This window comes from Baekduia sp. (assembly GCF_035996765.1).
Taxonomy (GTDB): Bacteria; Actinomycetota; Thermoleophilia; order Solirubrobacterales; family Solirubrobacteraceae; genus Baekduia.
The window spans coordinates 1-57,671 of record NZ_DASYJG010000061.1; the positions used below are offsets into that span (position 1 = coordinate 1).

A 57,671-nucleotide genomic window follows, 5' to 3' on the forward strand; every position below is an offset into this window, starting at 1 on the left:
AGCTGGAGCGCCTGCGCGAGGAAGCCGCCCGCGCGGCCGGCGAGCGCGACGAGGCCGCCACACGCGTCGACGAGCTCACCGGGCAGCTCTCCTCGGTCCACGACCACAGCGCCGCGCTCGACGGCGAGCTGGCGGCCGCCCGTGACCGCGCGGCCGAAGCTGAGCGGCGGCTCGCCGAGGCGACCGCGCGGCATGAGGATCTCGCCCACGAGCTGTCCTCCGCCCAGGAGCGGGCCGGCCTGCTCTCTGGTGAGTTGGACGCCGCACGCTCCGGCGACGCCGACCTTCAGCGCCAGGTGGCCGAGCTGGGCGGACGCTGCGAGGCGCTGCAGAACGAGCTGGCCGCCGCGGGCGCGCGGCGCGATCAGCTCGACGCCGAGCTGGCGGGGCTGCGTGACGGCCGAGGCGGCGTCGAGGCCCAGCTGGCCGACGTTGCTGCCCGACGCGACGAGCTGGAGGCCGAGCTTGAGGCGGTCCGCAGCGGTCGCAAGGAGCTGAAGGCGCGCGCCAAGGAGGCCGAGGCCGAGGTGCAGCGGCTGCGCGCCGAGCTGGATGGCGCGACCGCCGGCGCGCCGAGCGCCGCCGACGTGGAGGCGCTGGCCGAGGCGGTCGCCGCCAAGGACGGCTTCGCCGCCGAGCTGGCCGCGCTGCACGGCGAGCACGACGGCCTCAAGCGCCTGCTCGACGAGACGATCGCCTCCCGCGAGGAGCTCGTCGCCGAGCAGGCCGCGCTGCGCGAGCGCCACGACGTCGCCGCGCGCGAGCTCGAGCAGGAGCGCGAGCGCGCCGAGTGGCTCGGCGGCGAGCTGGCTGCGGCGCAAGAGGCGGTCCGCACCGCCTCTGACGCGACCGCCGCCGCCGACGCGCGCCGCGAAGATCTCGAGCGCGCACTGCACGCCGCGCACGAGCGCACCGAAACGCTGCTGGCCGAGTTGGAGACCGCCCGCGCCGCGGTCGGCGATGGCGAGCGCCTCGCTCATGCGCTGGAGGCCGAGCGCGAGAAGTCCGCCGCCGCCGAGGCCGCCGTGGCCGACGCGCGCGAGCGCGCCGAGTCGCTCGCTCGCGAGCTGACCGCCGCCCAAGAGTCGCTGGCCGCCGCCGACGCGCGCCTGGCCGCCGAGCACGAGCGCGTCGCCGCGCTGGCCGAGGAGGCCGACCGCCGCGTCGCCGCCGAGCGCGAGCGGGCGGCCACCCTGGAAGAGGAGGCGCTGCAGAGCGCCGCCGGTGGCGAGGCCGCTGCGTCAGAGCTCGCGCGTGAGCGGGAAGCGCGGCGGACCGCGGAGCTGGAGCGCGATCGCACCCGTGACGCACACGCTCGCACGCGCGAGGCGCTCGATCACCACCGCACGGTCGCCGAAGAGGCGCAGTCCCGCCTTGCCGAGCTCGAGGGTGTGCGAGCCGAGGCCGATGCGCGGCTCGCCGCCGCCGAGGTGGCGCGCGAGGAGCTGTTGGCGCGTGCGCAGGCGGCCGAGGCCGATCGGGGCGACGCCGGAGAGGTGCTGCGTGCCGCCGAGGCCGCGCGCGATGAGGCGCTGGCGCACGCCGAGCGGTTGCGCACCGAGGTCGATGCGGCGGCGCACGCGTTGGCGGTTGCCGAGAGCGCACGGGATGAGGCGGTCGCGCGCCAAGCGGGCGCCGAGCAGACGCGCACGCAGGCGATCGAGGCGCTGCGCGCTGCTGAGGTCGAGCGCGATGCCGCGGTTGCGGCGGCTGCTGTCGAAGCCGATCAGGAGACGGTCGCGCGGTTGGCTGCGGTGGAAGGCGAGCGCGACACGCTGCGCGCGCACGTCGCAGAGCTGGAGGCGCAGGTCGCCCGAGCCGTCGAGCTGGAAACTCAGGCCGGCGACGCCGAGGCGCTGGCCGCCGCGACGGTCGCGCTGGCCGAGCTGCAGGCCGAGCGCGATGCGTTGGGCGAGCGGCTCGCGGCGACCGAGGCCGCGCGGGCCGAGCTGGTCGACCGCGTGCACGCCGCCGAGACGCTGTCCGCCGAGTCGCAGGCCGCGGCGGCCGAGGCAGCCGCGCGCGCCCAGGACGCCGCCAACGCGCTCGGCAGCTCCGACGCGCAGGTCGCTCATGCGCTCGGGCAGGCCCAGGCGGCCGAAGCCGCACGCGTGCAGGCCGTCGCCGATCTGGGCGCCGCGCAGGCGGTCGCCGCCCAGGCCGACCTCGCGATCACGGCCGCGTTCGAGGCCCGCGACGCCGCCGTGGCCCGGGCTGTCGAGGCCGAGCGGGAGCGCGACGCCGCCCTGGATCGCGCCGCCCGCGCGGAGGCCGCCCGCGATCAGGCGCTGGCCGAACTGGACGCCGCGCGCGCCGAGCGGGACTCCGCGCTGGCTACCGCCGTCGCCGAAGCGACCTCCGAGCAGGCCGAGGCGCTCGCCGCCGACGCCCAGCGCCAGGCCGAGACCCTCGCGGCCGACGCCCACCGCCGCGCGGAGGTCGCCGAGCTGCGCGCCGACGACGCCGAGCGCCGCCTGGGAGACGCAGAGAGCGCCCGCGACGATGCCCGCCACGCGCTGGCCCGCGCCGAGGAGCACGTCGGCGACGAGGTCGCGACGCTGCGCGCCGACCTCGACCTGGCGCTCGGCGCCCGCGACGAGCTGCAGGCCCTGCTCGATCAGGAGCGCGAATCGCGCGAGCTCGCTGAGCGCCGGCTCGCCGACGTCGGACCCGCGCAGGTTGTCGCACAAGTCCCTGCGGTGATGACCTCGCCCTACAGCAACGGCCGCCCGTCGCTGCCGCCGCTGGAGGTCGCCGCCGCCCAAGCCAAGGCCTTTGCCTACTCCGCGCCCACCGAGCCCGAGGGTCCGCCGCCCGGCTTCACCCCGGATGCGTTGGAGGACTTCGATCGCGCGCTGGCCAAGTCCTCCAGCCCCCGCGCGGCAGGCCGTGCCGCGCTGCAAGCGCTGGCGACCGCGACCGGCTGGAAGGGCGGTGCACTCTGGCAGCCCCGCGACGAGGGCGACTTCGGCTGCGCCGAGACCTGGAGCGCCTACATGTCGGGCCTCGAGGCCTGGGAGACCATGGCCTGGCGCGCCCATCTCGAAGACGGCCTCGTCCCCGCCGCCGCCGGCTCCGGCGAAGCCCACTGGGCTGACACCGACGACATGCTCGCCTGCCCCCGCTCCCGCTCAGCCGCCTGGGCCGAGCTCGGCACGCTCGCCACCGTCCCGGTCGTCCACCCCGACGGCCGCGTGCTTGCGGTGCTGGAACTGGTCCGCGAGACCCACGACGCCGCAGACCCCGAGCTCCTCGCCACGCTCTCCGGCGTCGCGGTGCGGCTGGCCGAGCGCCTGGGCGCGATCGAGCTGGAGCTCGCGGCGGCGAGCGGTCGGTTCTCGTAGATCCCGCAGGACGGCTAAATGCCGGCCAGGTAGCTGCGCAGCATCTGGTCGAGCACCGGCACCATCACGTCGTAGTCGCCGTACATCGCCGCGGCTGCCGCAGCGGCGTAAGGGCTGCCTTCAGGACGGGGCTTGATGCGGATGAAGGGCGGGAGGCCGTAGCGCAGGCCTGCCCAGACCACCCAGAGCCGCGCCGTGCGACCGTTGCCATTCGCAAACGGGTGGATCCTCACCCACAAGCCGTGGAGGTTGGCGCAGTAGAGCAACACACCGTGGAGCTGGGTGGTATCGAGATCCTGCGCTGTCGCACCGGCAGAGATTGACGCGTCGAGCCGTTCTGCGCCGAGTTGTGCTGCACCCTCGAATCGGTTCAGCTCGGCGGGCACCGCTTTGGCGGGGACACCCGGAGCGAAGCCCACCATAACTTCATAATCGATCAGATCGGGAAATCGGTTGTCAGAGTCCCGCACCTCGCCCGCGTAGTAATCAAATGGGCGAGGAACCCCCTCATACAACTCGCGATGGCACTGCTGAGCCATCGCGACGGTAGGCGGTTGGCGGGCATCGGCCTGAGCTGCGATGGCCGTCACCACCCGCCGGGTGTTGGCCTCGATCAGCGGCCGCGACTCGACCGGCTCTTCCCACGGCGTTGGCACCGACTAGGCGATGAACGCCTGCGAGATGCCGAACGCGTCGTCAGCCGAAGAGCGGACCATAGAGGTCTTGATCGGATCTTCTTCGTACGCCTCGGCATGGGCGAAATCCGCGATCGCCTGCTCGAGATGCGCTTCACGCCGGTATCCGCGCAGCAGCTCAAGCGTACCGGTGAGGTCCTCTGAGAGGAGCAGCGCGGCGGCCTGAACCTCGCGCTCGATCATCTCCTCGGCCAACTGGTTCTTGGACACACCCTGCCGCTCGGCGAGCAGCCCGAGGATTTCGTGGGTCTGCCGATTGCGGAAGCGCAGCGTGAACTTGAGGGCGGTCGAGCTCATGGGCCAACCCCAAGCGTAGGCGACGATTAGGGTGCCGTCAAGTGCCGGTTTTGCCGTCACATAGTGCGAGGGCGTCCCCGCCAACGTTACGGTTGGCCGTGTGACCGACGCGATCCTCTGGGGCGCCATCGCCGCCTCCTCGCTGGTGATCGATGCGGTCCTGCGCCTCGTGCGCGCGTGGTCGGACCGGTGGGTCGACGTCGTGCTGGCGTTCGGCGCGGGTGCGCTGATCAGCGCGGTCAGCTTCGACCTGGCTCAGGAGGGCGGCATCGGCATCGCGGCCGGGAACGGCGTCAGCGTCGGCCTGCTCGTCGCGATCTTCGTGTCCAACTTGCCAGAGGCGATCGGCTCGGCGACCGAGATGCGCGACGGCGGCAAGCCGCCGGCCACGATCCGTCGTCTCTGGCTCCTGGTCGCACTGATCTGCGCGACCGCGACCGTCATCGGCTACGTGATCGCCGACAACGTCTCGGGTAACCTCAACGCGGCGGTCGACGGCTTCGCCGCCGGCGCGCTGCTTGTCATGTTGATTGACTCGATGATCCCCGACGCGGTTCGCAAGGGCGGCGACATCTCGGGCCTCGTCACCGTGCTCGGGTTCGCCGTGGCGGCGGGACTGTCGGGGATCGACTGATGCGCCGGCGCCTCCTCTCCATCCTCCGATCGCTCGTACTCGTGGCGCGAGGTCCCTCGGTCGCCGAGGTGCTCGCACGCGCACAGGCCCGTCCAGGTGGTGCCGAATCCGACGCCGTCGTGACCGCCGTGCGCGCGGGGCGCGACCGCCACTGAACTCCTTTCGTTCAGCAGCGACCGTGCTCCAGGGTGTCGCGCAGTTGACGGTCTCCCCTGCTGCCGATGGCTAGTGTGCCTAGGCGATGAACTTCGCCGTGGATGTGGTCGAGGCGGCTGACGCTGAAGGAGTCGCGCTCGTCGAGCTCGACCGTGCCGGTGGCCGCCGTGAGCATCGGTTTGGCGCGGTTGCGCAGGCGGTGCGGACGATGGCGACCGAGCTGCATGGGCATGGCGTGCGACGTGGGGATGTCGTGCTGACGCTCGCCGGCAACCAGCCCGACTGGGTTGTGGCGATGGTCGCGTGCTTCCGGCAGGGATTCGTCGTGTTGCCGTGCACCGAGCAGCTGCGGGCCAAGGATCTGCGGTTGCGCCTCGATGTCACGCAGCCTGTGGCCGTGGTCGCCGATCGGCGAAACGCCGACGTGCTGGCCGAGGCCGGCTGGGACGGGCCGACGATCTGGGGGCCTGGCGTCATGGACCGCCCGGCGGCGGCGCCGGGCGACGTGCCGCCCGCCGCCGACCTCGCCCCGCTCGACCCGTGCCTCATAACCTTCACGAGCGGGACCACGGGCGAGCCGAAGGCGGTCCTCCACGGCCAGCGCTACCTCGACGGCCAGCGGTTGCAGGCCGAGCATTGGCTCTCCGCGCGGCCCGGCGACCTCGTCTGGTGCACCGCCGCCAGCGGTTGGAGCAAGTCGGCCCGCAACGTCTTCATCGCGCCGTGGCTGCGCGGTGCCACCGCACTGCTGCACGACGCGCGCTTCGATCCGGCCGAGCGACTGGACATCCTCGAGCGCGAGCGCGTCGCGGTGCTGTGCATGGCGCCGACCGAGTACCGCGTGATCGCCAAGCGCGTGGAGCTGCGCCGCTTCCCTGACCTGCGCGCGCTGGTCGCCGCCGGTGAGGCGCTCAACCCCGAGGTGCTGGAGGTTTGGCGGGACGCAACCGGTCTGGAGATCCGCGACGGCTACGGCCAGACCGAGACCGGCCAGCTGACCGGCAACCTCGACGGCGAGCCCGCGCGCGCAGGCTCAATGGGCCGCGCACTTCCCGGGGTGAAGCTATGGATCGAGGACGGCGAGCTGGTCGCCGACCCCGCGACGGTCCCGACGTTCTTTTTGAGGTACTTGGGTGAAGACGGGCCAGATCCGGCCACCGAGCCCTGGCACACCGGCGACCGCGTGATCGAGGACGACGACGGCTACCTCTTCTTCGAGGGCCGCACCGACGACGTGATCATCTCGGCCGGCTATCGGATCGGACCGTTCGAGGTCGAGTCGGCATTGGTCGCCCACCCCGCGGTCGCCGAGGCTGCCGTCGTCGCCGCACCCGACGAGGAGCGCGGCTCGGTCGTCCGGGCGATCGTCGTCCTGCGCGACGACCACGCACCGAGCGACGACCTTGTTCGGGCCTTGCAAAACCATGTGAAGGACTCGACCGCGCCCTACAAGTACCCGCGCATCGTCGAGTTCGCCGACGACCTGCCGAAGACGTCGAGCGGCAAGGTGCGCCGCGCGCTGCTGCGCGGCGAGTAGGCCTGCCGGCTCCGGGACGCCCGAGGCGACCCGGAGCCGTGGGTTGCCTATACCTTGGCGGCCTTGGTGTACGTGCTGAAGAGACGATCCAGTGCCTGCGCCGCCAAGCGATCGTGGGTGATCTCGGCCAAGGTTTCGGGGGAGATCGGGCCGTTGTGCTCGGGCAGTCGGTCGGCGTTGCTCATGGCCAGGTCGTAGCGACGCAGGCCGAGGAGGTTGACGAGGTCCTCGGGCAACAGGACCTCGAAGGTCTCCCGGGCCGGGTCGACCTTGTCGGGGTTGCAGCCGACGGCGTCGATGAGGTCGAACACGTCGCGATAGCGCAGGAACAGGCCCCACTGCGCGTCGGGACTGAAGTCGAGCAAGTCCTCGAAGTGGTCGTGCTCGAACATCGCGACCTTCTTGGCCTCGTCGCGAAGGACGTCTGCGGTCTGGCGGTCGACGACGACCATCGTCGGCGCGTGGGTACGCTGCGGGGTACTCATGGGAGCTACAACTCCTTGGGTCATGCCCCCGGGCCGTCTGTAGCGGTCGCGGGGGTCTTTGATTTGGTTGAAGGCGGAGCCTAGCGGGCGGGTCGGACGGAATTGCTTGACTGCGCAGAAGTGCTGCAGAGTCGCAATCTTGTTTCAGATCGACCACACCAACAACTCATAGCGCGTGTGCCCGGGACCCTCAGCGCGACCGTCTTCGTCGCACGCAGCGTGGTCTGTCGGCACCGAGGAGAGTGAGCGTGGGTCGGCAGCTCAGGGCGTTCGCTCGTCGTCCGCTTTGGGCTCGGGAAGGTGGGCCTGTCTGGCGTGATGTGCTCGCGCTCAACAGGCCCACCTCGGGTCCGCGGCGTCCAGGAGGAGCCGTGGGCCCGTGCGGCGCGATCTACTCGCGCTGGACAGGCCCACCCCGCGACGCGCCCGTCACAAACCGCGCGACGCGCGTTGGCGGCGCGAGCGCGTCGGGACGAGGCGGCGATCCGTGATGTCGACATCCGCGCGACGCCCGTTCGGTGCCCACACAAATGCGCGCCGAACCACAGCGCAACACTTTCACCCAGCACCGCAGACCACACGAGCGCGGTGGCGATCGTCGCGGAGCGCCGCCCAACCAACCCACACCGCACCCCGACCCGCCACCCCGCACCGCCCTAGTGCGTCAAGTCAGCAGCCATCTCATCGAACACCGCCACATACGCATCCACCGCCTCATCCGTATGCGTCACGGAAAGCGTCCACTCCTCCTCACGCCCCGGCGTCATGAAGATCCCGCGGTTCATGTTGTACAACCACGCCAAATCGGCGATCTCCGCATCCTGCTGAGCCTTGAACGTCTCGTAGTCGATGATCCGCGTCGTCGCGAACGTCACGCAGCCCTTGGACCCGATCCCCACCGCGTACCCCGGCAGGTTGTACTTCGCGATCACGCCCTCGCAGCCCATCAGCAGCCGATCGTTCAAACCGTCCAGGTGCGCGTAGGCCTCCGGCGTCAAGACTTCCAACAAGTTCGCCCGGGTCGCCGCCATCCCCAGCGGGTTCCCGTTGTAGGTGCCAACTTGGTAGACCGTCCCGTCCTCGACGGCCTTGGCCAACTCCTCGTTCATGCCGATCGCCCCCGTCGGCAGGCCACCACCCAAAGCCTTGGCCAGCGTCACCATGTCGGGCATCACGCCGTACTTGTCGGTCGCACCGCCCGGCGCCACGGTGAGCCCGGTCTTGACCTCGTCGAAGATCAGCACGATCCCGTGCCGAGCCGTGATCTCGCGAACGGCCTCCAGATACCCCGCCTCCGGCAACACGACGCCGAGGTTCATCATCGCCGGCTCCATGATCACGCAGGCCGGCTTGCGACCCTCCCCGTCGAGCTCGACGATCCGGCGCTCCATCGACTCGGCGTCGTTGAAGTGCACGGCGAAGACGTGGTCGACGGTCGACTGCGGGATGCCGCCGCCGTAGGGCAGCGAGACCGGATGGTCGTGGTCGCCGATCTTGTCGTACTCCACACCGATAGACACCATGACGGTGTCGTGGTGGCCGTGGTAGGAGCCGAAGATCTTCAACACGTCGTCGCGCCCGGTGAACGCGCGGGCAATCCGGATCGCGTCCATCGTCGACTCAGACCCGGAGTTCGTGTAGCGCCACTTCGGCAGGCCCCAGCGGCGGGCGAGCTCGTTGCCGACGACGATCGCGTCCTCGGTCGGCGCTGCGAAGTGCGTGCCCAACCTGTAGCGGTCGGTGATGGCACGCCCGATCGCCGGGTGCGCGTGGCCCTGGACCATCGAGCCGAAGCCGTTGTGGAAGTCCCACATCTCGTTGCCGTCGACGTCCCAGACCTTGGGGCCGTCGCCGCGCTCGAGGTAGATCGGCCATGGCTCGCGCACCTGGTAGCTCGAGGCCACCCCGGAGGCGAGGTGCTCGTTGGCGCGCGCAAAGGTCTCCCCGCTGCCCTTGGTCGCCTCGTTGAGGCGCTGGGTCTCGCGCTCGGTCAGCTCGGCGATACGAGCGCGATCGATCGTGACGGTCTGAGCGTTGGCGGCCATAGTCATCCCATGGTAGGCGTGGGCGTTGTTCCTGTCTGTACCCCTTTGACGCGGGCAGACGCCGGGTCGTACAACGGCTCCGCGGTGACCACGCCGGCGACCCAGGTGCCGAAGACGTCGACCGCCACCTCGACTCCTGGAGCGGCGTAGGCCACCGGAACGTAGGCGTAAGCGATCGATGCGCCAACCGTGTAGCCGTAGCCGCCGGAGGTGACCCGGCCGACCACCCGACCATCGACCGCGACCGGCTCGTTGCCCAGCGCGACCGAGCGCGGGTCCTCCAGCACCAGGCACACCAACCGGGACCCGGCCCCGCCCACCCCGCCAAGCTCCCGCAACGCCCCGGCGCCCAAGAACTCCTTGTCCTCGCGCACGCAGAACGACAGTCCGGCCTCGTGCGGTGTCTGGTCGGGCGTGATGTCGGCACCCCAGACGCGGTAGCCCTTCTCCAACCGCAACGAGTCGATCGCCCGGTATCCGCCGGCGAAGACCCCATGCGGCGCGCCCGACTCCCACAGCGTGCGCCACAGCGCCGCGCCGTACTCGGTCGGGCAGTACAGCTCCCAGCCGTACTCGCCGACGAACGTCACCCGCAGCGCGCGCACCGGCACGTCGCCCACCATGATCTCCCGCATCGACATGTAGGGGAAGTCCAGCACGTCCGGCGTCAACGGCGCCAACACGTCCCGCGCCCGCGGTCCCCAGAGCGCGAAGCACGCCCAGCGCGACGTCGTGTCGACTACCGCCACGCTGCCGTCCCGCGGCGCGTGGCGCGTGATCCAGGACCGATCGTGCTGCCCGAACGCGGTGCCGGTGACGATCTGGAACGCCTCCTCGGCCAGCCGCGTCACCGTGAAGTCGCACTCGATCCCGCCGCGCGCGTTGAGCATCTGGGTGTAGGTGATGCGCCCGACGTCGCGGGCCACCTTGTTGTCGCACAACGACTCGAGGAACTCCGCGGCACCCGGCCCGCTCACCTCGAACTTCGCAAACGAGGACTCGTCGAAGAGCCCGGCGCGCTCGCGGACGGCGCGGTGCTCGGCGCCGATCGCCGGCGACCAGTGCTGCCCGGCCCAGCCGCGGGGACGCAATCCGGCGTCGCCCTCCCCCGCGTTGGACCCGTACCAGTTGACCCGCTCCCACCCCGACTTCTCCCCGAACGCCGCGCCGTGGGCGAGATGCCAAACGTAGTTCGACGACACCTTCAACGGCCGCCCGGCGGCGCGCTCCTCGTTTGGGTAGTGGATGTCGTAGTAGGTCTCATAGACCTCCTTGGTGCGCTTCAAGGTGTAGGCCGGCGAGCGGTATTGCGGGCCGAAGCGCCGGATGTCCATGTGCCACAGATCCATCTGCGGCTCGCCCGCCACGATCCACTCGGCCATCACCTTGCCGATCCCACCCGCGCCCGCGAGCCCGTGCGCGCAGAAACCCGCGGCCACGAAGAGCCCGTCGACCTCGGTCTCCCCCAGGCAGAACTCGTTGTCGGGGGTGAACGCCTCAGGCCCGTTGATCAACTTGGTGACCTTAACGTCCTCCATCGCCGGAACACGCACCTTCGACGCCAGCGCGATCTCCTCGAAGCGCGGCCAGTCCTCCTCCAGCAGGCGCCCGTTGAAGTCCGGTGGGATGCGATCGACCAAGTGCTCGTCCAATGACCACGGGGCGCAATGACGCTCATAGCCGCCCATCACCAACCCCTCGCCCTCCTCGCGGAAGTAGATGAGGTTGTCGGGGTCGCGCAGCGTCGGGAGGTGGCGCGGGCCAACCGACCGATCCCGAAACGGCTGGGTGACCAAGTACTCGTGCGCCATCGGGACAACCGGGATCCGGACACCCGCCAACCGCCCCAGCTCGGCGGCATACATCCCGCCCGCGATCACCACGCGCTCGCACGCGACACGCCCCCACTGCGTCTCGACCGCCTGCACCCGACCGTCAACCACCTCGATCCCCGTCACCCGCGTGTGCGTGAAGATCCGCACGCCGCCGCCCCGCGCCCCCTCCGCCAAGGCATACGTCAACTGCGACGGATCGAGATACCCGTCCGTCGGCAGATACGACGCCACCCGCACGCCGTCGGTCGACATCAAGGGGAACTTCGCCGCGGCCTCCTCGGCGCTCAGCAGCTCCAACGGCAGCCCGAACGTCCGCGCCCACGCCACCTGCCGGTGGACCTCCTGCTCGCGCTCCGGCGTGCACGCCAGCCGGATACCGCCACACTCCACCCAGCCGCAGTCCAGCGACTGGTACAACTCGACCGAGTACATCATCATGGTCGTCAGCGAGACCGACGAGCGCAGCTGGCCGACCAGCCCCGCCGAGTGAAACGTCGAGCCCGACGTCAGCTCGTCGCGGTCGACCAGCACCACGTCGGATTCGCCCAGCTGCGCCAGGTGATAGGCGATCGACGCCCCGCCCACTCCGCCGCCGATGACGACGACGCGGGCGCGGTCGGGAAGCTCACGGGGTCGCGGCATCGCGCAGCCAACCTTCGAATCGGGGATCTGCCGTGGTCGCCGCCAGCCGGCGCAGATGGCGCGCGGCGTAGCCGGCGAAGTCGAAGTCCAGCTCGCTGATCGCGACCTGCACCGTACCCCACAGGGCCTCGCGCACGTCCGACATCGAGCGCATCAGCCGCAGCGCCGCGAAGCGCCGGTCGGTGCACGGCTCGTCCCAGTAGGCGGCCAGCAGGGCACGGTCGTCGGCGTCGGTAAAGCCGTTGTTGATGGACAAGTTGCCAAGATCGAAGTAGCGGTCGCCCATCCCCGCGTACTCCCAGTCGACCAGCCAGACGCGCTTGCCGTCACCAAGGAGGTTGGCGGCCAAGAGGTCGTCGTGGCAGGGCACGAGCGCGTGCTCGGGACCGGTCAGCGCGCCGGCGATCCGGTCGGCCAGCTGCGCCGCGTCCCAGGCCGCCGACGACAGCTCGGCGCCGCGCTCGCGCGCCAAGGTCAGGTAGTCGCGGGCGATCTGCGGGACGTCGAAGCTCGTCGGCAACGCCGGCGCGTGCTCGTGAAAGGCGCGCAGCGCACGGGCAACCTTGACCATCGCCGGCGGCTCGCGCAGGACCGTGTCGACCAGCGGCACGCCGGGCACGAACGCGGTCACCAGGCAGGAGTGCTCCGGGATGAACGCGAGCACGGCGGGCGCGATCCCGAGCTTGGCCGCCGCATGCGTGGCCACCTGCTCTGAGGCGCGATCGATGCCCAGCAGCTCGGTCTGATGACCGGCGATCCGGAGCACCACCTCGACCTCGCCGAAGCGCGCGCGGAAGTTGTGGTTGGTGATCCCACCGCCCAGCGCCACCGGCGCTCCGGCCAGCGGGCCGAGTTGGTCTTGGACTGCGTCGATGACGGCGCGCGGCGGCCCCATGGTCTCCCGTGGCGGCCGACCCTAGTCCGCCTCGGGGTTTGCGGTCAATGGTGCGCTGCATATACCTTCGCGCGATGACGCTCGACGAGCTCCGCACGCAGGTCGCCGACGGCCGCATCGACACGGTGCTGCTGTGCCTGACCGACATGCAGGGAAGGCTGCAGGGCAAGCGCATGGACGCGACCTTCTTCGTCGAGGAGGTCATCGCCCACGGCGCCGAGGCCTGCAACTACCTTCTGGCCGTCGACGTGGAGATGAACACGGTCGAGGGTTATGCCATGTCCTCGTGGTCGCACGGGTATGGCGATTTCGTGATGGTGCCTGACCTCGACACGCTGATGGCGGTGCCGTGGCTGCCCCGGACCGCGCTCTGCCTCGTCGACCTGCAGTGGCAGGACGGCAGCGACGTCGTCGCCTCGCCGCGCCAGGTCCTGCGCCGCCAGCTCGCCCGCCTGCAGGAGCGCGGCTGGATCGCCAACGCCGGCTCGGAGTTGGAGTTCATCTTGTTCGAGGACAGCTACGAGGCCGCATGGGACAAGGGCTACGTCGGCCTCACCCCGGCCAACCGCTACAACGTGGACTACTCGATCCTCGGGACGACGCGCGTCGAGCCGCTGCTGCGCGCCATCCGCAACGCGATGTCCGGCGCCGGGATGCGCGTCGAGGACTCCAAGGGCGAGTGCAACCTCGGCCAGCACGAGATCAACTTCCACTACAGCGACGCGCTGACGACCTGCGACCGCCACGTCGTCTTCAAGAACGGCGCCAAGGAGATCGCCGCCCAGCACGGCCAGGCGATCACGTTCATGGCCAAGTACAACGAGCGCGAGGGCAACTCGTGCCACCTGCACCTCTCGCTGGCCGACCTGACGAGCGGCGACAACATCTTCGCCACCGACGACGCGCTCTTCGACGCCTTCCTGGCCGGCGCGATCGCCGGGCTGCGCGAGCTGACGCTGCTGCTCGCCCCCAACATCAACTCCTACAAGCGCTTCGCCGCGGGCTCCTTCGCGCCGACCGCCGTCGCCTGGGGCAACGACAACCGCACGTGCGCCTTCCGCGTGGTCGGCCACGGGCCGGGGCGGCGCTTCGAGTGCCGCCTGCCGGGCGGTGACGTCAACCCCTACCTGGCGCTCGCGGGCCTCATCGCCGCGGGCCTGCACGGCGTCGACCAGCAGCTGGCCCTGCCGCCGGTCTTCGAGGGCAACGCCTACACCGCCGAGGACGTCGAGCACGTCCCGACGACGCTGCGCGAGGCGCGAGCGCTCTTCGCCGAGAGCGCGATCGCCCGCGAGGCGCTCGGCGAGGAGGTCATCGCCCACTACCTCAACATGGCCGACGTGGAGCTGGCCGCCTACGATGCAGCCGTCACCGACTGGGAGCGCGTGCGCGGCTTCGAGCGGTTGTGAGATGAGCACCCAGACCCCCGCCTCCTCCGATCTCCCCTCCTTCGAGACCGTCTTCGCGCCGGTGCGCTCCCAGACGGCCTTCGAGGAGACGCTCGAGCGGTTGGGGACGGCGATCAAGCTCGGCCTGCTCGCCCCCGGCGCGCGGCTGCCGGCCGAGCGGGAACTCTGCACGCGGCTGGAGATCTCGCGCTCGACGCTGCGTCAGGCGCTCACCGCGCTGGCCCAGAGCGGCCACCTGCACGCGGTGCGCGGCCGCGGCGGCGGCACGTTCGTCGCCGAGCGCCCGCCGCCGCTGGACCCGCCGTCGCGCGCCGTGCTCGCCTCCTGGCACGACGCGTGCGACGTGCGTTTGGGCGTCGAGCTCGGGATCGCCGCGCTGGCCGCCACCCGCGCGCTGGAAGACGAGCTCGCGCCGCTCGACGAGCTCGTCGGCGCGATGGACGACATGACCGAGGACTTCGCCGGCTACCGGCAGGCCGACGTGCGCTTCCACATCGGTCTGGCCGAGGCGACCCACAGCCCGCGCCTGGTCGCGCTGGCCACCGAGGCCCAGGGGCAGATGACCGACCTCATCTCCTACATCGCCCACCCGCCGGAGATCCTCGAGCATGCGAACGCTCAGCATGCGCAGCTGTTGACGCGTATACGTGCGCATGACAGCGATGGCGCGGTGCGGATCATGGCTGAGCATTTGCGCGGCACCGAACTGGTCCTGGCGGGTCTGCTCCCCGGCGCGCGGGACTAGGCCGCCGGCTGCCCGGCCATCGCCGCATCCAGCCCCTCGCGCGCCTGCCGCCGAACCTTGCCCTGAATGATCGGCGTCCAGCCGAGCAGCAGCCCCGCCGGACCCAGCGCCTGCCGGGCCCAGCCGTAGAAGGAGAAACGATCGTGATGGGTGTGGATCAACCCATCATGGAACGTGAACTCAGCGTGGACATCGTTGTGCACGCGCCGGCCGGTCGCCGCGAACGTGTAGTCGGCCAGCCAGTGCGCGCTGCCGCGCTCGTCATGGGCCTCGTGGGCGACGAGCTCGATCTTGAGGTCCTTGGCGCGACCGGTGAGCATGACCCACATGGCGCCCGCCTCCTCGCCGTGCAGATCCTGGAAGACCGGGTCGGAGAAGTGGACGTCGGGCGCGTAGCAGGCGGCCATCGCGGCGCCGTCAAGCGCGTTGAAGGCGGTGTAGAAGCGTTCGATCAGCTCGGCGTGAGGATGGGCCATCAGCCGACGCTACCTGACCGCTCAGTCCGACAGCGCGCTGGGATCGGACGGCACGTCGACGGCGTGCTCCCGAAGCGCCTCGAGCGGGACAACCTCGAGCGCGCGCTCGTGGGTGGAGGCCAACACGACGTAGGCCGCGGCGCCGTCGTGATAGGCACGCAGCCAGTTCACCGCGGTCACACACCAGCGGTCACCGGGCACCAGGCCGGGAAAGCGGTACTGCGGCATCGGCGTGGTGAGATCGTTGCCGATGCCCTTCTGGTGGGCCAGGAACTCCGAAGTCATCACCGCGCAGATCGTGTGGCTGCCGAGATCCTCGGCGCCGGTACTGCAGCAGCCGTCGCGATAGAAGCCCGTGAGCGGGTCGGTGCCGCAGGGCTCGAGATCGTCGCCCAGAACGTTGCGCTCGGTCTCAGGCTCGTTCACCCAGCCAGTATCGCGGATCGCCTGCGCGACGGCCCTACGCCGGCTCGGTCCGCGGCGCGCGGGCGGGCGGGGGCGCGATCACGCGCGGCACCTCGCTGAAGTCCGTCGCCACCGCACCGAGGACGGTCCGCAGCCACGCGCGCTCAGCCTCGCCCGCGACGCGCATCCGGCGCTCGATCCACGCCGTCACCTGCTGCCGTGCGCCGATCACGAGCACCGTGCCGCAGACCGCGTAGCGACCATCGGCGAGCACCACCAGGCTGCCGGGTGCATCGCGGCGCAGGCGCAGGAGGTCGATGACCTCCTGGCCGGCCACCGTCGCCGGGCGCGTCGCGTCGCCGTCGCCCTCGGTCCACGGGCGCGCCGTGAAGATCGACGACGCGCTGCGCACCTGCCGCGCCGGGCGGGCGCGCGGGCCGATCGGCCCGCTGCGCCAGGAGCTGGTGAGCGAGACGAGCTGGCGCGAGGCCTCCTCGCGGTAGAGCACGTGGAGACGATCGCCGGCAGCCACGCGCGTCGAACCGCGCGGCGGGATCGCCTGGCCGTCGCGCACGATCACGTTGATCACCGCCTCGCGCGGGAGGCCGAGGTCGCGCACGGCCAGGCCGACGATCGCGTCGTCGGCGACCACCGGGAACTCCAGCACCTCGGCGCCGAGCCGGCGGATCGTCCCCGACTCGGCCAGCGGCCGCGGGAGCGCGGGATCATCGGTGGTCACGCCCAGGCGCTTGGCGAACGGCTCGAAGGTCGTGCCCTGCACGATCGTCGAGAGCAAGACCACGAAGAACACGATGTTGAAGAACTCGTGGCTGCGCGGGATGTGCTCGATGACCGGGAAGGTCGCCAGCACGACCGGCACGGCCCCGCGCAGGCCCGCCCAACCGACCACCGCCTGCTCACGGATCGTGAAGCCGAAGGGCGCCAGCGAGATCACCGTCGCCAGCGGCCGCGCGACGAAGACCAGGACGATCGCCAGCACCGTCCCCTCCAGCGCCACGCCACCGAGGTCGGACGGGAAGACGAGCAGGCCGAGGACCAGGAACATCGACAACTGCGCGACCCACGCCATGCCCTCGTGGAAGGTCGCGATCGTCTGCTTGGCCGGGATCGCCGCCGAGCCGAGCGTCAGGCCGGTCAGGTAGACGGCGAGGAAGCCCGAGCCGTGGGCGGTGTCGGCGAGGCCGAAGGCCAGCGCGACCGAGGCCAGCGTGGCGACCGGGTAGAGGCCGGCGGTCGCCAGGCGCGCTTCGCGCAGCGCGAAGCTGAAGACGTAGCCGACGCCCAGGCCGACCACGCCGCCGATCGCGATCTGCCGGACGAAGAGCCAGGCGAAGTCCGCGACGCCGTAGTCAGGGTGCATCAGCTTCTGGATGAAGCCGAGCACGAGCAGGATGGCGATCGGGTCGTTCATCCCCGACTCGCCCTCGAGCGTGCGCGCGAGGCGGCGACGCAGCGTCGAGCCGCGCAGCAGCGCGAAGATCGCAGCGCCGTCGGTGCCCGCCACGATCGCGCCGACCAGCAGCCCTTCGGTGGTGTTGAAGTCAAAGAGCCACGCCGCGACCAGGCCGGTCACCGCGGCGGTGATCAGCGTGCCGACGACGGCGAGCGTCAGCGACGGGCCGAGCACCGGCCGGATCTCGGGGAAGCCCGCGGCCAGGCCGCCCTCGAAGAGGATCAGCGCGAGCGCGACGATCCCGACCGTGCGCGCGAGCGCGTAGTCGTTGAAGTCGATCCAGCCCGCGCCGTCGCTGCCGACCGCCATGCCGACGCCGAGGAACAGCACCAGTCCGGGGACGCGCACCCGTGAGGCCAGCAACGAGGCCAGCAGGCCGGCAGACAGGAGCGCGCCCACGATGAGGATGCGCTCGCCGTCGTGCACCTCGACACCATGGCACATGCGGTTTGGACGCGGTTGTGGCGAACAGCACTTGACTTCGGTCCGGGGCCGGGCGTAGATTCGCCGCGCCGTCCTAAGGATGGCTGACCACACCTTTTCGGAGAGGAAAGCACGCGCATGGCCAACGTGGACGCCGCCGTCGCCTCGAGTGATGAACAGCGGCTTGCTGAGCTGGGCTACAAGCAGGAGCTGAGTCGCAGCTGGAGCGGGTTCCAGAACTTCGCGATCTCGTTCACCATCATCTCGGTCCTCGCCGGGTGCTTTACGACCTACTACCAGGCGTGGAACAACGGTGGACCGGTCGCGATCTCCTGGGGCTGGCCGATCATCTCGGCGTTCATCCTCATCATCGCCTTCTGCATGTCAGAGCTCGTGTCGGCGTACCCGACCGCGGGTGGCATCTACTGGTGGGCGTCCAAGCTCGGCGGTCCTGTCTGGGGCTGGTTCACGGGCTGGTTCAACCTCCTGGGACTCATCGCCATCCTCGCGTCGGTCGACTACTTCGCCGGTCAGTTCCTGGGCGTGATCCTCGGGCTCTACAACGTGGACATCCTGGGGCTGAACTTCGGGGACGCCCTCCACGGACTGCGAGAGACGTTCATCCTCTTCGCGTTGATCCTCGGGTTGCACGTGGCCATCAACATCCGCGGCAGCCACCTCGTCGCGATGTTCAACGGCGTCTCGGTGTGGTGGCACATCCTGGGCGTCGCGGCGATCGTCGTCGTCCTGATCTTCGCGCCGAGCAAGCACGCCAGCGCGGACTTCGTCTTCACCCACACCATCAACAACTCGGGCTTCGGCCACGGGATGTTCTGGTTCTACGTACTGCCGCTCGGCTTCCTGCTGACGCAGTACACGATCACCGGCTTCGACGCCTCCGCACATATCTCCGAGGAAACCCACGACGCCGCCGAATCGGCGCCGAAGGGCGTCTGGCGCTCGGTCTTCTACTCGGCCGTGATCGGCTACATCGTGCTCCTGGCGATCACGTTCGCCGCCAGCAACGAGAAGGCCGTCACCGAGGGTGGCGGCACGGTCTTCGCCGTCTTCGAGAGCTCGATGGGCAGCGGCTGGGTGAAGTTCATCCTGATCATCGCGGTCATCGGCCAGCTGTTCTGCGGCATGAGCTGCATGACCAGCGCGTCGCGCATGATGTACGCCTTCAGCCGTGACGGCGCCGTACCCGGCTGGCGGATCTGGAGCCGCGTCAACGACAACAAGATCCCCTTCAACGCGGTGATGGCGGTCGCCGTCCTCGCGCTGATCCTCACGCTGCCGGCGCTGAAGGGCAATAAGGCCGGCCTGACGGTGGCCTTCACGGCGGTGGTGTCGATCGGGGTGATCGGGTTGTACATCGCCTATGCGATCCCGATCTGGCTGCGCTGGCGGATGGGCAACAGGTTCGTGACCGGCCCCTGGAACCTCGGCGAGAAGTACAAGTGGATGAACCTGGTGGCGGTGATCGAGGTCATCATCATCGTGGTCGTGTACTTCAACCTGCCGTTCAGCTCCTCCGGCGTGCCGTGGGAGAGCGACTTCGACTGGTCGCTCTTCAACTACACGCCGGTGGTGACCGGTGGCGTCTTCCTCGCGGTCGGCGCCTGGTGGCTGCTGCGCGCGCGGCATACGTTCACCGGCCCGCGCCACACGATCCAAGAGCTCGACGCGGAGATCGGCGCGGCGCCGCCGCTGGCCGAGGCGCCGTAGACCGCCGGCTCGCGCATCCAGCACGTGACCGACGTTCTCGAAGTGCTGGAGCCCGCCACCGAGCGGCTCCTGCAAGAGGTCCCGCGCGTCGGCGTCGCCGAGGTCGACGCGGCCGTCGCGCGGGCCAAGGCCGCCTATCCAGGCTGGCGCGCGGTCGCGCCGGCCGACCGGGCCCGGCTGCTGCGGCGGGTGGTCGAGGCGATGGAGGGCGCTTGGGAGGAACTGGCGCTGCTGGAGGCGCGCAACGCGGGCAAGCCGATCGCGTCGGCGCGTGGCGAGATCGGGATGGCGATCGAGACGTTCCGTTACTTCGCGGGCGCGCCGGAGCGGCCGTTTGGCGAGACGATCCCGGTCGCCGGCGGCATGGCCTTCACGGTCCGCGAGCCGCTGGGCGTCGTCGGGCTGATCACGCCGTGGAACTTCCCGCTGGCGATCGCCTGCTGGAAGATGGCGCCGGCGCTGGCGGCGGGCAACACGGTGGTGTTGAAGCCGGCGGAGCTGACGCCGCTGACGGCGCTGCGCTTCGCGTCGCTCGCGCTGGAGGCGGGACTGCCCGAGGGCGTCGTCAACGTGGTGGTCGGGCCGGGGCGCACGTGCGGGCAGCGGCTCGTCGAGCATCCGGACGTGGCGAAGATCGCGTTCACGGGCTCGACGGCGGTGGGCGTGTCGATCGCTGCGGGCGCGGCGGCGACGATCAAGCGCGTGACGCTGGAGCTCGGCGGCAAGTCGGCTAACGTCGTCTTCGCCGACGCCGACGTGGAGGCGGCGGCGAGGGCCGCGCCGGGCGCTGTGTTCGACAACGCCGGCCAGGACTGCTGCGCGCGCTCGCGGATCCTGGTCGAGCGCAGCGCGGTGGATGAGTTCTTGTCGCACTTGGAAGGCGCGGTCCGCGCGATCCGTGTCGGCGACCCGCTCGACGCGGCGACCGAGATGGGGCCCTTGATCTCAGCGGCGCAACGCGACAGCGTCGCCTCGTTCGTCGACGGTGACGCCGAGGTGGCCATTCGCGGGTCGGTCCCCGACGGTCCCGGCTTCTGGTTTCCGCCGACCGTCCTGTGGCCCGTGCCCCTCGACCACCGCGCGGTCGTCGACGAGATCTTCGGGCCGGTCGCTGTGATCGTGCCCTTCGACGGCGAGGCGGACGCGATCCGCATCGCCAACGACACCATCTACGGGCTCTCCGGCTCGGTGTGGACCCGGGACGGCGCGAAGGGGTTGCGCGTCGCCCGGGCCCTGGAGAGCGGCAACCTGTCCATCAACTCCAATAGCTCGGTGCGCGTCACCACGCCGTTCGGAGGCTTCAAGCAGTCCGGGTACGGCCGCGAGCTCGGGCCGCATGCGACCGACGCCTACACCGAGGTCAAGACCATCTTCTACAACACCGAAGGGAACTGAGTGTCGGGTCGACTCGAGGGCAAGGTCGCGGTGGTCACGGGCGCGGCCGGGGGGATCGGCGCCGCGACCGTGGAGGTCTTCCAGCGTGAGGGCGCGATGGTGGTCGGCGTCGACCTATTGGACGGCGCACCGGGCGATCTGGCGTTGTCGGTCGACGTGACCGAGGAGTTCGCCGTCCAGCAGATGTACGCCCAGGTCGCCGAGCAGTACGGGCGGATCGACATCTTGTTCAACAACGCCGGCATCTCCCCCGACGATGACACGTCGGTGCTGGCGACGACGCTCGAGGCCTGGCAGCGTGTGCAGGACGTCAACCTGAAGTCGGTGTTCTTGTGTTGCAAGCACGGGATCCCGCACCTGCTTGAGGGCGGCGGCGGATCGGTGATCAACACCGCGTCCTTCGTCGCCGTGATGGGCTCGGCGACCTCCCAGATCTCCTATACCGCCTCCAAGGGCGGCGTGCTCGCCCTGACCCGCGAGCTCGGCGTCGAGTTCGCGCGGTCGGGCGTCCGCGTCAACGCGTTGTGTCCCGGCCCGGTCGACACACCGCTGCTCCAAGAGCTCTTCGCCAAGGACCCCGAGCGGGCGCGGCGGAGGTTGGTGCATGTGCCAATGGGGCGTTTCGGCACGGCGGAGGAGATCGCCAACGGCGTGCTGTTCCTGGCGTCGGACGAGTCGTCGTTCATGACGGCGTCGACGTTCTTGATGGACGGCGGGCTGTCGGGGGCGTATGTGACGCCGGAGTAGTGGGCCGGTGTGGCGCAAACACGAGTGGCGCCCAGTGCAAGCGTTGGCCGCGGGCGCGTAACGTGGTGTGGCGGCACCGAGGGAGTGAGCGGGAGTGGCAGCTCGCCGCCCCGGGGTCGTCCGCCAGCGCCGGGGCAGGCAATTCGGCCGCGAAACACACTCGACGACACGGAACCCGCGCATATCGCGGGTTCGGTGTCGTTCGTGAACTCGATCGCACATCGACCGCGCATATGACGGTCAAGGTGCGATCGACGCAACGCACCTAGGGTGGGCCTGTTTGCGGACGCATACCGGCCGCAAAGAGGCCCACCCGCTCGCGGAGTGCGGCGGCTGACGGAAGTGGGCCTGTTTGCGGACGCGTGACGTCCGCAAACAGGCCCACCCTCCCGGGCGCTCGCGGACGACGAGCCAGCGCACCGGACAGCCGACCCGCTCACTCCCCTCGGTGCCGACAGACCCACGCAGCGCACCACGGCCAACGCCCGCGCCGAGCGCCAACGACGACCGACCCGCCGCTCCCAGGCCCTACGCCGGCAGCAGCGCCCGCAGCGCCTTGGGCGGCAGCGGGTCGGAGCCGAGGATCTCGGCGCTCAGCGCGCGCAGCACCTCGAGGCGGCGGTCCGGGTGCAGGCCGAAGGCGTACTCCTGCGTCGCCTCGTGGCCGCCGTCCACACCCAAATGCGAGCGATGCTCAGCGGTTGCGACCCGCGACAGCACCAAGCCCAAGATGTAGGCGTCGAGATCCTCGACGGCAACCTCGACGGGCTCGGACTCCTCGCGGTCCGGGCCAAACGACGCCACGATCCGCGGCGCGCTGGACTCGACCACCGGCCGCTCCCCACCGCCCGAGGACTCCCAGTCGCGCTGCTCGGCGTCGCGGTCACGAGCGAGGCCGTTCTCCCGATTCGCCGCCCACCGCGCCTCGTCGAGCTTGCGCGACTCTTCCTCGTAGTTCTTGGGCTTGGGCGGCACGTAGCCGACACCGAGCTTCAGCCCGGCCGTGCTGATCTCGCCCTTGGTCGCCTGCTCGACGAGGTCAGAAGCCTCCTCAGCAGACACGTCACCCCGCGCGATGCCGCGCCGCACGATGTCGGCGACCGTGAAGGACAAGTCACCTTCTTCTACACGCTTGACGACCGTGTCAGGCAGGTCGAGCAGCTTGAGCGACTTGCGCGTCCAGGTCAGCGGCGCGCCGACCAGGCGCGAGACCCCGGCGGCCGTCAGCGACGGGTCCTCGGCCATGATCGCCCGCGCGGCGCGCGCGAACTGCACCGGCTCCGGCTTGGCCTGGTGGAAGTTCTCGGCGAACTGCATCGTCAGCGCCTCGCGCTTGGTGATGCCCTCGACGAGCGTGAAGCGCCAGCCGCCGTCGCGCGGTCCCTCGGCCTCGTCGAGCAGCCCCATCGCCCCGAAGCGCCGGCGCCCGGCGAGCAGCTCGTAGGGCACGTCGTCCTCGCCGGTGGCGCGCACCAGCGGCGGATGCAACAGCCCCGCCTCCTTGATCGAGACGGCCAGCTCGTGGAGGTCCGGCAGCGCGCCGGTGCGCATGTTGACCATCGTGCGCACCTGCGAGAGCGGCACGGTGACGCTTGTGTGCGCCTTGGTCGCCGTGTCGGCCAGCGGGGCGCGCCGGAGATCCTCCTCGCGCTCCTCGCGAGCCGTCTTGGCGGCCTCCTCGCGCATCCGCGCGACGTGTTCTTCAGCGTCTTGGAGCTTGTCGACCTGGGACATGAGCTGCCGGATGCAAGCACACCTCCTGGCGGTCCGGCCGGCCGCCGCGCCACCCTGCCCGCAACGAGCGCGAAACCGGCGCCCACGGCGCGTCGAGGGACGAGTTGTGGGTCCTGAGGACCCACAACTCGTCCCTCGACGCGCTCAGTTGGCGTCCGGGTACCGCGACACGCCGTAGCCAGCGTCACGCACCGCGTCCACCACCGCGGCCGCATGCTCGCGCGAGCGCGTCTCGATCGTCAGCTGCACGCCGGTCTCGCGCACGTGCAGGCCGATGCCCTCGCGCAGGTGCGACACCTCGACGATGTTGGCCCCGGCGACCGCGACGCTCTCCAGCAGCTTGGCCAGCGCGCCCGGGCGGTCGGGGACGCGGGTGAGCAGGACCATGCGCCGCCCGGCCTCGGTCTCGTGGCGGCGGGCGATCGTCGCCAGCAGGCCCGCGTCGACGTTGCCGCCGCTGAGGATCACGCAGGTCGTGCCGGTCTGCGCGGGCACCACCTGGCCGCCGAGCAGCGCCGCGACGCCGACCGCGCCGGCGCCCTCGACCACGAGCTTGGCCTTCTCCATCAACAAGACCATCGCGTCGGCGACGACGTCCTCGCCGACGACCACCATGTCGTCCACCCAGCGGTCGATCAGCCCCAGCGTCAGCTCCCCCGGGCGCTTGACCGCGATGCCGTCGGCGATCGTGAGCCCGGCGCTGACCGCGACCGGCCTGCCGGCCTTCAGCGACGCGGGGAAGGACGCGACGGTCTCGACCTGCACGCCGATCACGCGCACGTCGGGCCGCGCGGACTTCACGGCGATCGCCACGCCGCTGGCCAGCCCACCGCCGCCAACCGGCACGACGATGGTCGCGAGCTCCGGCAGATCGGTGAGCAGTTCCAACCCGAGCGTGCCCTGGCCGGCGACGACGTCGGGATCGTCGAAGGGATGGACGAAGGCCATCCCGGTCTCCTCGGTGCGGGCATGGGCCGCGACCAGGCAGTCGTCGACCGTCGCGCCGCCGATGACGACGCGGGCGCCGAGCGCCGCGGTCGCCTCGATCTTGGCGATCGGCGCGCCGTCGGGCATGAAGACCTCGCACGGCACGCCGCGCGCCTGGGCGGCCAGCGCGAGCGCTTGGGCGTGGTTGCCCGCGCTGCCGCAGACGACGCCGCGCGCGCAGCCGTCGCCAAGCGCGTGAAGCTTGCTCAGCGCCCCGCGGATCTTGAACGAGCCCGCGCGCTGCAGCGACTCGGCCTTGAGCAGCACGTCGCCGCCGCAGCGCTCGCTGAGCGTCGCCGAGGGCAGGACCGGCGTGTGCCGGGTGACGTCGCCGATCGCGGCCTGCGCCGCGACGACGTCGGCGGCGGTGACAGGCGCTGCGTCGGTCGTGCCCGCCATCGCGGCGCTCAGTCGCCCAGCGCGACGATGGCGTCGATCTCGACCTGTGCGCCGACCGGGAGCGCCGCGACGCCGACGGTGGAGCGCGCGGGCGGCGCGTCCGGGAAGAACTCGGCGTAGGCGGTGTTGACCTCGCCGAAGGTCCCCATGTCGGTCACGAAGATCCCGCAGCGGACCGCGTTGCGCAGCGAGGCGCCGGCGGCCGTGCAGACCGCCTCCAGGTTGCGCAGGCACTGCCGTGTCTGCTCGCCGACATCGCCGGCGACCAACACGCCGGTCGCCGGGTCCAGCGGCGTCTGCCCCGATAGGAAGAGAAAGCCGTCGGAGCGCACCGCGTGGCTGTAGGGACCCACGGCGGCGGGGGCGTCCGGAGCGGTGATCGGCTGGCGGTCGGCTGACATAGGTTTTCCGGTTCTCCTTCGACGTTGGTCGCGTACGGACGCTACCGTCCGCGCCTCATGTCCGCCCGTCGCCTCCGCCGTTTCTCCCTGCTGATCGCCGCCTCCGGCGTGCTGACGGCCGCGCTAGGCGCGAGCGCGGCGTCGGCGGAGATCGCCTGGACGGCCTGTCCGACGGCGGGCTTCCAGTGCGCCGGCTTCCCCGTGCCGCTGGACCGCGGCAACGTGGTTCCCGGCACGGTCAACCTCTCGGTCGAGCGCGTGCCGGCGGCGACCAACCCCAACCGCGTGGCGGTCGTCCCGCTGGCCGGCGGCCCGGGCCAGGCGGCGCTGCCGCTCGCCCAGACCTTCGCCGAGGTCATGCAGCCCGCGATCGCCGACCGTGACCTCCTGCTCTTCGACCAGCGCGGCACCGGCGCCTCGGGCGCGCTGAGCTGCAAGGCGCTGGGCGAGCGCGGCAGCATCGTCAAGCTCGCGCAGACCTGCGCCAACGAGCTCGGCCCGGCCCGCGGCTTCTACCGCACGGCCGACACCGTTGCCGACATCGAGGCGCTGCGGGTGGCGGGCGGCTACGACAAGCTCGTGCTCTTCGGCGTCAGCTACGGCACCAAGGTCGCCGAGGACTACGCCGCGGCCTACCCCAACAACGTCGAGGCGCTCGTCCTCGACAGCGTCGTGCTGCCCGAGGGCCCCGATCCGTTCCAGCGGTCGACGCTGAGCGACGCGCCGCGCGTGCTGCGTGACCTCTGCGCCGCCAAGGCGTGCAGGGGCGCCACCGACAGCGTCCAGAGCGATCTCACCGGCCTCGCCGCCAAGCTGCGCAAGAGCGCGCTGCGTGGCAAGGTCGTCCTCTCCTCGGGCAAGCGCACGAGCCTGTCGATGGGCCAGAGCGACCTGCTGTCGATCCTGCTCGCCGGTGATCTGAACCCGACGCTGCGCGCCGAGCTGCCCGGCTCGATGCGCGCTGCGCTGCGCGGCGACAGCGCGCCGCTGCTGCGGCTCGCTGTGCGCTCCGAAGGGCTGACCACCGGCCTGTCGCTGCGCCACCAGAGCGACGCCACCGGCGGCGACAGCGACGCGCTCTTTCTCGCCACCACCTGCGAGGAGGCGCCGTTTGCCTGGACGCGCACGGCGACCGCCGAGCAGCGCTACCAGGAGATCACCACCGCGGCGCAGGCGATTCCGAAGGCCCAGCTCGGCCCGTTCTCCCCCTCCGCCGCGCTCCAGGGCGGCCCGGTCCCGCTCTGCCTCGGCTGGCCCGACGCCTCGCCGGCGCCCGTTGCCGCGGCACCCCTGCCGCCCGTCCGGACGCTCGTGCTCGACGGCCAGATGGATCTCCGCACGCCGTTTGAAGACGCCGAGCAGATCGCCCAGCGGATCCCGGGTGCCGCGGTCGTCAAGGTGCCCTTCACCGGCCACTCGACCGTCAGCAGCGACGCGTCGACCGACAGCACCTGCACCAAGGGCGCGCTATCGACGTTCTTCGCCGGCGGCGTCCCCGCCCCGTGCGCGGCGAGCGAGAACCCGTACTCGCCGACGCGCCGTCCGCCGACGAGCCTCGGCGCCATCACCGCCAACGGCAGGTCGCGCAAGACGATCATCGCCGCCTCGGCGACCGTGGCCGACGCGGCGCGCCAGATCATCGGCGACGCGCTGGCGCTGAGCGCGATCCCCAAGCACGTCGGCGGCCTGCGCGCGGGCAACGCCACCGTCAACCGCGACGGCAGCTTCAAGCTCAACCACTATCAGTACGTGCCCGGCGTGGTGGTCAGCGGGAAGGTCAACGCCAGCCGCACCGCCACCGTCACGATCCGCGGCGGCGGCGCGCTGAGCGGCAAGCTGACGATCACCGCCGGTGGCGCCGTGCACGGCACGCTGGGCGGCAAGAAGGTCACGATCGGCTCGGCCGCCTCCGTGCGCTCGTCGCTGCCGACGGTCAAGCAGGCGCTCGCGCGGCTGCCGCTGCTGGCTCGTAGATAGCCTCATTCGCCATGGCCAACGCCCTGGCGCACGAGAGCTCCCCCTACCTTCTGCAGCACCGCGACAACCCGGTCGACTGGCACCCGTGGGGGCCGGAGGCGCTGGCGCTCGCGCGTGAGTTGGACCGGCCGCTGCTGGTCTCGATCGGCTACTCGGCGTGCCACTGGTGCCACGTCATGGAGCGCGAGTCATTTGAGGATCCGGCCGTCGCCGCGGTCATGAACGACAACTTCGTCTGCGTGAAGGTCGACCGCGAGGAGCGGCCCGACATCGACTCGATCGCGATGGAGGCGGTGCAGCTGATGACCGGCCATGGCGGCTGGCCGTTGAACGTCTTCCTCACGCCCGACCAGGTCCCGTTCTACGGCGGCACCTACTTCCCGCCGGAGCCGCGCCACGGGATGGCGCCGTGGCCGGGCGTGTTGGAGGCGGTTGCCCGGGCGTGGACCGAGCAACGTGACGAGATCGTCGAGCAGGGCTCGCGGATGGCCGAGCGGCTGGGGCACACCGCGGCGCTGCGGGCGCCCGAGGACGTGGTGTTGGGGACCGAGCCACTCGACGACGCGGTGCGCAACCTGCGCGCGACCTTCGACAGCGTGCATGGCGGCTTCGGGGGCGCGCCGAAGTTCCCGCCGTCCTCGGCGCTGCTGCTGCTCTGGGCCCAGGCCGCGCGCGGCGGCTCGTGGGCGGCCAAGGCGGGTGACATGGCGGGCGCGACGCTGCGCGCGATGAGCGCCGGCGGGATATATGACCAGATCGGCGGCGGCTTCGCGCGCTACGCGGTCGACGCGACCTGGACGGTGCCGCACTTCGAGAAGATGTTGTATGACAACGCGCTGCTGGCGCGGGCCTATCTGCACGGCTGGTTGATGACCGGGGACCCGGCGTTCCGGCGCGTCTGCGAGGAGACGCTGGCGTTCGTCGCGCGCGAGCTGCGTGGCGAGGAGGGTGGGTTCCTGAGCGCGTTGGACGCGGACTCCGAGGGCGTCGAGGGCAAGTTCTACGTGTGGACGCTGGAGGAGCTGCGGGCGGTGCTCGCGACCGAGGACGCCGACGCCGCGGTCGCCTGGCTCGGCGTGACCGACGAGGGGAACTTCGTTGACCCCCACCATCAGACCGGATCCCACCCACCCCTGAACGTGCTGACGGGGCGCGGCGTCAAGCCGCCGGCGGAGCAGCGGTCGCGGATCCGCAGCGCGCTGATGACGGCGCGCGCGGGCCGGGTGCGCCCGGGGCTCGACGACAAGCGCCTGGCCGCCTGGAACGGGTTGGCGATCCACGCCTTTGCCGAGGCCGGTGCGGTCCTGGAGCGGCCGGACCTGCTGGCCATCGCGGTGGACGCCGCGGAGTTCGTCATGGGGTCGATGCGCGACACCGGCGGCCGCCTGTTGCGCACCTGGAAGAACGGGGAAGGCAAGTTGAATGCCTACCTCGAGGACCATGCCTTCCTGCTGGAGGCGCTGGTCGCGCTGTACGAGGCGACCTTCGACCCGCGCTGGCTGGCCGAGGCGCGGGGCCTGGCCGACTCGGTCCTGACGCGCTTCGCCGACCCCGAGGGCGGCGGCTTCTTCGCCACCTCCAGCGACCACGAGCAGTTGGTGGTGCGCCGGCGCGACATCGAGGACGCGCCGATCCCGTCGGGCTCCTCGTCGGCGGCGGTCGGGCTGTTGCGGCTCAGCGCGCTGACCGGCGATGCGCGCTACGAGGAGGCCGCGGTCTCCCACCTGCGCCTGGTCGCGCCGCTGATGGGTCCGCATCCGCAGGCCTTCGCGCATGCGCTCGTGGCGCTGGACCTGCTGGTGCGCCCGGGGCACGAGGTGGCGCTGGCGGGCGCCGACGATGACGCCGCGCTGGCCGCGTTGGCAGCCGTCGTGCGTGAGCGCCTGCGGCCCGGCGTGGTCCTCGCGGGTCCGCCCGGCGACGGCGTTGAGCTGATGGCCGGCCGCGAGCCGGTCGACGGCGCGGCAGCGGCCTACGTCTGCGAGCGCTTCGCCTGCCGGCTGCCAGTGACCGGGGTCGAAGAGCTCCGCGAGCTCCTCGCTCCGTCCTCTTAGAGCACCGGCAGGTAGCGGTCGAGCTCCCACTGCGTGACCTGCACGCGGTAGTCCTCCCACTCCTGGCGCTTGTTCTCGATGAAGCGGTTGAACATGTGCTCGCCGAGCGTGCGCAGCACCAGCTCGGACTCGGCGGTCAGCTCGACCGCCTCGCCGAGCGTCTCGGGCAACTGCTCGATGCCGAGGCGCTTGCGCTCGTCGGGCGACAAGTGGTAGAGGTTCTTCTCCATCGGCTCGGGCAACTCATAGCCCTTCTCGATGCCCTCCAGGCCCGCCTGCAGCAGCGCGGCGAACGTGAGGTAGGGGTTGCAGGCGGGGTCGGGGCAGCGCAGCTCCATCCGCGTGCCGTTCTCCTTGCCGGGGTGGTAGAGCGGCACGCGCACGAGCGCTGAGCGGTTGCGGCGACTCCAGGCCACGTAGACCGGCGCCTCGTAACCGGGCACCAGGCGCTTGTAGGAGTTGACCCACTGAGCGAAGATCGAGGACAGCTCGCGGGCGTGCTTGAGCTGGCCGGCGATGAAGGCCTTGCCGATGTCCGACAGGAAGTAGGGGTCGTCGGCGTCGAACATCGCGTTGGACCCGTCCTTGAACAGGCTCATGTGCGTGTGCATGCCCGAGCCGTTCTCGCCGAAGAGCGGCTTGGGCATGAACGTGGCATGCCAGCCGTACTTCATGGCGTACTCCTTGACCGTGATCTTGTGGGTCATGCAGTCGTCGGCCATCTTCAGCGCTGGGGCGTAGCGCATGTCGACCTCGTGCTGGGAGGGGCCGACCTCGTGGTGGGAGTACTCCACGTGGATGCCGAGCTGCTCGAGCGCGATGACGGTCTCGCGGCGGACGTCGGAGCCGGCGTCGAGCGTCGTGAGGTCGAAGTAGCCGCCCTCGTCGAGGACCTCGGTGCCGTTCTTGTCCTTGAACAGGAAGTACTCGAGCTCGGGGCCGACGTTGAACGTGTCGAAGCCCATGGTGTGCATGCGGTCCAGGGCCCGTCGGAGGACGTGGCGCGGGTCGCCCTCATACGGCGTGCGCTCGGGCGTGAGCACGTCGCAGAAGACGCGGCCGACACCCTGCTCCTCGGGCCGCCAGGGCAGGATCGCGAACGTCGACGGGTCCGGCATAGCGATCATGTCGGACTCCTCGATGGCGTTGAAGCCGGTGATCGAGGAGCCGTCGAAGCCCATGCCGTTCTCGAACGCGTCTTCCAGCTCGTTGGCGTTGATGCTGAACGACTTCAGCTGCCCGAGGATGTCGGTGAACCAGAAGCGGATGAAGCGGAGCTGGTGCTCCTCGACGATCGCCTTGACGTCCTCCACAGTGCGCGGCTGGTCGCTCATGGCCCGGGACCCTAGAGGATCGGGGCTGTCACGCTGGTCGGAAACTGGGCGCCGATGTGTCGAGCCACGCCGCGGGGTGGTCGAGGGACGACTGTTGGTCGGATACGGACCATCAGTCGTCCCTCGACGCTGATGGTGGGCCATCGGCGCCGGGGTCGCGCGGGATCTCGTCCCGCGCGCCCCGGAGGCGATGTGGCCGAAGGTGGTCGGGCTACGGGCGAAGCGTCGCGCGCAGCGGCGCGTGGTGCACGGTGGCGTGGACGACGTGCGCCGAGAAGGCGGGGGCCGTGGCCGCGCGATGGGCGACCGCAGCCTGCGAGGACGAGGTCATCGCCGCGAGCAGGATCAGGATCGCGCCGAGGGCGACGGCCCAGAGGGCGATGCGGTCGGGGCGCGCGCCGACGCGGTCCGAGGCAGTTCGGCCGCGGTGGCGCTGGGCCATCGAGGGCAGCCGACGCTCCGCCGGACGGCCCTTGATCTGGATGGTGCGGCGGGTGCCAGCCGGCGGGGGCGGCGTGGCGAAGGGGTCGTCGGCGGCGCTGAGGTGCGCCAGCTCGTGGGCCACGTCCGCGGGCGTCGCCGCGACGGTCGGGCCGTCGTCGAGGGTCAGCTCGATGGTGCGGGAGGTCGCGGCAGCCTCGCGGGCGGGGGCGTGCGACGCAGTGGGGACGAAGACGCCGTGCAGCGGATGGGCGACCCCGTCGCGCTCGGTCGTGAAGCGGCGGCGTGGGGCGAAGTCGATGTCCTCGCCCAGCCAGTCATCGGCCGGGCGACGGCTCGGATCGGCGAGATCCTCGCGTTCCTGCTGCACGTCGGCCCACCAGTTGGGCGCGTCCGTCGATGGCATGAAGTGTTCTCAGTCCTCTTCCTTGGGCTTACGGGGTTAGCTGACGGGCTCGCGCCGAAAGAGCGGCGCTACGCGGTATGCGATTCGCCCCAGTGCAACGTGGGTCCCCCGCTCCTCGCCCGGGCGTACCTGGACGGGGATTCAGCGGTTGTGAACGGCGGCATCGTAGCAACGTCGAAAATCCCTGCTAGATCGCAGAGTTATGGCAAGCGCCAACTGACCGCATAGTCAGGCATGCGTCGGACGGAACGTTCCCGCAACCTGCGGGAATCTCCGCCTTGACATTCCGGCAAGGACCTCAAGTCGAGTTGCCGACCTCGTGCGCATTCGCTCTTGACAGGTGTTCGAGCGGACGCGCGGCGCGTCGAAGCGCGCCTCAGCTACCGACCAGCAACCGTTGCGACGTAGTTCGCGACGTCTTTGGCGTCCGCGCCATAGAGCAGGCCGGCAGGCATCTGGCCGGCACCGCGGGCGCGGCCGTGCTCGATCGCGTCGAGCACGAAGGCGGGCTTGAGGTCGCCGCCGTTGAGCGTGTCGAGGTTCGGGCCCACGCGGCCGACGGCGTTGGAGCCGGCGAGCGTGTGGCAGGTCGCGCACTTCTCGGCAAAGAGCTGGCGACCCGTGGTCTGAGACGCGTTGAGGTCCACTCCACCGGCGCCTTGCTTGGCGTGATCCTCGCCGTTGGAGACGAGGATGAGCAACGGCACGCCGACGCCGACCACGAGGACGACGAGCGCGATGCCGAGGCCCCAGGCGCGGCGCGTGCCACGCGTCTCAGGGCGCGACCCCGCGGGGGGCCGGCCGCTCCGCATCGCCGCCAGCACGACCGAGAGGCCGATGGCGAGGAAGGCGAGGACGAACACCAGGGTGCCGATCACGTGCGGCACCCTATCCGGTGACCCGGTCCCCAGCGCAAGTCCTGGTTCTGACCCCGGACCGCGGCGGCCGCCGCGAGGGCCGCAGCAACCGTCCCCACCAGCGCCTTCGAGCCCCTCATCGTCGCCGTCCCGACGCGAAGCTCTGTGCCGCCGGCGCCACCGCACGGAAGTCCCCGGTGCCGGTCGCGGCCAGTTCCTCGCCCTCGCCGACCGCCGCCCGTTGCGCCTCCTCGCGGACCAGCTCGACGACGTCGGCTGCCGGCCGGGCCTGCAGATGGCCGCTGGCGTCCAGGCGCACCAGCCGCCGGCAGACGACGTTGATCGCCCCGCCCGCCGACGCATGGCGCTCCAGCACGCCCTCGGCCACCACCAGCGGCTCGGCGCGCACCACGACACGGTCGCGCTCGTAGACCTTCGGCGGCACGATCAGGTTGATCGTTCCCGTCTCGTCTTCCAGCAGCAGGAAGCAGACGCCCTTGGCGGTCCCCGGCCGCTGCCGCGCGACGACCAGCCCGCCGAGCCGCACCGCCGTCCCGTGACCCAGCCGCTTGAGGTCGCCGTTGGCCACCATCCCCTTCGCGCGCAGCTCGGCCCGCAGCAGGCCCAGCGGATGCTCGGCCGTCGTCAGCCCGGTGGTCGAGTAGTCGGCGATCATCGCCTCCCACCCGGTGAGACCCGGCAGTGCCGGCGCCTCCCCCACGCTCAGCGGCAAGGCAAGCTGCGTCCCCAGGTCGGCGCGCGTCCGCCGTCCGGACGGGACCGTCACCGACGTCAGCAGCCGCTTGCCCGGCGCCGCCACCCCGAGCTCCCACAGCGCGCGCCGCCGCGAGCCGCCCGCCAGCGCATCGCACGCGCCCGACCACGCGAGCTGCTCCAGCGCGGGGCGGGCCACCCCAGCGCGCGACGCGAGCTCCTCGACCGTCCGAAACGGCCCGGCAGCCTCGCGCTCGGCGACGAGCGCCTCGACGTCGTCGGCTTGCACGCCCATCACGTAGGCGAGCCCGATCCGCACCGCAGCCGCGCCGTCGACATCTACAACCGTGCATCCCACGGCGCTGTGGTTGACGTCGGGCGCCAGCACCGCGATCCCGCGCCGCTGCGCCTCGTGGACCAGCGCGTCGGGCGGGTAGAAGCCCATCGGCTGCTCATCGAGCAGGGAGGCCAGGAACTCGGGGCCGTAGTGCACGCGCAGGTAGGTCGACTGGTAGGCCAGCAGGCCGAACGCCGCGCCATGGGCCTTGGGGAAGCCAAAGCCCGAGAAGCCCTTGACCATGTGCCACACGCGCTCGGCGAGCTGCTCGTCGACATCGGGCCACGCCTGCATCGCCTGCTGCACGAAGCGCTCGTGGTAGGCCTCGATCGCCGCCGCCGAGCGCTTGCGGCTCATCGCCTTGCGCAACCCCTCGGCCTCACCTGGCGACAGCTTCGCGAACGCCGCCGCAACCTCGATGACCTGATCCTGGAAGATGATCGTCCCAAGCGTGTCCTTCAGCACGGGCTCCAGCGAGTGGTGGTCATAGGGCACCTCGAAGTCCGGATCGACCCGCAGCCGCTGCAGCCGCTCGATGTAGGGGTTGACCGCGCCGCCGACGATCGGCCCGGGCCGGACGATCGCCACCTGGATCGTGAGCTCCTCCAGCGTCCCGGGGCGCGTGCGGCGCAGCGAGCCCATCTGCGCCCGGCTCTCGATCTGAAAGACGCCCGTCGTGTCGGCGCTCTTGATGCAGTCGAAGGTCGCCTTGTCGTCCATCGCGATCCGCGACAGGTCGACCCGCTCGTCGCGGCGCAGGGCGATCATCTCCACGCAGCGCTCGACGGCCGACAGCATCCCGAGCCCGAGCAGGTCGATCTTCAAGAAGCCGGCGTCCCCGCAGGAGTCCTTGTCCCACATCACCATCTGCCGTCCCTCCATTGCGGCGGGCACGACGGGACAGCAGTCGATGAGCGGACGCGTCGCGACGATCATCCCGCCCGAGTGCTGGCTGAGATGGCGCGGCAGGCCATGGGCTTCGGCGGCCAGCTCGGCCAGCCAGCGCCAGCGGCCTTCGGCCTGACGGCCCTTGCCCAATGCCACGGCGATGTCCTTGTCCACGGTCTGCGCCGAGAACGCCTCCGACGACCGTGCGACCCGCTCGATCTCTCCCGGTGGCAACCCCAAAGCCTTGCCCAGCTCGCGGATCGCACCGCGCGCCCGGTAGGTCGGAAACGCCGCGACCAGCGCCGCCTTCTCCTGTCCGAAGTGCTCATGCACCCGCGGGATCAGCACCGCGCGCACATCCCGCGGGAAGTCGAGGTCGATGTCGGGCAACGACGTGATCTCCTCATTGAGGAAACGTCCGAGGTGAAGGTCGTTGGCGATGGGATCGACGTGCGAGAGGCCCGTGAGGTAGCAGACGATCGAGGAGACCGAGGAGCCGCGCCCGCGACCCGGCGGCAGCAGGCTGCGCGCCGCGGCGTTGCCGCGCACCTCCCGCGCCACGTCGCGCGCCAGCTCGAGCATCTCGTGATGCAGCAAGAAGAACCCCGACAGCCCGAGGTCGCGGATCAGCGCCAGCTCCTGGTCCAGCCGCGCCGTCGCAGTCGGCCGCAGGACGCTGCCCGCCGGGTAGCGCGTGTCGAAGGACGCGGCGCAGACCTCGGCGAGCGTGCGGTCAGTCCCGTCCTCCCCGGCGCCCGGATAGCGGTAGCCGAGGTCGGCGGTGAGGTCGAAGACCAACGTGGCGGCCAGGCGCTCCGTCTCGGCCACCGCCTCGGGATGGCCCTCGAAGCGCGCCGCCATCGCTGCCGGCGTCGTGAGCACGTGCGTGTGGTTGCCGCGTCGCAGCGGCTCGGAGGCATCCAGCGTCGTGTGCTCGCGGACGGCCACGAACACGTCCTGCAGCCGCGCACGCGCCGGCTCGTGGGCGTGGACGTTGCCCGTCGCCACGCATGGGACCCCGAGCCGTCCGGCCAGCTCGGCCAGATCCCGGTTGCGTGCTCGGTCGTCACGGTGAAACGGACGCTGCAGCTCGATCCGGAACGCGTCGCGCCCGAAGGCCGCCAGCAGCGCGCGGGCGGTCGGCTCGTCGTGGACGCCGCGATCGGCACAGCCCGATAGGCAGACCAGGCCATCGGTGTGCGCAGCGAGATCGGCGACCGTCAGCATCGGCGCGAGCACGCGCCGCCGGCCCGGCGTCTCGCGCGTCCGCGCGTGCGCCCGCGTGAGGAGCCGGCAGAGGTTGCGCCAGCCGCGCGCGTCGCGAACCAACAGGGTGACGTGCCGCGTCCAGCGCGCCGCCTGCTCGGCGTCGCCGAGCACCGCGCCCTCGCGCTGCGCGTGCGCCGTTCCCGGGTCGACCAGGTCCACCTCCGCTCCATGGATCGCGCGCAATCCCAGCGATGTCGCGGCCTGAGCGAACTCCATCGACCCCGAGACCGAGTTGTGGTCGGTCAACGCCAGCGCCCGATGCCCACGCTCCAGCGCCGCCACGACCAGTTCCTCGGGCAGCGAGGCGCCATCCAGGAACGAGAAGGCCGAATGGCAGTGGAGCTCGACGTAGGACACGAACACATGTTCGCATACGAGGTCGACGCCGTCGATCATGCCGCCACGCAGTCGGTCCGCGTGATCCATTGCCCGTCGAGCCCGCGTGAGGTCGCAGCCAGCACCTGCTGCGAGCGCCGCTGGATCTGCGCTTGAGCGCTGAAGCTGCCCGGCCCGCCCGTGAAGTCGAAGCTCATGCCGCGCTCCTTGCTCTGGGTCGCCAGAACGCGTGCCTGCACCGTGCCGTGCTCATCGATCCGCCGGCGCAGCGCCTGCTCGGGCGCCGCCGTCGCACGTCGGCTCGCGATGGCGTTCAGCAGCTCGCGCGCGGCCGCGAGGTTCCCCGCGTCGGTCAGATCGAGGTGGCCGGTGACCTCGTAGTCGCGCTCATCCTCGCCGGCACCCGTCTCCAGCAGACCGGCCACCGGCTGGACCACCGCCGGAAGATCGCGCGAGCCGGCAAAGGAGCCTGCCGCGATCACGCGCAGGTCGACCGGGCGCTCCGTCTCGTCGTACTCGACCGCGTAGGTCTCCTGACCGTTGTCTGCCAGCCCGAGCACGCCGCGGCCGTTGACCGTGGCCGACCCCGCCGAAGACGCCTGCACGTACGCGGTGCGATGACCAGTCCGCCGGTCGACGCGCCAACCCGCCGCACGGTCAAACGCGATCCCGGCCTGCACCACGTCGATCGCACTCCCCAAGCCTTCGACCCCCACAGCAGCATCGACCGACGACGCCCACGTCCCCGACCCCGACGTCACGTCCGGCGGCCGTCCGTCGCCCTCCTGCGCGAGCACCCGCTGCGCCTCGGCGCGCGAGCCCACGATCCACGTCCGCCCGCGCCCCAGCCGCGCCAGCAGCGCGGCGGTCACCTCGCCGCCGAGCGAGACCCCGAACGTGCCGATGCGCACCCCCGCGTGCAACCCGCCCGTCCCCTCCAGACCGCCCTTGATCCCGTCCTCCAGCGTGACGGCGAACGTCCCGTCCGAGCGCTCCTCGACCACCCCCAGCTTGTCCTCGCCCAGCCGGAAGAAGAGCAGGTGCACCGTCATGCCCTGCTGGTTGGCCTGCGACCCCACCACGCACGGCTCCTGATCGCGCCGGCAGTCGCCGCTCCCGACCAGGCAGATCGCCCGCGCCAGCTCGCGCGTGACCCGCCGCCCCACGTACCCTGCCTGCGCCAGCGCCGCCCCAAGGCCGAGCATCACCGCCACGAGCACGACCACCGCCAGCCACTCCACCGACGCCTGGCCTCGCTGGCGATGCGCGCGCGGGTCGTGGAGAGCCATGGCTCCACCCTTCCGCCCAAGCCGTCACGAGACCAGACGCGTTCGTCACGAGACTGCGCAGGCGGCGCGCAGGCTCAGCGCTGCCGGTACCACCCTCCCACCCGATCCAACTCCCGAAACAGCACGACCAGGTCGCCGCGCGTCGTGACGACCTCCCAGTAGCGCCGCCGCAGCGGCGCGTCGGTCCACCAGCGATCCTCGACCAGCCACGACTCGCGCACGGCATCGACCGCGCGACCGTCGACCGCCAGCGGCCGCCCGCGCTCGTCGGCCCGGACGGTCGCGGGCAGGGGCAGGTTGAGCCGCCGGGGGCCGTTCACGGCAGGGCTACAGCTCGTAGGGCGCCAGCACCGTCTGGCGCTCCGGCACCCGCGAGTCCGGGTCGACCTCCAGCACGCGCAGCGCAGCCCCTGGGCCCGCAACCGCGCGCGCCTGGCGAATCGCCTCGCGCATCCGGGTCGTCCGCTGCGCCGAGCCATCTTCAAACAGCGCCGTGGCACCTGCGCCGGAAGGCCCGAAGCGCTCGACCGCCAGCCGCAGCGACTCGGCCGGCGCCGGCAACAACACCAACTTCTGACCGAGTGCGAGGCGCATGCGGACCGCGTCGGCCAGCGGCTCACGAAAGACGACCCGCTCACGCCACGTCCCACCCTCGACCAATCGCGCGCCGAGGACGACCACGCGCAAGGTGCGACCGCGACGCTCGCGCCGCGCCAGCAGTTGGTCGACGAGCAGCACGAGCGCGCGCTCCACCTGCGCTCCGGAGCCCGCCTCCGGCAGCTCCAGGACTTCTTCCAGCACTTCTCCCGGGACCCGTGGACGCAGCTCGTCGTCACGCCCGCGGGCGAGATCATGCGCGCGCTCGCCCGTCCGGCCGAAGCGATCGGCGACCACCGAACGCGGCAGCGCCGCGAGCTGTCCAAGCGTTGTGATCCCCAGACGCCACAAGGGCTCGACGACGCTCTCGACCTCCGGCCGGCGCCGCAACAGCGTGATCGGCTCGGCAGCCAGGCCCGCGGCGCCATCCACCAGCTCAGCTCGACGCGACCGCGCACGCACCGCACCCGCATGCGCGCAGAACCGTGACGGCCCCGCGCCGATCCGCGCGGGCAGTCGCAACGCAACGCGCACCGCCGCCACGACGCCGGCCAACCACGGCGGTGGAGCGCTTGCCGCCCGCGCCCGCAGCGCCGCCGCCGGATCACTCGCCTCTCGCCCGCCGTGCAAGCGCCCGAGCGCCGCCGCATCGAAGAACGCCAGCCCCGGCGCCTCGCTCTCCACCGCCGCGCCAACGGACTCCAGCCGCGCGACGACCTTCTCCCACGCATCGGCGACGCCCATCGGATCCGGTGGGATCAGCGCCAGCGACGGACACCGCGCCAGCGCCTCGCCGAGGCGCATCCCCGCGTGCACGCCGAAGGTTTCGGCTGACGGCGAGACCTCGCCGACGCGCTGCTCACGCCCGGGCTCGGGTGCCAACGCCGCGGGGCCCCGCGCGAGGACCTCGCGACCGCCGGCGGCGATGACGAGCTCGAAACGGGAGAGGAGGACGGCGAGGATCAATGCGAACACATGTTCGCATCCTGTGTAGCCCGGAGCAAGCCCATCTCACCCCGGAATTCAGTCACAACCGGAGCGTCTCCGGCAGACGATCAGTCGTCCGGACCGGTGATCGCCAGGCTCTGAACCCCGATCACCAGCGGGCTGCTCAGTCGCTTCGCCGTGGCCGACCAGACGATCCGCGAGACGCCGGCCTTCAGCTTCAACGGAACATCGATGCCCTCCGCCGCCGTGACCTTCAACGAGCGGCTGGGCTCGCCCGCGTGCCCGACCGTCACCACCGGTGCGGCACCGGCGACCGCACCCGATCCGGGGCCGATCACCCCCCGCAGGTGATAGGTGCCCGCGCGCGGCACCGCCAGCGTGACGACCGCCACCGCCGGAATCGGGGAGACATAGAAGTTCGCGCCCTCACCGTCTCCCAGCGATCCCCACGTCTTCGCGCCGGGACCGGAGCCGTAGGGCGAGGAGACCGTCCCGATGACCGCGCGCCCCGCGATCCGGGTTTCCAGCGCGGAGATCGGGGCGAACGTGTCCTCCAATTGGTGGTAGAGCTTCGGGTGGTTGGCCTCGAGGAAGTTGTAGTAGCCGGTGAAGCCCAGGGCGATCCCGGCCAACGAGCCCCACACCACGACGAGCAGGCCGCTGCCAGCCCCCAGCCGGCGGCGCCAGCTCCCACGCTTGGCCTGCGTGAACGTCGCCAGCCAGATCAGCAGCGCCGGCAGCGAGAGCAAGGCCATGAAGTCGACCACGTAGCGCTGCGTCGTGCCCGCCAAGATGAAGGACATCGCCAGCACGATGACCGCACCGGCCGCTACCAGCCCGATCACGGTCCGGCGCAGCTCCGGCACCATGCGCCGGGCGACGAGCGGCAACAGCAGGATCCAGAGAAACAGTGGAGCGAGGATGAGCGCCCCGCCGGTCGCCTCGGTGTAGTCGAAGCCGTCCGGCGTCGCCCACGGCAGCGTCGGCGGCCACGACAGCTGGATGAAGGGAAACAATGCCATCGGGCGGGGCGGCGCGAGCAGGTACAGGAACAACCCGGACGGGATGAAGGCCGGGTCGAACGTCTTCAGGTCGGCCGGGTTGAGGCCAGCCAGTTGGTATTTCTGACCGATCTCCGTCGGTGAGCCGAATCGTGCGGCGTTGTAGGCCGCGAGCAGAAGGCCACAGGCCACAAACGGGACCGTCAGCGCGATGACCGCCTGGCGCCGGGTCAGACCCTCCGGCCAGGCCGCGCGGCGCCAGGCGACCAGCGCCAGCACCAGCGGGACGATGGCCAGCGCGCCGAGCGTCGCGCGCGAGTCGAGCGCCAGCCCGAAGGCCAGGCTGGCGGCCGCCAGCCGGCGCCGCGACGGCCGCGGCCCGAACCATCCGGTCACCAGCAGCCACACGCCGAGCATCGCGAAGCACAGCCCGCAGGTGATCGCGACCTCGTAGAACGAGGGCCTTCGCAGGACGAAGGGCATGCCGTTGGCAAAGGCCAGGAAGACGGTCGACGCCGCAAGTGCCCAGCGCGGGGTGTCGGGCAGGAACCGGCGCACCAGGAAGCGCAGGGCCATCGCCGAGAAGAGGAAACCCAGGAAGCCGAAGAGGACGACCGCGAGGCTCTGCGGGATCTCGATGCCTATGAGTTGGAACGGCGCGAACAGGACGATCGCCGCCGTCGGCCCCCAGTAGGCGTACAGGTGCCCGTTGTGGAGGCTCAGGTCGTGGAGCCCCGCGTTGCGGAACTGGGCGTTGGCGTTCGGGTCATACGGGTTCGGCAGATCCAGCAGCGCCTGCGGCGGCTTGATGCGCAGCGCGAGTTGACCGTGACGCAGAGCATCGGCGATCAACCCGTAGTTGCTGCTGCCCGCCTTGTCGAAGTGCATCGGCGTGCTTGTCACGGCCGTCCAGAAGTAGAAGGCCAGGACCACGCCGAAGAACAGTCCCGTGAGGACCGTCCACGGGCGGATGGTGATGCTGCGCGCGATGCGCAGCCGCCGCGGCGGCGGCGGCTCGGTGACGGCCGTGCCTGCCATGGCGCGACAGTAGCCGTCGGGGTGCAGGCCGACGGGCCGAGCCGTTGACAGAGCGGCAAGGCGCGGCGCGTCTTCAGAACGGAGCCGGCTGCCCGAACATCTCCCCCAGCCGCATCGCGACCGCGAAGTCACCGGCGAGCTCGAGGCGACCGGTCAGCACCGCCTTGATCGGATCGAGATCGCGACCGGCGATGCGCACGAAATCGGCGACCGACAGGGTGAGCGTCAGCTTGGCGGCGTCCGAGACGCCGGGCCGCGCGCTGGCGCGCTCGCCGTCGATGGTGACCGTCCAGGGGCGCAGCGTGCCGTCGGCCGCGCGCAGGTTGTATTGGATGTCGCCGGTGAAGCCGGCCGCGCGCTCGGCGACGAACTGGCGCTCCATGCCGGCAAAGAGGAGCTTGAGGCCGGGCGCCGACCCGGCCGTGCGCGCGAGCCGCTCGTCGCCGGCGCGCCGCACGAAGGCCTGGAAGATGTGCTCACCGCGGGCCTCCAGGGTGCGGCGCAGGGCGGCGACGGTGGCCTTCGGCGCCCGTCGGGTGCTGGCGAGGGCGCCGGGCGCGGCGGGGCTCGGCACGGCGGTCGCGTGCGCGTCGGTCCCGCTGACATCGGCCTTGAACGCGTAGCCACGCGCGACGGTCTGGCGCGGAGCGCGGCGCTCCAGAGCGCGACGAGGCGCATCGCCGAGCCGCTCACGCTTGGCCTCCTCACGCGCGGGGCGGCGCTGCGCGAACTCCGGCATGACCTCGGCGGCGAAGAGCTCCAATGCCTCCATGATGTCGTTGTGGGTGGTCTTGCCGGTCTGGACGCAGAGCATGAGCTCGTCGACGCCGGCGGTCTCGTAGCGGCCGATCAGCTCACGGACCTGAGCGGGGGTGCCGATGGCGCCGCGCAGCGAGGCCAGACCGTTGTTGAGGATCTTGACGCCGAGCGGTCCGCCGTCGGCGGTGATGGCGGAGCGGGCGAGGCCGGCGTCGTCGCGGCGGGCCAGGAACTCGTCCCAGATCGAGGTGCGCCCCGGCTCGTGCTCGCCGAATGCCTCGTAGTGGCCGCGCGCATAGGCGAAGAAGTGGGCGCCGTCGATGCCGCGCTCGATCGCCTGGGCCTCGTCGGCGTGGACCAACATCGACAGCGCCACGGCGATGTTGGGGTTGATGGCGAAGCCGGCGGGAACGCAGCGGTCGGAGGTGATGATGTCGTAGTACTCGTCGACCCAGGGCTTGGTCTCCTCGGGCTCGGCGAAGGTGAAGCTGAGCGCTCCGAGCCCCTGCTCGGCGGCGAGCCGGATCGTCTCGCGCTTCGTGGAGGCGACCCAGAGCGGCGGATGCGGCTGCTGCAACGGCTTGGGGACGACGTTGCGCGGCGGCATCTTGATGTGGTCGCCATCGATGCCGGCGAACGGGGTCTCGACCATCATCTCTGCGACGGTCGTGATCGCCTCGGCCCACTGGGCGCGCGCGGTCGCACGATCGACCCCGAGGCCCGCGAGCTCAGCGCCGGTCGAGCCCTCCCCCGTGCCGAGCTCGACCCGACCGTCGGAGACGAGGTCGAGCGTCGCGGCGGTCTCGGCGACCCGCGCGGGGTGCTGGTAGCCGAGCGGGAGCGGCAGGACGCCGAAGCCCAACCTGATGCTCTTGGTCCGCTGCGACGCTGCGGCGAGAAAGACGCCGGGCGCGGCAGAGTGGGAGCACTCCTCCAGGAAGTGGTGCTCGACGGCCCACACGGTGTCGAAGCCGAGGCGGTCGGCCAACTCGACCTGGACGAGCGCCTCCTGCAGGAGACGGTGCTCGGCACCGGGCTCCCAGGGACGGGGGAGCTGGTGCTCGTAGAGCAGGGAGAAACGCACGCCGCGGAGCCTACGCGTCACGCGGCGGTGGCCTAGAACTAGCGAGGGCCCTCCGAAGAGGGCCCTCGCCGTAGCACGCCTGTAAGCCGGATCTTGTCTTGGACGACCATCCATCTACGCGGCCGACCTGGACCTTGGCGGGCAGCCTGCAAACGGTCCTGCTTGGCCTTGCACCTGGTGGGGTTTGCCTGGCCACGTCATGTCACCACGACGGCGGTGCGCTCTTACCGCACCTTTTCACCCTTGCCTGTGCGGGGCGCACGTGCGGCCCCGCCATCGGCGGTATGTCTCTGTGGCACTTTCCCGCGGCTTTCACCGGGTCGACTTGCGCCGACCACCATGCCCTGTGGTGTCCGGACTTTCCTCGACGGGATTTCTCCCCGCCGCAGCCGTCCAGCGTGCCCACCGAGCGTAGCGCCGCTGCGGCGCAACGCAAGGACTGCAGGCGAATGATCGGACCGACCCGGCCGCCCGCGCCCGCCCGCCCCGCCCCGCCCCGCCCCGCCCCGCCCGACGAGCCCTGAACGCTCGCCGGACCTGCCGTGCCTAGGAGATCGTCGTCCCGCAGTTGCGACAGCGCCCGCCGACCGGCACGGGCCCGGCGCTGTAGCGGGGCGTCATCGCCTCACCACAGGCCAGGCACGCGACGATGCGGTGTGCGGCAAGGCCCTCCCAGACCCCGACGATCACGTCGTCGAGGGTCGGCCCGCCGCCCTGCTGGACCATCGATTCGTGCGCGCGTTGATCGCCGCCCTTCGGCACCGCCGGGGCGGGGATCCGCCGCGGCGAGCGATCGCGCGCGAAGCCGGGGCCCCGCAGACGCTTGCTGTCCTGCACCGGATCAAGGATCGGAGGACGGAAGAGATCCAACGTGAGCGTCGCGCTCATGTCACACGCTCCGGAAGAGTCCGACGACCCGGCCCATGATCCGCACGTCCTTGGAGCGGATCGGCTCCATCGTCGTGTTCTCGGGCTGAAGGCGGATGTGGTCGGTCTCGCGGAAGAACCGCTTGACCGTCGCCTCCTCCCCCACCAACGCCACGACGATGTCGCCGTCGGAGGCGTTCTCCTGCTTGTGGACGACGACGTAGTCGCCCTCCAGGATGCCCGCGTCCTTCATCGACTCACCGCGGATGCGCAGGACATACTCGCCCTTGTCGCCGCCGGCGACCGGCGGAACCTCCACGTACTCCTCGATGTTCTCCTCGGCCAGGATCGGCTGGCCCGCGGCGACCGAGCCGACCAGCGGCAGCCCCGCCGGCCGCACGAGCGACCGCACGTTGTCCACCGCATCGCCGACCGCCGACGACGCCTTGTCCAGGAGCTCGAGCGCCCGCGGCTTCGACGGATCCCGCCGCAACAGCCCGAGCTTCTCGAGGTTCGCCAAATGCGCGTGCACCGTGGAGGACGACGCGAGGCCGACGGCCTTGCCGATATCCCGCACCGTGGGCGGGTATCCGTGCTTGGCCGAATACCGCTTGATGAAGTCGAAGATCTCCTGCTGGCGCTTGGTCAGATCCACCGGGGTCACCTTTCGCCACTCGCGTCTCGGTCGAACATGTGTTCGTGAAGGTAGCGGGCTCTTCAGACGGAATCAAGCCAACGTCGCCGATCGCCCCCTCTCGGTAGACTGACGACCGCCTGTCACGCGCCGGTGGCGGAATTGGTAGACGCGCAAGGTTGAGGGCCTTGTGGGGGGATTCCCCCGTGGAGGTTCGAGTCCTCTTCGGCGCATGAACGGAGAAAGCCCCGCACAGCGCGGGGCTTTCTTCGTTCTCAGACCTTTATGAGCGCCGGCACGATCCTGAGCCGGCCGACATCACTTCTTGTCGGACTTCGACGCGCCGTGGATCGTCAGCGTCTTGTGCATGATCTTGGCCTTCTTGGCGCCCTTGGGCGTGAAGGAGATCGTGAGCCTGACCGTGACGTTGCGATGGTGAGCCAAGGCGGCGCGCGCCGCTCGGGTCAACTTCGCCGTCAGGGTCGCGCTCGTCGCCGAGGCGATCGTGCGGCTGGTCTTGGTGATGGCGTTGCCCGACACCGCGACCTTGCCCGCCCCGAGACCGCCGACCGTCAGCTTGAGCGCCGTGCTCGTGTGGCTCGAGGCGGTGACGCCCAGCGTGCACGGTGTGCCGATCGTCACCGTCGCATCGGTGACCTTGCCGTTCTGGCCCGTCGCCTCCTGCGTGGCCTTCTGGGTGCTCTTGCAGATGTTGGCGCCCGACACCACGAGGATCCCGTGCTTGCCGCCGTCGATGTCGAGCGTGAACTTCGAGACCGGTGCGTCGGGGATCAGGTCGAACGTCGAGACCAGGTGCTTGTTGTCGGGGACCGAGCTCAGGCCGGTGAGGTTGAGCCGCAGCCCGTTGGGCCCGGTCAGCGGGATCACCAGCTTGGGCAACGTCCGGATCTGCCGGCCGGTCTTCGCATCGACACGGATGTTCTTGACGAAGTACACCGGCCCGGTCAGCGGCCCGTCGAGAATCGGCGACTCGGCCGTGACGTGTCCGACGATGCTGGCCTTCGGACAGGTCGGTTCGACCTTCGAGCCATCGGCGAACTCACACAGCGCCTGGGCGTTGTCAGGATCCAGCGCCAGGCTGAGCGGCAGGGTCACCTCGACCTTCTTGAGGTTCGCCAGGCCGGGCGTCTGCGTCAGCACCGCGTGCACACCGGGGTGCTTGTCGTCGGTGGTCTGGCCCTTGCCCGTCAAGCTCAGCGCCAGCTTCGGCGCAACGGCCAGCGAGCTGCAGTTGCCAACCTGGAACCGCGAGCCCACCGCAGCCGAGCCACCCTCCCAGGAGCCCAGCGTGCCGGAGATCGCCATCGGGTCACAGGACGTCGGGTTGAGCATGAAACCCGGACGATCCATGTTCACGCTGATCGACCGAACCCGCAACGGGAATCCATCGGTCTCACCATCATCACCCTTCACATCCAGGATGTTGGGCACGTCATCAGAGACCGCGGTCACGTGCGCGTCGATCGGGTCGACGTTGATCGCGGCCCGCACCACCACCGTCCCGAGATCAAACGGGCCGGCGATCGCCCGCGTGACGATCGACAAGCCGTATGGCCCGCCCTTGTAGGGCCCGGTGAGGAACACCTTGCCCGCCACGTGGAACGGGTTGCTGCCCGGACCCGCCGCCACATCGGTCGTGCCGACCTGCGACGCGTCGCTGCACGTGCCCGACGCCGCATCGCTGTCAGAGCACAACGGCACCGACCCGACATTGGCCAGCAGACCGGGCGCCAGCGTCGTGGTCACCGATTTGACGTGCTGCTGACCGTCAGCCCGGGTGACCTTCAACGTGAAGCCCGTCGCATGCCCTGCCGACGGATTGGTCGTACCGGCCGTAAACGACGGGGCAAACCCGCCCGCGCAGTTGGCGTTGACCGCAAAGCTGTCGCCCGGCGTCTTGGCCGGCGTGCCACTCCACGGCGACAACGCCGTCACCGTCGAGAACGTCCCACAGCCATCTGCGGTGGCCAGCGCCGCACGCGGCCCACCGAAGAAGTCCAGCTTGAAATCGCTGAAGGGCAGCTGCGGGTTGTCGTCAAACGTGGTCGTCAACTGCCCGGTGGCGGGGTCGGCATGCACCTTGCCAGCGAGCTTGACCACGATCCCCGACTGCGGATCGTCAACCGCGATGTAGATCCCCAGCACCGAGTCGGTCGGGTTGTCGTTCTGGGCCGCCAGATACACCGCGCCCTTGACCGGGTGATCCAGCAGCGGCGTGTCGATCTCGACCGAGCCGACCTTCGCCGCGTCAGGGCAGTGCGCCGCGCCCGGGCCATGGATGTCGACCTGCGTCGGAGTGCAGGCATCAAGACCGTCGGCCGAGGACGGGTTGACCGAGACGCCCTCGGGAAGGGTGACGACGGCCTTCTTCAGATCGGCGGCGGCGAGGCCGTCGGTGTCCTGGAGGCCGGCCTGGGGAATGCGGAGGTCGACATGCAGGCCCGTGGCGGAATCCGCAACGGTGACGTCGGGCTGGACGGTGATCGACGGCGTGAAGTCAAGCCGATCACAACCGGTCCCGCCGATCGGGCTGCCCACGTTGTCATGACTCAGGAAGGACCGGCTCGCAAAGACACCAGGGTTCTCCCACGAATCGGCACGGATCGTGGTCGTGACGGGACCCGTGCAGGAGGTGGGAAGCGTGAGGAACGGCTTCAGCGGCTGATCGGAGGGGCAGGAGTCAGCGTCGGGCGTCTTGACGCAGATGCCGCGGAATTGATCGTGCGCAGGATCGGCGGGCACGCCGAAGAAGGTCGCTTCGGACCGGAGCAGCGCGTAGGTCTGGTTGACATTGTCGGCCTTGACGGTGAGGCCGTAGTCACCGCCGGTGCGGAGCGCGGCGTCGAGGCGGACCGGAGCGACCGAAGAGATGAAGCCGAACTGGGCCGGGCGGCCGGGCGGAGGGTCGAGGTTCCAGATCGGATCGATCTCGTCCGAGCCGTTGGAGCCCGCCGCGAGGACGAGGTGGACATATCCGATGACCGTGTCGTCGGGACAACCGCCAATCCCCAGGGAGAAATCACCGTTGAAGTCAACCTGCGTGCAGTGGGGGGTGGCGTCGGGGTCGCCGACAAAGCCGGGCGGGAGGTCGACCCGCAGGTCCTTGAGGTCGCCGTCCGGGTAGCGATATCCCGTGGGAGCGAAGGCGGGGTTGAGGGAGAAGCTGGTCGTGGCCTGGAAGGGATGGGAGCCGGCCTGCGTCACCGGTGAGCCGGCCTGCGTGTCGGCGGCGCCGTCAAAGCTGGCAAAGCCGAAGCCGGGCGAAAGCCCCGGTGGAGTGAAGGCGTCGATGCGGTTGTTGGTGGGGTCGGAGACATAGGCCTGACCGCCCGCCTTGACGGCAACCCCAGCAGAGCCTTCGATATCCGGCGCGAAACGGTAGAGGAGCGTGCCGCTGGAGTCATAGACGGTGACCCGCTGGGTTCCCGCGTAATCGTTGAGAACGCCGTCGGCGTAGAGATCGCCGGTGACGGGATCGACAGCCAGCGCGGTCGGGTGATTGGCGTCGACGATCGCCGGCGTCGGGGTCGGCGGCGGACCGGTCGTGAAGTCGGAGGCGTCGAAGCGCTCGATGTCGATCTGGTCGTAGGTGTCACCCGCGTAGACCTTGCCGGCGGCGGCGACGACACCGCACGGGGTGGTGGCGGTCGCGATACCGCCGGAGTAGTCGGACTCCGAGGGGGTCGAGCTCGAGGGCGTGTAGCGCCAGACGGCCTGCCCCACGTAGTCGCCGACGTAGACGTCTCCGTTGGCCTGATCAACGGCGACGCCGCAGGCGAAGCCGTAGCCGGAGACCGGCGTGCCGGAGCCGTTCAGGGTCGTGAGCGGAGCGCCATCGTTGCCAAAGACGCGGACGGCGGAGCCGGAGCCATCGGCGACGTAGATGTCACCGTCGGCCGGGCCACCGGAGCGGTCGATCGCAACCTGCGCGAGGCGGAGGTCGGTCGAGGCCAGCGGCAGGCCGGCGATGGTGTTGGTGCCCGCGCCGGGGCCGGCGGTGAAGTTGTCCGGCGCCCCGGTCGCGGTGAAGCGATGGAGCTTGCCGTTGGCGGGATCGAGGGCGTAGACGTCGCCGTTGTGCTGGTCGACCGTCAGCGCCTGCGGGCTGTGACCCGAGAAGCTGCCAAACGAGCCGGCCGGCTGACGGCTGATATCGGCCACGGCCGGGCCGGCAACCACCAGCGCGGTCAGGAGCGCGAGCAGGCTCACGCGCCGGGCAATCGGGAAGTTCAGGCGTGTCATACGGACCTTTCGGGTTCGGCTCGCGTCGGTGATCACGGAAGAGACGCTCACTTGGAGGCCCCGTTCTTGAGCGTCAGCGCGACCGTCGCCGACGACGCGGTCCCTTGAGCCGGCGCGTAACCGACCCGCGCGCTGAGCTTCAACCGGTGCCTTCGCTTCAGCGTTCGCTTGCCGGCGGCGCTCAAGGTGACGGCAACCTTGTAGGAGCCGGCCTTCGCGAAGCTCTTGTGGATGGTCCTGATGCCCGCGCCCGAGATCGTGATCGAGCCCTTGCCGGGCGCCCTGACCGTCAGCACGAAGCGCGAGCCCGACACCATCGTGTGGGTGACCTTGACCTTCGGGACCGCCTTCACCGTCGCGGGCGCGGCGTTCCCAGGACCCGTGAACGTGACGGTGGCCGCGTTCTCAGGCAGCGGCGGGCCCACCGGCGCGCCCTTGCACGACTCACCACTGCAGGACACGGCCGGCGGTGGACTCTGGGAGGCGAGACCACCGTCGACTCGAGCGTCGTAGATGTCGAAGCTCTGGTCGACGTCTTGCCCTGCGAGCCGGTCGCGGGTGAGGAAGAAGAGACCGGAGCCGTCAGGGGTGGCGTCGAGGAAGATGGCGTTGTCGGAGCTCGTACCGGATGAAACGAGCTTGGCCTGACCGCCGGCCCATTCGTAGACATCCTGGCTGGCGTTGGTGTCGCGCGAGACCAGCCGGTCAAAGCTCTGAAAGAAGACGGTGCCATCGTCGGCGATGTCGCGCGGGCGGTGCTGAAGCGTCCCGACGAAGTCGCCCTCGTGCCCGATCTGAAGGGTGGAAGGTCCGCGGGGACGGCCGCCGGTTGGGTTACACGACGGGCAGCTCAGATGGTTGGAGGTGGCGTCGTAGAGGTAGACCTCGGGGCAGCGGCCGAGGAACTGCTGACCGTCCGAGTCCCGGCCACAGGCGGGACCTGTCGCAGGCGTGTTGTCGTAGCCGGTCAGGCTGCCTTGGGACTGGAAGGCGAAATGAGTCCCGTCCGGTGTCGTGACGACGGGCCCGGTCGGTGCGCCTCCGCCCTGGTTGTCGAAGACCTGCCAATCCTGCGCGTCGCTCGCACCCAGGCGGGCGATGAAGGTGGTGGTGCCGGCGTGGGAGAGGTAGAGGTTGCAGGTTCCGTGGTTGGCGTTGTCGCAGTCGCCCGGCGTGGCGGGGCCTGCGCCGTCGAGGTCGCCGTTGGCGACGAAGTAGGCGTAGCTGGTGTCGTCGCTTGAGCCGGAGAAGCCGATGAGCTGGACATCAGGCGCCGGGGTGAGGTCGGTGAGGGTGCCGGTGTTGAGGTCGTAGCGATAGAGGTTCGGGCCGCTGCCGGGAACCGTGTCTGAGGTGAGCGCAGAGGAGGCCGGCGCCCTGAAGATGACCATGGAACCGTCGGGGCTGGCCGTGTAGAAAGAGCCCCCGCCGCCGGGGCCGGCGCCCTGAGAGGCGTCCAGCTGGGTCGTGGTGGTGGCGTTCTCACGGACGTAGAGGTTGCCGTCCAGGCCCTCCCAGAAGATGCGCGAGCCATCGGTGGAGACAACGCGAGGGCTGGAACCCCCGTATGGGCCTGTGCCGCCGGCCCCATTGCCGGCCGGTATCGGGGTGCCCGAGGGATCGACGTTGACGAGGCGGAGTTGCCCGCCCACCCGCTCGTAGATGTTGTCCGCGCCGCCGGGAACGGCGTTCGGCGTGAGGGCCTCAGGCGCCGAGAAGACAATGTGGGTCAGATCGGCCGATGTGCCCCCGAGCACCGCGAAACGGCCATTCGGTATCGCCGGGGTGACAACCTGATAGGAAGGATGGGCGGGATCGGACAGATCGGATAGGTAGATGTTGTTCTGGCCGCCGGTGGCGTCGGGGCTGAGGTTTGGATAGGGGCCGGTGTCTGTGAGGCCCTTGTCGAGCTCATCGGTGAAGGCGAGGAGAAACCACGGGGCGCTGATGAGGGCTCTCGGGAACTTCATGGGCGGGGTGATGTCGTTGGTCGTCCAGCCGGTGGTGCCACGACGAGAGAGCATGGTGTTCTGGGTCTGAGCACCGGCGCTGCCGGCCAGCGCGTTCGCGAAGCTCGCCCAGGCCAGCCCATCGCCAGAAGCGGCGACGCGGGAGATGTCGTGCTCGGCGCCCTGGACGATGACGCCGGCCTCGCCGCCGTTCTTGTCGGTCGGGGAGACCTGCTCGTAGGCGCGACAGTCAGGCAGGTAAGCCGCGTACGTGGTGCGCAGGGCGGCGTTGGGGCAGGTGTCGGAGGCGGCCGAGGTGGTCGGCCGGGTGGTGAAGAAGCGGTCAGGGCCCTCGCTCGTCCCGGTGGCGTTGGTGGAGACGACGCGGTAGTGGTAGGTGGTGGCCGGGCTGAGCGCGGCGATGAGCTGCGTGGCGATCAGGTCTTGCGAACCCGAGCCGAGCGTGGCGTCGGAGGCGGGGGCGCTCTGACCGTAGGAGGTGTCGGTGCCGTAGTCGAAGTGGTAGGTGGTGCTGGAGTCCTTGGGGTTGATGCGAGCGTTGAGGATGGCGTCGGTGACACCAACCTCACTGGACCACTCGTCCCCGATCGCGGGGCCGGTGGTGCGGAAGGGCTGATCGGCCGTGTGGGTGGTGCCGTCGCCGTTGGTGGCGACGAGGCGGGCGTGGTAGTCGGTGCCCGGGGCCAGACCGGTGAGATCGGCGGAGACGTCGGTCGGCGACGAGATCGGGGACGCCTGGCTGCAGGGGGCGGTAAGGGCGCCGGTGAATCCGTTGGCCTGGAACGAGGCATCGTCGGTGTAGTCGAAGTGACAGTCGGAGATGTCACCGCCGCCGCTGGAGTCGACGTGGCCGTTGAGGGTCGCGGTGGTCGTGCCGACCGGCGCAGCTGGTGCGATCGTGAGGTCGAGCGGCGGGCTGGTGGTGAAGGTCTGGTCGGCTCCGCGGTTGGTCCCCTGGGCATCGACGGCCACGAGACGGAAGTGGTACGTCGTGGCATTGGTGAGGCCCGTGGGCCCGGCAGTTACCGCAGCAGGAGAGGAAATCGGGGTGGCCTGGTCGCAGGCAACCGTGGAGGCGCCCGTATAGCCCTGAGATTGGAAGGTGGCGTCGTTGGTGTAGTCGAAGTGACAGTCGGAGATGTCACCGCCGCCGGCGGGATCGAGATGGCCGTTGAGGGTCGCGGTGGTCTTCTGCGGCGCGGTCGCAGGATCGGTCGTGACGTCGGGAATCACCGAGGCCGCAAACGCGACGATCTGGTCGGCCCCGGGGTCGGCGGCGTAGATCGTGTGGTCGGACGCATCAGCGGCGAGGGCGGTGGCGGCAGTGAGATGACCGTCGCCAAAGGAGTCGGTGGCCGGGCACCCGCCGTCGGGAGCCGGCGTGCAGCCGGTGCCGACCACACCCCCGGAGCCGTCAAATGCGAATCGCTGCACGGAGAGGCCTTGGTTATCGAGATAGAGGCTGCCGCTGGAGGGGTCGACCGCGATACCGGTGGCAAACGAATCGCCTCCGCTCACCTGGCCGACGTCGGTGCCGTCGGAGAGGAACTTCTCGACGCTCGGCGAGCCGTTGACCTTGAAGAAGTTGCCTGAGTCATCGACGCCGAGGCCAAGGGCCGACGTGCCGCGGGCGGTGGTGAAGTCGGTGGTGAAGGTGCCGTCCTGGGCGAAGCGGAAGAGCCGGGTGTTGGTGTCGAAGACGTTGAGGTTGCCGGTGGTGTCGATGGCGATGCCCGCGAGAGCGCCGAAGGGACCGTCCGTGGCGGTGGAGCCGTCGAGCTGACCACCGCTCCCCCAAGCGGTGGTCAGACTGCCGGCGGCATCGAACTTCTGGACCTGGTTGGTGCCGGTGTCGCCCACGTAGACATCGCCTGCGGAGGCTCCGGCGGAGTTGTCGACGGCGATGAACGTCGGGGTCGTGAACTGTCCCACGCCGGAGCCTGAGAGTCCGGCCTGGCAGGAGAGCGTGCACGTCTCGAGGGCCGGAAGGCCATCGGCGACGCCCCAGCCCCAGGCACGGATGAACGCGCCGGCCGACGAGAACTGATCGACCCGGAAGTTCGCCGTATCGGCCACGTAGATGTCATGCGTGGTGGCGTTGACCGCGACACCCGAAGGAGACGACACCTGACCGGCACCCGAACCCGCGCTCCCGAAGCTCGCCGAGAACACATGCGTCTGGAAGGCCGATGCCGATGCCGCACCGAAGATGAGCAGCGCGAGGGCGGCGAGCGTGACAAGCCGCCCCAAACTCAGGGGGCGAAGCGACACGCCCGGCGCGGCAGCGCCGGCATCAACCAAACAGTCAGGCATGCAGGTCGTCCTTCTCGTGGTGTTGGTCGTGCGGGTGGAAGTCATGGGCCCTTGGGTCATCCGGCGGTGACGATCGATGGGTTGGGGGCATCGGCGCAGCGGCCAACGACATGGCCCGGGCAGCAGAGGGTGGTCCGGCGCAAGTGGCGCGCGGCCCCCGCGACGGCACGGGCCCCGTCCTGCGCGGACGAGCCTCTCGACACCTGTGTGGCGCCACGCGCCGGAAGCGCGCAGCACTTCGTGAACGCGGCGGGCGCCGCGCTCGAGACCGTCTGACCCAAAGCAGATTCCTTGCTGTCCTGTCTCGATCAGGCCGCTGCGGCCTGACGAGATGTCATCTCTCTCCCACAACGTCGATCCGAACGCCTGCGACCTCGACCCGGAGATTGAGGAACCGTCGGTGTTTTCGGAACGATTGCCGCGAGCCTAGACAAGGCAGTCTACCGATGTCAAGTACAGAGGTAACAAATGATTCCTTAGCTCCAACAAGACACGGAGAGCGCCGACTTCATCGCCCTACAGGAACGGATTAGTGGTAACCCAGGATTCCCGCTCCAATCGTCGGTCGGGAAGCCGCCTGCGCGCCCTTCCGGCCGTACCGGCTAGCGTCCCGCCCCATGCGCCTCGTGACGTTCCGCGATCCCCACAGCTCGGTCCGTGTCGGCCGCCTCGACGGCGAGGGCGACGACGCGCGGGTGGTCGAGCTCGCGGCGCCCACGATGCTCGACTGGCTGCGCGGCGATGGCCACGAGCCGGCCGGGCGCGACCATGCGCTCGCCGACGTCCGGCTGCTCGCGCCGATCCCCGAGCCGCCGAGCGTCCGCGACTTCTTCGCCTACGAGGGCCACGTCGCGACGGGCGCGCGGCTGCGGGGCTCGAGCGAGATCCCGGAGGCCTGGTACGAGGCGCCCGTCTTCTACTTCTCCAACCCCGCCTCGATCCAAGGCCCGCGCGAGCCCGTGCGCCGCCCCGCGCACTGCGAGTGGCTGGACTTCGAGCTCGAGATCGCCGCCGTGATCGGCGAAGACGCCGAGATCGCCGGCTACACGCTGCTCAACGACTGGAGCGCGCGCGACATCCAGCGCCGCGAGATGACCGTCGGCCTCGGGCCCGCCAAGGGCAAGGACTTCGCGACGTCGATCGGTCCGTGGCTGGTCACGCCCGACGAGCTCCCCATCGAGGACGGTCGCCTGCAGCTGAAGGCCACCGCGTCGCTCGGCGACCGCGAGATCACGAGCAGCGACGCCGGGGCGATGCACTGGAGCTGGCCGCAGCTCGCCGCGCACGCCGCCAAGGAGACCCGGCTCAAGCCCGGCGACGTCCTCGGCTCAGGCACGCTGAACCGCGGCTGCCTGCTGGAGCTCAACGCCGACGGCGGCATCGACGGCGAGGTGCGCTGGCTGGCCCCGGGCGACACGGTGACCATCAGCGCGCCGGGGCTCGGCAGCCTCAGCGCGCCGATCGTCTAGCGCGCCGGGGCTTCTTCAGAACCCGAGCCCGAGCTGCGGCGCCGGGTAGCGCGGCAGGCCATCGTCGACGACCGCGAACGCCGTCAGCACATGCGGCTCCAACCCTCCGGCCGGCGCGATGTGCCAGACGGCGCCGCCGCGGGCCACCAAGACATCGGCGAGCAGCTGACGATGACAACGTCGCCAGTCGCCCTCGGCGCACATCACGGCGGTCGGCCGCGCCGCCGCCAAGGCGTCCAGCCGCGCCAGCCCACGCGCGAACTCCTCTGACGCCAGATGATCGGCGTAGCCGATGAAGGCCGGCACGTCCCAGCCGTCGTTGCCGGACCCAGGGGTCGGATCGCGGTGACCACCGAGCTCCGGGACATGCACGTAGGCGATGCCATGCGGCGCCAGCTCGACCGCCAGCGCGTCGTCATCGAAGTGCGGATGGCGCCGCGAACGCGGCCAGCGCCGCACGTCGACGACCTGCGTCACGCCGTGCTCGCCCAGCAGCGCCGCCAGACGCGCCAGCGCGTGCGACGAGTGGCCGACCGTGAAGATCGTGCGCGCGGTCAAGCTCAGGACGCGAGCGCCAGCTCGGTGCGGCGGGCGCCGAACTCGGCGGACACCTCGACCAGCACGTCGAGCATCGCCTGCTTGGCCGGCGAGCGGAACGAGTCGGCCAACGTCGTGGCGACGATGCGCCGCACTGGCGGCCGCGCCCCGAGCGAGCGGACGATCACGTCGTCGCGCACAGCAACCAGCGCGAGGTCCGGGACGAAGGACACGCCCATCCCGGCCGCGACGAAGCCCTGGATCGCCGTGTAGTCATCCATGTTGAACGCGATGTTGGGGGCAAAGCCGACGGCCTGGCAGGCGTTGAGGAAGATGCTGGTGTCCGGGCAGGTGCCCGACGTGCCGATCATCCACGACTCGTCGGCGAGATCCGTCAGCTTGAGCCGCGGACGGTCGGCCATCGGATGGTCGCGCGGCAACATGATGTACATGGGATCATCGAGCAGCGCCACAGTGTCGATGCCGGGCTCAGAGCGCGTGTTGAAGCACGTCTCGATCGACAGCGCGATATCGCTCTCGCCGCCGCGCAGCAAACGCAGGGCGTCGTCGGGATCAGCCGGGCAGAGCGACAGCTCGACGCCGGGATGGCGCTCACGGAAGCGCGCGACGGCCTGGGGCATCAGCGTCGCGCAGGCGCTCGCGAACGCGGCGAGGCGCAGCCGGCCGCCGCGCAGGCCGGCGATCGCCTGCAGTTCGTCCTCGGCATCGGCCAGGCGCGCGAGGATGACGTCGGCATGGGCGACCAGCGCCCGGCCCGCGTCGGTCAGCGTGACACCGCGCGCGGAACGCTCGACCAACCGTGAGCCCGCCTCGCGCTCCAGCGCGGCGATCTGCTGGGAGACCGCCGACTGCGTGTAGGACAGCGCCTCGGCGGCGGAGGAGAACGAGCCGTGCGTGGCGACCTCGCGAAGCACACGGAGGCGACGGACATCGAGCATAAGCAGAACTTACTCCGCCGGTCACCAAATGTCATTTGTGCTGATGGGCGGAGTTCCTCATGATCTTTCCCATGTCCTCCAGCACCTTCTCCCCAAACCTCCCCGCTGTGGACGCGCTCGTCATCCGCCCCGCCTACCCCGACGACGCTCCCACGCTCGCGCGCCTCGCGGCGCTCGACAGCCAGCGCCCCCTCGCCGGCTCCGCCATCGTCGCCGAGCGCGACGGCCGCATCCTCGCCGCTGTCGCCCTCGACGGCGGCCGCACGATCGCTGACCCCTTCGCCCCCACCGCCGATCTCGTCGCCCTGCTGAAGCTGCACATTGCCGATACGGCCCGCAGCTTCGCCGGGCGCCGGGACATCCTCCGGCGTATGGGAGCGAGCACCCGGCGGCACCCTGCGCTCGCGCGCGGGTAGCTGACGGGCGATACGCGCCGGAGCGCCGCCGCACCCGTTCGCCGGGTGTGCGCGGCGCTCGGCGCGATCAACCTTCGAGGTCTCGGTTGCGTGATGCAACTGACTGCGATACGGTCCCGGTCGCCTCATGCAACTGACCGTTCTCCGAAGGGTAGGGCAATGAGCCGTCGCGCTCGCGTCGCCGCCATCGTGTCGGTCGGGGTCTTCGTCGCCAGCCTCGACCTGTTCATCGTCAACATCGCGTTCCCCGACATTCAGCGCGACTTCGCCGGCACGTCGCTGGCATCGCTCTCCTGGGTGCTCAACGCCTACGCCATCGTCTTCGCCGCGCTCCTGGTCCCCGCCGGGCGCTGGGCGGATCGAACCGGGCGCAAGCGCGCCTTCCTCGGTGGCCTGGCGCTGTTCACGGTGGCCTCGGCCGCGTGTGCCGCGGCGCCGTCGATCGGCGTGCTCGTCGCCGCGCGCGTCGTCCAGGCTGCGGGCGCGGCGGTCCTGATGCCGGCCTCGCTCGGCCTGCTGCTGCCGGAGTTCCCGCCGGAGAAGCGCGGGCTGGCGATCGGCCTCTGGGCGGCGGTCGGTGGCACCGCGGCGGCGGCCGGGCCGGTCATCGGCGGCCTGCTGGTCGAGCTGTCCTGGCGCTGGGTCTTCTTGGTGAACATCCCGATCGGCATCGCGGCGATCGTCGCCGGCACGCGGGCGTTGCACGAGATCCGCGAGGAGGATGCCCCACGCCCGGACCTCGTCGGCGCGGGGCTGCTGACCGCGGCCGTGGCGACGCTGATCGGCGGGATCATCGAAGGCCCGGACTGGGGCTGGACCGATGGGCGCGTGCTCGGGCTGTTCGCTGCCGCGCTCGTGTTGTCGGTGGCCTTCGTCGTGCGCTCCGGGCGCCATCCGGTCCCGATCGTCGAGCCGGCGATGGTGAAGGTCCAGGCGTTCGCGGCAGCCAACATCGCCGGCATCTTCTTCTTTATCGGCTTCTCGGCGATGCTGCTGGGGAGCGTGCTGTGGCTGACCGAGGTGTGGGGCGAGACGGCGTTGGGCGCCGGCTTGAAGATCGCCCCGGGGCCGTCGATGGCGGCGCTCTTCGCCGTCGGCGGAGGGATTCTCAGCGGCCGGATCGGTCCGCGGGCGGTCGGCACGATCGGCGCGTTGCTCTTCGGGCTGGGCGGCGTGTGGTGGGCGACGCACCTCGGGGTGACGGAGCACTACGCCAGCGACTACCTTCCCGGCATGCTGATCGGCGGCGCAGGTGTGGGCTTCGTGAATCCGGCACTGGCCGGCGCGGCGACGGCGCAACTGCCGCCGACGCGGCTGGCGACCGGCAGCGCCGTGCTGACGATGTCACGCCAGCTCGGCTCGGCGCTCGGCGTCGCACTGCTGGTCGCAGTGCTCGGCACGCCATCGCCGGCCAACGTCGTCGACACCTTCGACAACGCCTGGTGGATGATGGTCGCCGCCGCCTTCGCCTCGGCCGCCGCCTTTACGTTGGTTGGCTCGCTGAAGGCGCATAAGGGCAACGTGGAGGACGAGCTCGAAGCCGCCGTCGCGTCGATGGCGCCGGAGGTGGCGGCATGACGGCTATCGATGACTCGACACGCTCGCGCATCGTCTCCTGGGACGACCCCACGCCCGTCATCACCGCGAGCGCGACGCTCACCGGCCTCGAGCTGATGCGCGGGATCATGAGCGGTGAGCTGCCCGCACCGCCGGTCGCCCGGCTGCTTGGCTTCGGCATCGACCGCGTCGACGAGGGCAACGTCGTCTTCTCGATGGATCCGCTCGAAGCCCATCAGAACCCGCTGGGCACCGTCCACGGCGGGATCATCACCACCTTGCTCGACAGCGCCATGGGCTGCGCGGTCCACACGACCCTCCCACCCGGCGGCATGTACACCACCTTGGAGCTCAAGGTGAACTTCCTGCGCCCCTCCTTCGCCGGCGGCGCCCGTCTCCTGGCCGAAGGCACCGTCCTGCACCGCGGCTCGACCGCCGTGCTCGTCGAGGCGACGATCACCGACGCGGC

Annotated in this window: 40 protein-coding genes, 1 tRNA gene, 1 other RNA gene, 1 pseudogene and 1 riboswitch (1 of these 44 running past the window's edge); of the genes and pseudogenes, 15 read left to right on the forward strand and 28 right to left on the reverse strand. The window is 70.6% G+C overall.

Going from position 1 to position 57,671, the window contains the following annotated elements; translation table 11 throughout:
* A pseudogene (locus VGO10_RS13515) lies at nt 1–3,344 on the forward strand (hypothetical protein); the annotation flags it as partial.
* A 14-nt stretch (nt 3,345–3,358) separates the two neighbouring features.
* On the opposite strand, the gene VGO10_RS13520 reads toward VGO10_RS13515, so the two are convergent.
* Nucleotides 3,359–4,000, reverse strand: a complete 642-nt coding sequence (locus tag VGO10_RS13520; RefSeq protein WP_327469145.1) for a Fic family protein — start codon at nt 3,998–4,000, stop codon at nt 3,359–3,361.
* A 3-nt stretch (nt 4,001–4,003) separates the two neighbouring features.
* Nucleotides 4,004–4,336: a hypothetical protein gene (locus tag VGO10_RS13525; protein ID WP_327469147.1), complete on the reverse strand. Its 333-nt coding sequence runs from the start codon at nt 4,334–4,336 to the stop codon at nt 4,004–4,006.
* 100 nt (nt 4,337–4,436) lie between these two features.
* On the opposite strand from VGO10_RS13525, the gene VGO10_RS13530 reads away from it, so the two are divergent.
* Both VGO10_RS13530 and VGO10_RS13535 read left to right on the forward strand, forming a co-directional pair.
* Nucleotides 4,437–4,970 (forward strand): hypothetical protein, encoded by a 534-nt coding sequence (locus tag VGO10_RS13530; RefSeq protein ID WP_327469149.1) that lies wholly within the window; start codon nt 4,437–4,439, stop codon nt 4,968–4,970.
* Nucleotides 4,971–5,211: 241 nt separating this feature from the next.
* Nucleotides 5,212–6,663, forward strand: coding sequence for an acyl-CoA synthetase (locus VGO10_RS13535; RefSeq protein ID WP_327469151.1), 1,452 nt, complete (start codon nt 5,212–5,214; stop codon nt 6,661–6,663).
* Between the two features lie 47 nt (nt 6,664–6,710).
* Here VGO10_RS13535 and VGO10_RS13540 read toward each other — a convergent pair whose 3' ends face one another.
* The 4 genes from VGO10_RS13540 to VGO10_RS13555 all read right to left on the reverse strand — a co-directional run bounded on the left by VGO10_RS13540 (nt 6,711) and on the right by VGO10_RS13555 (nt 12,565).
* The gene (locus VGO10_RS13540) at nt 6,711–7,148 is read right to left on the reverse strand and encodes a hypothetical protein (protein WP_327469153.1); all 438 of its coding nucleotides are present in this window, start codon (nt 7,146–7,148) and stop codon (nt 6,711–6,713) included.
* Nucleotides 7,149–7,804: 656 nt separating this feature from the next.
* A complete protein-coding gene (locus VGO10_RS13545) occupies nt 7,805–9,193 on the reverse strand; it encodes an aspartate aminotransferase family protein (protein WP_327469155.1) in 1,389 nt (462 codons plus the stop codon).
* Between the two features lie 2 nt (nt 9,194–9,195).
* Entirely contained in the window at nt 9,196–11,670 is a 2,475-nt protein-coding gene (locus VGO10_RS13550; protein WP_327469157.1) for an FAD-dependent oxidoreductase, read from the reverse strand.
* Nucleotides 11,654–12,565, reverse strand: a complete 912-nt coding sequence (locus VGO10_RS13555; protein ID WP_327469159.1) for a choline/ethanolamine kinase family protein — start codon at nt 12,563–12,565, stop codon at nt 11,654–11,656. The genes VGO10_RS13550 and VGO10_RS13555 overlap by 17 nt, the downstream gene beginning before the upstream one ends.
* 47 nt (nt 12,566–12,612) lie before the next feature.
* Between VGO10_RS13555 and VGO10_RS13560 the strand changes: the two genes are divergently transcribed.
* Entirely contained in the window at nt 12,613–13,974 is a 1,362-nt protein-coding gene (locus VGO10_RS13560; protein ID WP_414642238.1) for a glutamine synthetase family protein, read from the forward strand.
* 1 nt (nt 13,975) lies between these two features.
* Nucleotides 13,976–14,719: a FadR/GntR family transcriptional regulator gene (locus VGO10_RS13565; protein ID WP_327469164.1), complete on the forward strand. Its 744-nt coding sequence runs from the start codon at nt 13,976–13,978 to the stop codon at nt 14,717–14,719.
* On the opposite strand, the gene VGO10_RS13570 is transcribed toward VGO10_RS13565, so the two are convergent.
* From VGO10_RS13570 to VGO10_RS13580, 3 genes are read right to left on the reverse strand one after another with little or no spacing between them, the layout of a single operon-like run.
* The gene (locus VGO10_RS13570; RefSeq protein ID WP_327469166.1) at nt 14,716–15,195 is read right to left on the reverse strand and encodes a nuclear transport factor 2 family protein; all 480 of its coding nucleotides are present in this window, start codon (nt 15,193–15,195) and stop codon (nt 14,716–14,718) included. The two genes, VGO10_RS13565 and VGO10_RS13570, sit on opposite strands and share 4 nt — an antisense overlap.
* 21 nt (nt 15,196–15,216) lie before the next feature.
* Nucleotides 15,217–15,621, reverse strand: a complete 405-nt coding sequence (locus tag VGO10_RS13575; protein WP_327469169.1) for a DUF2237 domain-containing protein — start codon at nt 15,619–15,621, stop codon at nt 15,217–15,219.
* Nucleotides 15,622–15,655: 34 nt separating this feature from the next.
* Nucleotides 15,656–17,518 (reverse strand): potassium/proton antiporter, encoded by a 1,863-nt coding sequence (locus VGO10_RS13580; RefSeq protein WP_327469170.1) that lies wholly within the window; start codon nt 17,516–17,518, stop codon nt 15,656–15,658.
* 117 nt (nt 17,519–17,635) lie between these two features.
* Here VGO10_RS13580 and VGO10_RS13585 point away from each other — a divergent pair, with 117 nt between their 5' ends.
* The 3 genes from VGO10_RS13585 to VGO10_RS13595 are packed head-to-tail and all read left to right on the forward strand — an operon-like array spanning nt 17,636 to nt 21,367.
* Nucleotides 17,636–19,225 (forward strand): amino acid permease, encoded by a 1,590-nt coding sequence (locus VGO10_RS13585; protein ID WP_327469172.1) that lies wholly within the window; start codon nt 17,636–17,638, stop codon nt 19,223–19,225.
* A gap of 24 nt (nt 19,226–19,249) precedes the next feature.
* The gene (locus tag VGO10_RS13590) at nt 19,250–20,620 is read left to right on the forward strand and encodes an aldehyde dehydrogenase family protein (protein WP_327469174.1); all 1,371 of its coding nucleotides are present in this window, start codon (nt 19,250–19,252) and stop codon (nt 20,618–20,620) included.
* Complete coding sequence (locus tag VGO10_RS13595) at nt 20,621–21,367, forward strand: 3-oxoacyl-ACP reductase (RefSeq protein WP_327469176.1); 747 nt, start codon at nt 20,621–20,623, stop codon at nt 21,365–21,367.
* A 528-nt stretch (nt 21,368–21,895) separates the two neighbouring features.
* On the opposite strand, the gene VGO10_RS13600 is transcribed toward VGO10_RS13595, so the two are convergent.
* From VGO10_RS13600 to VGO10_RS13610, 3 genes are all read right to left on the reverse strand, one after another.
* Nucleotides 21,896–23,101 carry a ParB/RepB/Spo0J family partition protein gene (locus VGO10_RS13600; RefSeq protein WP_327469178.1) on the reverse strand — a complete coding sequence of 402 codons (1,206 nt, stop codon included), beginning with the start codon at nt 23,099–23,101 and terminating at the stop codon, nt 21,896–21,898.
* 144 nt (nt 23,102–23,245) lie between these two features.
* A complete protein-coding gene (gene ilvA / locus VGO10_RS13605; protein WP_327469180.1) occupies nt 23,246–24,487 on the reverse strand; it encodes a threonine ammonia-lyase in 1,242 nt (413 codons plus the stop codon).
* A gap of 8 nt (nt 24,488–24,495) precedes the next feature.
* Entirely contained in the window at nt 24,496–24,888 is a 393-nt protein-coding gene (locus tag VGO10_RS13610) for a Rid family detoxifying hydrolase (RefSeq protein ID WP_327469182.1), read from the reverse strand.
* Nucleotides 24,889–24,945: 57 nt separating this feature from the next.
* Here VGO10_RS13610 and VGO10_RS13615 point away from each other — a divergent pair, with 57 nt between their 5' ends.
* The gene (locus tag VGO10_RS13615; RefSeq protein ID WP_327469184.1) at nt 24,946–26,865 is read left to right on the forward strand and encodes an alpha/beta hydrolase; all 1,920 of its coding nucleotides are present in this window, start codon (nt 24,946–24,948) and stop codon (nt 26,863–26,865) included.
* A gap of 11 nt (nt 26,866–26,876) precedes the next feature.
* Entirely contained in the window at nt 26,877–28,919 is a 2,043-nt protein-coding gene (locus VGO10_RS13620; RefSeq protein WP_327469186.1) for a thioredoxin domain-containing protein, read from the forward strand.
* On the opposite strand, the gene VGO10_RS13625 is transcribed toward VGO10_RS13620, so the two are convergent.
* The 12 genes from VGO10_RS13625 to lexA all read right to left on the reverse strand — a co-directional run bounded on the left by VGO10_RS13625 (nt 28,916) and on the right by lexA (nt 43,739).
* Complete coding sequence (locus VGO10_RS13625; protein ID WP_327469189.1) at nt 28,916–30,253, reverse strand: glutamine synthetase family protein; 1,338 nt, start codon at nt 30,251–30,253, stop codon at nt 28,916–28,918. The genes VGO10_RS13620 and VGO10_RS13625 overlap by 4 nt on opposite strands.
* 211 nt (nt 30,254–30,464) lie before the next feature.
* Nucleotides 30,465–31,100, reverse strand: a complete 636-nt coding sequence (locus VGO10_RS13630) for a hypothetical protein (protein WP_327469191.1) — start codon at nt 31,098–31,100, stop codon at nt 30,465–30,467.
* Between the two features lie 10 nt (nt 31,101–31,110).
* Nucleotides 31,111–31,257, reverse strand: a riboswitch (cyclic di-AMP (ydaO/yuaA leader).
* Nucleotides 31,258–31,480: 223 nt separating this feature from the next.
* Complete coding sequence (locus VGO10_RS13635) at nt 31,481–31,978, reverse strand: c-type cytochrome (RefSeq protein ID WP_327469192.1); 498 nt, start codon at nt 31,976–31,978, stop codon at nt 31,481–31,483.
* Between the two features lie 115 nt (nt 31,979–32,093).
* The gene (locus tag VGO10_RS13640) at nt 32,094–35,561 is read right to left on the reverse strand and encodes a DNA polymerase III subunit alpha (protein ID WP_327469194.1); all 3,468 of its coding nucleotides are present in this window, start codon (nt 35,559–35,561) and stop codon (nt 32,094–32,096) included.
* Nucleotides 35,558–36,790: a hypothetical protein gene (locus tag VGO10_RS13645; protein WP_327469196.1), complete on the reverse strand. Its 1,233-nt coding sequence runs from the start codon at nt 36,788–36,790 to the stop codon at nt 35,558–35,560. Before VGO10_RS13645 ends, VGO10_RS13640 begins: the two co-directional genes overlap by 4 nt.
* Nucleotides 36,791–36,864: 74 nt before the next feature.
* Nucleotides 36,865–37,110, reverse strand: coding sequence for a hypothetical protein (locus VGO10_RS13650; protein ID WP_327469198.1), 246 nt, complete (start codon nt 37,108–37,110; stop codon nt 36,865–36,867).
* Between the two features lie 7 nt (nt 37,111–37,117).
* Nucleotides 37,118–38,362, reverse strand: a complete 1,245-nt coding sequence (locus VGO10_RS13655) for a hypothetical protein (RefSeq protein ID WP_327469200.1) — start codon at nt 38,360–38,362, stop codon at nt 37,118–37,120.
* 80 nt (nt 38,363–38,442) lie between these two features.
* Nucleotides 38,443–40,374: a hypothetical protein gene (locus VGO10_RS13660; protein ID WP_327469202.1), complete on the reverse strand. Its 1,932-nt coding sequence runs from the start codon at nt 40,372–40,374 to the stop codon at nt 38,443–38,445.
* A 73-nt stretch (nt 40,375–40,447) separates the two neighbouring features.
* Nucleotides 40,448–42,217: an LLM class flavin-dependent oxidoreductase gene (locus tag VGO10_RS13665; RefSeq protein ID WP_327469204.1), complete on the reverse strand. Its 1,770-nt coding sequence runs from the start codon at nt 42,215–42,217 to the stop codon at nt 40,448–40,450.
* Between the two features lie 66 nt (nt 42,218–42,283).
* An RNA gene (gene rnpB, locus VGO10_RS13670) (RNase P RNA component class A) lies at nt 42,284–42,622 on the reverse strand.
* Between the two features lie 141 nt (nt 42,623–42,763).
* Nucleotides 42,764–43,105 carry a hypothetical protein gene (locus VGO10_RS13675; RefSeq protein ID WP_327469206.1) on the reverse strand — a complete coding sequence of 114 codons (342 nt, stop codon included), beginning with the start codon at nt 43,103–43,105 and terminating at the stop codon, nt 42,764–42,766.
* A gap of 1 nt (nt 43,106) precedes the next feature.
* Complete coding sequence (gene lexA, locus VGO10_RS13680; protein WP_327469208.1) at nt 43,107–43,739, reverse strand: transcriptional repressor LexA; 633 nt, start codon at nt 43,737–43,739, stop codon at nt 43,107–43,109.
* A gap of 126 nt (nt 43,740–43,865) precedes the next feature.
* On the opposite strand from lexA, the gene VGO10_RS13685 reads away from it, so the two are divergent.
* A tRNA-Leu gene (locus VGO10_RS13685) sits at nt 43,866–43,951 on the forward strand.
* An 85-nt stretch (nt 43,952–44,036) separates the two neighbouring features.
* On the opposite strand, the gene VGO10_RS13690 is transcribed toward VGO10_RS13685, so the two are convergent.
* Both VGO10_RS13690 and VGO10_RS13695 read right to left on the reverse strand, forming a co-directional pair.
* On the reverse strand, nt 44,037–47,948 hold the full coding sequence (locus tag VGO10_RS13690) for an NHL repeat-containing protein (protein WP_327469210.1): 3,912 nt from the start codon (nt 47,946–47,948) through the stop codon (nt 44,037–44,039).
* 80 nt (nt 47,949–48,028) lie between these two features.
* Nucleotides 48,029–52,222 carry a hypothetical protein gene (locus tag VGO10_RS13695; RefSeq protein ID WP_327469212.1) on the reverse strand — a complete coding sequence of 1,398 codons (4,194 nt, stop codon included), beginning with the start codon at nt 52,220–52,222 and terminating at the stop codon, nt 48,029–48,031.
* 659 nt (nt 52,223–52,881) lie between these two features.
* Between VGO10_RS13695 and VGO10_RS13700 the strand changes: the two genes are divergently transcribed.
* Nucleotides 52,882–53,733: a fumarylacetoacetate hydrolase family protein gene (locus tag VGO10_RS13700; RefSeq protein WP_327469214.1), complete on the forward strand. Its 852-nt coding sequence runs from the start codon at nt 52,882–52,884 to the stop codon at nt 53,731–53,733.
* A 15-nt stretch (nt 53,734–53,748) separates the two neighbouring features.
* Here the strand turns inward: VGO10_RS13700 and VGO10_RS13705 are convergent, their stop codons facing one another.
* Together VGO10_RS13705 and VGO10_RS13710 are read right to left on the reverse strand one after the other, a co-directional pair.
* Complete coding sequence (locus VGO10_RS13705; protein WP_327469216.1) at nt 53,749–54,291, reverse strand: DUF488 domain-containing protein; 543 nt, start codon at nt 54,289–54,291, stop codon at nt 53,749–53,751.
* Nucleotides 54,292–54,293: 2 nt separating this feature from the next.
* Nucleotides 54,294–55,229 (reverse strand): LysR family transcriptional regulator, encoded by a 936-nt coding sequence (locus tag VGO10_RS13710; RefSeq protein WP_327469218.1) that lies wholly within the window; start codon nt 55,227–55,229, stop codon nt 54,294–54,296.
* A 71-nt stretch (nt 55,230–55,300) separates the two neighbouring features.
* Between VGO10_RS13710 and VGO10_RS13715 the strand changes: the two genes are divergently transcribed.
* The 3 genes from VGO10_RS13715 to VGO10_RS13725 form a co-directional block, all read left to right on the forward strand.
* The gene (locus tag VGO10_RS13715) at nt 55,301–55,645 is read left to right on the forward strand and encodes a hypothetical protein (RefSeq protein ID WP_327469220.1); all 345 of its coding nucleotides are present in this window, start codon (nt 55,301–55,303) and stop codon (nt 55,643–55,645) included.
* A gap of 159 nt (nt 55,646–55,804) precedes the next feature.
* Nucleotides 55,805–57,223, forward strand: a complete 1,419-nt coding sequence (locus VGO10_RS13720; protein ID WP_327469222.1) for a DHA2 family efflux MFS transporter permease subunit — start codon at nt 55,805–55,807, stop codon at nt 57,221–57,223.
* Nucleotides 57,220–57,671 carry the 5' portion of a PaaI family thioesterase gene (locus VGO10_RS13725; RefSeq protein ID WP_327469224.1) on the forward strand. 58 nt of this gene lie beyond the right edge of the window, so the window shows 452 of its 510 coding nt (coding positions 1–452); it begins with the start codon at nt 57,220–57,222; its stop codon lies off the right edge, out of view. The genes VGO10_RS13720 and VGO10_RS13725 overlap by 4 nt, the downstream gene beginning before the upstream one ends.

Excerpts from the sequence above, each read along its gene's own strand:
- VGO10_RS13640 (WP_327469194.1), bottom strand. The coding sequence starts at position 35,561 with ATGATCGACGGCGTCGACCTCGTATGCGAACATGTGTTCGTGTCCTAC.
- VGO10_RS13700 (WP_327469214.1), top strand. The coding sequence starts at position 52,882 with ATGCGCCTCGTGACGTTCCGCGATCCCCACAGCTCGGTCCGTGTCGGC.
- VGO10_RS13660 (WP_327469202.1), bottom strand. The coding sequence starts at position 40,374 with ATGGCAGGCACGGCCGTCACCGAGCCGCCGCCGCCGCGGCGGCTGCGC.
- VGO10_RS13550 (WP_327469157.1), bottom strand. The coding sequence starts at position 11,670 with ATGCCGCGACCCCGTGAGCTTCCCGACCGCGCCCGCGTCGTCGTCATC.
- VGO10_RS13615 (WP_327469184.1), top strand. The coding sequence starts at position 24,946 with ATGTCCGCCCGTCGCCTCCGCCGTTTCTCCCTGCTGATCGCCGCCTCC.
- VGO10_RS13580 (WP_327469170.1), bottom strand. The coding sequence starts at position 17,518 with ATGTGCCATGGTGTCGAGGTGCACGACGGCGAGCGCATCCTCATCGTG.
- VGO10_RS13710 (WP_327469218.1), bottom strand. The coding sequence starts at position 55,229 with ATGCTCGATGTCCGTCGCCTCCGTGTGCTTCGCGAGGTCGCCACGCAC.
- VGO10_RS13720 (WP_327469222.1), top strand. The coding sequence starts at position 55,805 with ATGAGCCGTCGCGCTCGCGTCGCCGCCATCGTGTCGGTCGGGGTCTTC.
- VGO10_RS13610 (WP_327469182.1), bottom strand. The coding sequence starts at position 24,888 with ATGTCAGCCGACCGCCAGCCGATCACCGCTCCGGACGCCCCCGCCGCC.
- VGO10_RS13675 (WP_327469206.1), bottom strand. The coding sequence starts at position 43,105 with ATGAGCGCGACGCTCACGTTGGATCTCTTCCGTCCTCCGATCCTTGAT.
- VGO10_RS13600 (WP_327469178.1), bottom strand. The coding sequence starts at position 23,101 with ATGTCCCAGGTCGACAAGCTCCAAGACGCTGAAGAACACGTCGCGCGG.
- VGO10_RS13545 (WP_327469155.1), bottom strand. The coding sequence starts at position 9,193 with ATGGCCGCCAACGCTCAGACCGTCACGATCGATCGCGCTCGTATCGCC.
- VGO10_RS13630 (WP_327469191.1), bottom strand. The coding sequence starts at position 31,100 with ATGCCATCGACGGACGCGCCCAACTGGTGGGCCGACGTGCAGCAGGAA.
- VGO10_RS13585 (WP_327469172.1), top strand. The coding sequence starts at position 17,636 with ATGGCCAACGTGGACGCCGCCGTCGCCTCGAGTGATGAACAGCGGCTT.
- VGO10_RS13715 (WP_327469220.1), top strand. The coding sequence starts at position 55,301 with ATGTCCTCCAGCACCTTCTCCCCAAACCTCCCCGCTGTGGACGCGCTC.
- VGO10_RS13560 (WP_414642238.1), top strand. The coding sequence starts at position 12,613 with ATGGTGCGCTGCATATACCTTCGCGCGATGACGCTCGACGAGCTCCGC.
- VGO10_RS13620 (WP_327469186.1), top strand. The coding sequence starts at position 26,877 with ATGGCCAACGCCCTGGCGCACGAGAGCTCCCCCTACCTTCTGCAGCAC.
- VGO10_RS13570 (WP_327469166.1), bottom strand. The coding sequence starts at position 15,195 with ATGGCCCATCCTCACGCCGAGCTGATCGAACGCTTCTACACCGCCTTC.
- VGO10_RS13625 (WP_327469189.1), bottom strand. The coding sequence starts at position 30,253 with ATGAGCGACCAGCCGCGCACTGTGGAGGACGTCAAGGCGATCGTCGAG.
- ilvA (WP_327469180.1), bottom strand. The coding sequence starts at position 24,487 with ATGGCGGGCACGACCGACGCAGCGCCTGTCACCGCCGCCGACGTCGTC.
- VGO10_RS13535 (WP_327469151.1), top strand. The coding sequence starts at position 5,212 with ATGAACTTCGCCGTGGATGTGGTCGAGGCGGCTGACGCTGAAGGAGTC.
- VGO10_RS13525 (WP_327469147.1), bottom strand. The coding sequence starts at position 4,336 with ATGAGCTCGACCGCCCTCAAGTTCACGCTGCGCTTCCGCAATCGGCAG.
- VGO10_RS13565 (WP_327469164.1), top strand. The coding sequence starts at position 13,976 with ATGAGCACCCAGACCCCCGCCTCCTCCGATCTCCCCTCCTTCGAGACC.
- VGO10_RS13645 (WP_327469196.1), bottom strand. The coding sequence starts at position 36,790 with ATGGCTCTCCACGACCCGCGCGCGCATCGCCAGCGAGGCCAGGCGTCG.
- VGO10_RS13555 (WP_327469159.1), bottom strand. The coding sequence starts at position 12,565 with ATGGGGCCGCCGCGCGCCGTCATCGACGCAGTCCAAGACCAACTCGGC.
- VGO10_RS13540 (WP_327469153.1), bottom strand. The coding sequence starts at position 7,148 with ATGAGTACCCCGCAGCGTACCCACGCGCCGACGATGGTCGTCGTCGAC.